Origin of the sequence: Lacibacterium aquatile, assembly GCF_042683105.1 — a bacterium.
In the GTDB taxonomy this organism is placed as follows: domain Bacteria; phylum Pseudomonadota; class Alphaproteobacteria; order Elsterales; family Elsteraceae; genus Lacibacterium; species Lacibacterium aquatile.
In genome coordinates this window covers 1-55,571 of sequence record NZ_JBHUIP010000004.1, presented here as the reverse complement: position 1 = coordinate 55,571, position 55,571 = coordinate 1, and the positions used below count along the sequence as shown (strand labels likewise).

Sequence of the window (55,571 nt, the reverse complement as noted above, 5' to 3'; positions counted from 1 at the left end):
ACTCTCGGCTTTCCCCGACCCCACTACCCGCGCGCCCGCGCCTGCCCTGGATGGCGACCGCGCCAAGATCCTCGCCGAACTTTCCGCCCGTAAGGAGCCTGTGTCGTGAGCGTCAGCAGCCCCACCAAAGCCCCCGGCCTCGATCCGATTCTCGACCCCAAGGCGCTGGCTAAGCAGCTGTCGGGCAAACAACTGATCGGCGGCAAGCTGGTCGCCCCGGCATCCGGCAAGGATTTCGACGTGGTGAACCCGGCAACGGGTGAGATCATCGGCCTTGCCGCCTGGGGCGATGCCAGTGACGTCGAGGCCGCTGCCAAGGCCGCCAAGGATGCCTTCAAGACCTGGGCGCGGATGCCTGCACGTGAACGCGGCAAGCTGATCGTCGAATGCGGACGGCGCCTGAACCAGCATGTGGACGAGCTGGGCCTGCTGGTCGCGCTGGAAACCGGCAAGGCACTGCGCACGGAATCGCGCGTCGAAGCCTCGATCCTGGCCGATGTCTTCACCTTCTATGGCGGTCTGGCCTCGGAATTGAAGGGCGAGAGCGTGCCCTTCAACCCGGACATGATGACCGTCACGACGCGCGAGCCGCTGGGCGTCGTCGGCGCGATCATCCCCTGGAACGTGCCGATGATGCTGATGGCGCTGAAAATCGCCCCGGCGATGGTGGCAGGCAATACGGTCATCGTGAAATCGGCCGAGGAAGCGCCGCTGGCCGTGCTGCGCGCCTGCCAGATCATGGCGGACGTGCTGCCGCCGGGCGTGCTGAACATCCTGTCGGGCATGGGGCCGGAATGCGGCGCGCCGCTGGTGGCCCATCCGGCCGTGCGCAAGGTGACCTTCACCGGATCGGTCGAAACCGGCAAGATCGTCAGCCGCGTCGCCGCCGATAAGCTGATCCCGGTGACGCTGGAACTGGGCGGCAAATCCCCGATGATCGTCTGCGCCGATGCCGACCTCGACCGCGCGGTCGCTGGCGCCGTCGCAGGCATGCGCTTCACCCGACAGGGGCAGAGCTGCACGGCGGCTTCACGCATGTTCGTGCATGAGGATCTGCATGATGCCTTCGTCGAGAAGCTGAAGGCCGCCGTCGACAAGATGGTGATGGGCGATCCGCTCGACCCCAAGACCGATATCGGCACCATCATCTCCAAGCCGCAATACGACAAGGTCCTAAGTTATATCCGCATCGGCGAAGGCGAAGGCGGCACCGCGAACCGATGCTCCGCCCTGCCCCAGGACGGGGACCTGAAAGACGGGCTTTTTGTGCAGCCAGTAATCTTTACCGGCCTCGATAACAGCAGCCGGGTGGCGCGGGAGGAGATCTTCGGCCCTGTCACCTGCGTCATCAAATGGCGCGATTTCGATGCCGTGATCGATGCTGCGAACGACAGCGACTATGGCTTGGGCGCCACCATCTGGACCAGGGATCTGCGAACCGCGATGCAGGCCACGCAGCGCCTTGAAGCCGGATTTGTTCAAGTAAATCAAAATCTTGTCGTGCAACCCAACCTGTCATACGGCGGCGTGAAGCAGTCGGGCCTGGGCAAGGAAGCCTCGCTCGAAGCAATGCTCGAGCACTTCACCCATAAAAAAACGGTCATCATCAATATGTTGTAAGACCTTGCTAAGTAAGATGGGTTTGGAGGACATGTACGCAAACAATTGCTTTTAACCACGAAATACGTCATCTTGTATGGTGAAGCTCATGTAAACTATGAGGGTGCACCGCACCAACCGGATGATGAGTCAGCCCCTGCCTCACTCCTTTCATAAAGATCCGCGGGTCCTAAAACGGGTCCGTCGCGGAGGCGTATGGCGATGGGTCGCCGGGACTGCGCTGGCCCTGTCGGGTATCGCCGTGCTGGCCGCTGGCAGCGGTTTAGGGTGGCTCTATACGGGGCTGCCGCAGCAGGAGGGACGCCTCACCCTCGGCAAGCTGGAACATGAAGTCGGCGTCTATCGCGACAAGGACGGCATTCCCCATATCTTCGCCCGCTCCCCCGCCGATGCCTGGCGGGCGCTGGGCTATGTCCATGCCCAGGACCGTCTGGCGCAGATGGAACTCATGCGGCGCCTGGGATCGGGGCAGCTCGCCGAAGTCGTTGGTAGCGCTGGCCTGAAGAGCGACCGTTTCATGCGCCGCCTGGGCCTGTCGCACCGGGTGACCGCCGACTATGCCGCGCTGAAGCCGGAAACCAAGATCGCCCTCGATGCCTATGCCGAGGGCGTGAACAGCTATCTTTCGACCAAGACCGGCGCCTGGCCCGTCGAAATCTATGCCATGGGCGGCAAGGTCGCCCCCTGGAAGCCCACGGACAGCCTGCTGTGGGGCAAGTTGATGGCCATGTCGCTAACCGGCAACTGGCGTGACGAGGCCCTGCGGGCCCGCCTCACCGGCGCGGGTCTCAGCAAGGATCAGATCGCTTTCCTGTTTGAAACCGTCCCAGGCCCGGTCACCCTGCCCGATCTGGAGCTGGGATCCATTGCCGAACCGCTGCGCCGCACCCTGTCGACCCTGCCGGAAGTGGGCGAGCCGCGCACCGCGTCGAACGTCTGGGCGCTGGCCGGCAACCGCACCGACAGTGGCAAGCCGCATCTGGTGAATGACCCGCATCTCGGCTTCTCCGTCCCCGATCTCTGGTATCTGGCGCGCATCGTAACGCCCGGCCTGACCCTGACCGGCGCCACGGTGCCGGGCGTGCCTTTCCATGTGCTGGGGCAGAATGGCGCTATTGCCTGGGGCCTGACCACCACCGGCGCGGATATGCAGGATCTGGTGATCGAGCGCCTGAGCAAGGATCGCCCCGGCTTCTATGACACCCCCAGTGGCCCTGAAGCCTTCAAGACGCGGACCGAGGTGATCAAGGTGCGCGGCAAGGACGACGTCACGCTGGAAGTGCGTGAGACACGTAATGGACCCGTGATCTCGGATGGCGATGCAGAACTCGGCACGCTGGCTGGCGAGGCGCATGTGCTGGCGTTGAAAGCCACCTACCTGGAAAGCCAGGACACCGCCGCCGATGCTCTGTCGCAGGTTGGCCGGGCCGCCAACTGGTCGGAATTCCGCGATGCCCTGCGCAGCTTCACTGCGCCGATGCAGAATTTCACCGCCGCCGGGCGTGACGGCACCATCGGCATGATTGCGGCAGGCCACCTGCCGATCCGTCGCAACCATGACGGCTGGCTGCCGGTCGAAGGCTGGACCGGCAATGGCGACTGGGTCGAAACCGTCTCGCTGGATCAGCTTCCCCAGCGCACCAATCCCGACAGCGGCGTGCTGGCGAATGCCAACAACCGCATCGTCGATACCCGCTACCCCCATCTCATCACCCGCGAATGGGACGATCCCTTCCGCGCCCAGCGCCTGGAAAATGTGCTGCAGGAAAAGGCCCCGCGCACGTTGGAGATGGAACGCAACCTCCTGACCGACAGCGCGTCGGCCTTCGCAGGCCAGATTGTGCCGGTCCTGCTGAAGCTGACCAAGCGGACCGAGGCGAACGCCGCGATCCTGGATCGCATGGCAGGCTGGGACAAACGCATGAGCCGCGCCTCGGGCGAGCCGCTGATCTTCGCAGCCTGGCTACGCCGCCTGATGGAAGGGACTTTCGCCGACGAGGTTGCCATCGTCGCCAACGAACCCTGGCAGCCGCGCCACGGCGCCCTGCTGCGCGCCTTTGTCGAAGCGCCGGTCTGGTGCGACGACGTCCGCACCAAGGATGTGGTCGAGGATTGCAGCGCCATCGCCACTCTGGCCCTCGACAAGGCTGTGGCCGATATCCAGGCGCGCTGGGGCAAGGATCCCAAGGCCTGGACCTGGGGCGAGGCCCATAAGGCGGTGCATGAGCATCCCGCCTTCGGACGCCTGCCGATCCTGGGCAGCATCTTCAATCTGACCATCGAGACGGACGGCGGCTTCGATACGTTGAACCGTGGCGTCTATCGCGGCCGACCGGGGGATGATTTCGCCCATCGGCACGGTGCCGGTTATCGCGCGGTCTATGACCTGAACGATCCCGACCAATCGACCTTCATGATCGCGACGGGACAGTCGGGTAATATTCTGTCGCAGCACTATGACGATCTGCTAAAACCCTGGCGAGATGGCGAGCAGCGACCGATTACCGGCTCGCCTGCCGATCTGGCGAAACGCGGGGCATCGGTTCTGACGCTGACCCCGCAGTAAGGGGTGTTCCTGATGGACAATGCGAGCGGTCTTCCGGTGTCTTTGGCCGATATCGAAGCGGCCGCCGAACGCCTGAAAGGCGAGATCGTCGCCACTCCGACCACGCCAGCCGCAGCCCTGCTGCCGCTTGTCGGCACCTCGCTGCATCTGAAGCTCGAAACCCTGCAGCGCACCGGCAGTTTCAAGGAACGCGGCGCTCTCAATACCTTGAAGAGCCTGTCCCCGACCGAGGCCAAGCGCGGCGTCATCGCGGCGTCGGCAGGCAACCATGCCCAGGGCCTCGCCTATCACGGCACCCGCCTCGGTATTCCCGTCACCATCGTCATGCCCGCCCAGACCCCCTTCGTGAAGGTCGAGAAAACCGAAGGCTATGGTGCGAAGATCGTGCTGGAGGGCGAGGATTTCATGGCCGCCGAGGCCGAGGCGTCCCGCCTCTCCCAGGAGAGCGGCGCCACGCTCGTGCACCCCTATGACGACGCGCGGGTGATCGCGGGACAAGGCACCATTGGACTGGAGATGCTGGCGGCGCAACCGGCCCTCGATACCGTGATCGTGCCGATCGGCGGCGGCGGCCTCATCGGCGGAATTGCCACGGCGATCAAGAACTTACGCCCCGACATTCGCGTCGTCGGCGTGCAGGTCGAGAGCTTCGCAGGCATGAAGTCCGTCATCGAAGGCCGTGCCGCACCGACCGGCGGCACGACCCTGGCGGAGGGCATTGCCGTCAAGTCACCGGGGCATCTGACCCGCCAACTGGTCGCGGCTTATGTGGATGAAATCGTCACGGTGACTGAGCCGCTGATCGAACGCGCGATCCAGACCCTGGCGGAACGCCAGAACCTCGTTGCCGAAGGCGCTGGCGCCAGCGGTCTCGCCGCCATTCTGGCCGATAATGCCCGCTGGAAGGGTCGACAGATCGGCATGGTCGTCACCGGCGGTAATGTCGACGCCCGCGTCCTCTCATCGATCCTGATGCGCGGCCTGGTGCGCGACGGGCGCCTTATCCGTATCCGCGCCGAACTCGGTGACCGGCCGGGCACTCTGGCTCTCTTTACCCAGGTGGTCGCCGCCGCCTCCGGCAATATAGTCGAGGTGGTGCATCAACGCATGTTCCTCGATGTCTCGGTCAAGAACACGGAAATCGATGTGGTCATCGAGACCCGCTCGCGCAGCCACGTGGCGGAACTCATCGCCAAGCTGATCGCCTCGGGCTTCCCGACGCGATTACTGGATGCATAGACTCTTTGCGTTAGCCTATCGCTTCGCTGCTTGAGGCTAGACTCTTTGGGTTAGCCTATCGCTTCGCTGCTTGAGGCCCTTTTCCAAAAGACCTTGTCATCCCGGGCTTGACCCGGGATCCGGCCGAAAGCAGTTGCCTGTCGCCAGAGTGTGGCTAATTCGTACGGCCAGATCCCGGCTCGGGGGCCGGGATGACAATTCGCTTCTCAAACATCCAGCAGCTTGGCGTATTTGCCGCGGAAATAGAGCAGTGGCGAGGCCGGATGCCCCATCGAGAGGTGATAGACCTCGCCGATGATGATCACATGGTCGCCCGCTTCGACAATCGCGTGCCGCTTGCAGGACAGCCAGGCGAGGCAGCCTTTGATCAGCGGAGCGCCATGGTCGTCGACCTCGCACACCACCCCGGCAAATTTGTCCTCCCCAATCGACCGGGCGAAGCTTTGGCTCACATCCTGTTGATCCGACGCGAGAATATTGACCGCGAAGGTCTCGGCACCGGTGAAAGCGGCAAAGCTCAGGGCCGACCGGTCTAGGCAAAAAGAGACCAGCGGGGGGTCCAGCGAGACCGAGGTGAAGGAATTGACCGTCACCCCGATACCGCGCTCAGCGTCATCGCGCGCCGTCATCACCGCGACGCCGGTCGCAAATTGTCCCAGAACTTGCCGGAAACCCAAGGAATCGAAGCTCAAATCACCCCCGTCCATCACACGCCTGTCCCTGAAAGATTTCTCACTGGCCGCCCCCAGATGCTTGCGGCACTATCATTGCATAACTTCTTCCGACGGTTCGCCCAACCCTGGGTCGTCTCGAGGCGGGATCATGCTGGAGCACGGTCCTGCCCGTCAATTCCACAGGCCCTTAAGCACGTGGATTTCTTGACGGCAGATAAGGTGAACTGTTAAGGATGATATAGGAAGGTATTGGTGCGTCTTCTATATTGCGCGCACCGTAGCTCCAGAAGTCGGAAAGTTTTCTGTGACCAGAGTGGGGCGCGGGGCTGACCGGATTGATAAGGCTGGCCGCAAGCGGAGTGCCGCGACGATGTTGAAATTCGCAGGTCTTGGTGTAGTTATTTTTTCCGTCTTTGGCGGCTTCGGGCTTGCCGGCGGCAGCTTCGCCATTCTGATCCAGCCGCTAGAACTCGTCATCATCGCTGGTGCCGCTATCGGTGCCTATATGATTGCGAACCGTGGTCATGTTCTCGGCCATACGGTCGGCAACCTCGGCAAGATCTTCGCGCCGCCCAAATACAATAAGGACAGCTATCTCGAGCTGCTCTCCCTGCTCTACACGGCTTTCAAGCTGGCGAAGACCAAGGGCATGCTGGCGCTCGAACAGCACGTGGAAAACCCGCGCGACAGCACGCTGTTCTCGCGTTTCCCGACCTTCCTGAACAATCAGAACGCTATGGTGTTCCTGTGCGATTACCTGCGCCTGCTGACGCTTGGCACCGACAATCCGCATGAAGTCGAAGCGCTGATCGACGAGGAAATCGCAACCTTCCGCGAAGAAGCCATGCATGTTCCCCATGCCGTTCAGGGCATGGCGGACGGTCTGCCGGCGCTGGGTATCGTCGCGGCGGTTCTGGGCGTTATCAAGACCATGGCCATCATCGATCAGCCCCCGGCCGTCATCGGCGCCTCCATCGGTGGCGCGCTGGTCGGTACCCTGCTGGGCGTGTTGCTCTCCTACGGTTTTGTCGGCCCGATGGCTCTGGCCATGAAGCAGGACGTGGATGCCGAGATGAAGTATCTCCTCTGCATGAAGGCTGGCATCCTGGCCCATATGCAGGGTTATGCTCCGGCGGTGTCGGTCGAATTTGCCCGTAAGGCTCTGAATTCTGACGTGCGCCCGACGTTCTACGAGGTGGAATCGACCGTCTCGGCCTTGCCACCGGTCTGATCCCTATCCGTCTCTATTCACCGGACCTTCGGGTCCGGTTCTGATGTTTTCTCAAGGAGAGTAAGATGGCCGGCAATCCCAACATGGCGCCGATCATCATCAAGAAGAAGAGCGGCGGTCACGGCGACGGGCATGGCTCGTCGGCCTGGAAGATCGCGCTCGCCGACTTCATGACGGCTCTCTTCATCATCTTCCTCGTCCTCTGGATGCTGGCGCAGACGACGCCGGAACAGAAGACCGGCATCGCCGATTATTTCGCCCCCGTTTCTGCCACGGCCAACCAGTCGGGTAATGGTCAACCTCTACAGGGCAATACCATCACGACCGACGGTCCGGCACGCGACAGTGCAGGAAAGATTGCGCCGACTATCGGTGGCCCTTCCCTGCCCAAGGAAGGTGAAGGTAACACTCAGGTTCCAGGCTTTCCGGGCGTGTCTCCGCAGACAATTGGCCAGGACCAGAAGCCGGGTACGAAATACGGTACGATCCAGAACACCAACCCGCGCGTGAACGACGATCCGCGCATCGGCCAGGGTGGTCGTTCGATGGCCGATAAGGCTGTCGAGGAAAAGATCCGGAACGCCCTGTCGACAGACCCGTCCCTGCAAAATTTGCAGGCGAGCGTCAAAGTGTCGAGCAAGCCGGAAGGCCTCGTGATCGATATCGTCGATAGCGAGCGCAACCCGCTCTTCTCCGGCGGTGCGGCGGCTCCCAATGCCATCGGCCGGGCGCTGATCGAAACCGTTGCCCGCTCGATCGCCGGCTTGCCCAATCAGGTTTCGGTTTCGGGTCACACCGACGCCGCGCCGCTGAACCGCGCGAATTACACCAATTGGGAACTCTCGTCGGAGCGTGCAAATGCCGCCCGCCGGATCCTGCAGGGTGTGGGCGTGGGTGAGCAGCGTATCGCTTCGGTCACCGGTGTTGCCGACCGCGATCCGTATTTTAAAGATGACCTGCGCGCGGCGGGTAATCGCCGCATCTCCATCACCCTGCTGAATAATCCGTCGGATGTGGCAGCGGCGCCCAACCCGCAGGCTCCGGTGAACCTGTCGGGTCCGGCCCCCGAGGGCCGCCTTATCCCCCGTTGATCCTTCGTCGCTAAGGTCCCCGGCCTATGGCAGCGAAGGGTGAGGATGTAGAAAAACTGGCCGAGCTTGCGGAGCCGGTTTTCTATCGTACCCGCCCCTTCCCCTGCTCCTATCTGCCGGGCCGGATGGAAAGCCGGATCCTCACGGTGCTAAGCGACGATCTCGCCGATCGCGGGCTGTTCGATATTCTGCAGCGCTTCGGTTTCCGCCGCTCCCAACGGTATCTCTACCGCCCCTCTTGCGAAAGCTGTCAGGCCTGCGTGCCGGTCCGCATCCATGCAGCCGACTTCACGCCCAGCCGGACTCAGCGCAAGCAGCGCCGCCGCAACAGCGATCTCAAGGGCAATTGGCACCCGGCTGAAGCCAGCGATGCCCTCTTCGACCTATTCCAGCGCTATGAAGCCAGTCGGCACGAAGACAGCGACATGGCGCGCATGACCGCAGGCGATCTGGCGATGATGATCGAGGAAAGCCCGGTCGACACTCGCCTCTATTGCCTGAGTGATGCCGAAGGTGCGATCCGCGCCGCCTGCCTCGTCGATGTCAGCGACGATGGGCTGTCTGCCGTCTATAGCTTCTTCGATCCTGAGGACAGCAAACGCAGCCTCGGCACTGAGATGGTCTTGCGGCTGGTCGAGGAAGCCCGCGCCATGCTGCGCCCCTATGTCTATCTCGGCTATTGGGTCGAGGCCTGCCGCAAAATGGCTTACAAAGCGCAGTTCGATCATCTGGAGCGTCTGAACGGCACCCGCTGGACCAGTTGAAAAACAGCGCTTCCGCGCCCATATAAATCGGATCAGCGGGACGACCCGCGCCGCTTTAGCGGTTTTCCATCCGGGGACGGCCCCTTCATGCGTTGAAGGAGCTTCGCACCATGGCCTGGATCTATCTCACCATCGCCGGTATCGCTGAAATCGGTTGGGCTGTCGGCCTTAAATATACCGAGGGCTTTACCCGCCTCTGGCCGACCGTCTTCACAGCGGCCAGCATGATTATCAGCGTCATTCTTCTGGGCATGGCCCTGAAGCATCTGCCCCTCGGTACTGCCTATGCGATCTGGACCGGCATCGGCACGGTTGGTACGGCAATCCTGGGGATGATGCTGTTTGGCGAACCGGCGGCAGTTCTGCGCCTTGTCTGTATCGCGCTGATTGTCAGCGGCATCATCGGCCTGAAGGTTATCGGCTAAGAGAAACAGGCGCGGGGCTCCCTCCCCGCGCCTGCCCTCGCTTTGGTCAGACCTTGGCGTTGAAGATGAAGTTATCGAAGGTCTGCTCGGCCACGCGGAACCAGAGGTATTCTTCCTCGCGGAATTTCTTCCATTCGTCGAACACCTTTTTGAACTTGGCGTTCTTGGCCGTAGTTTCGGCATAGAGCTCGTTGGCCGCCTTCAGGCACGCCTCCAGCACTTCCTTGGGGAAGGGCCGCAGTTGGGCGCCATTGGCGACCAGGCGACGCAGGGCGGTCGGGTTCAAGGCGTCATAGCGGGCCAGCATGTAGTTATTGCCGTCAGCGCAGGCGCTTTCGAAGATCTGCTTATAGGCCTTGGGCAGATTTTCCCAGGCCGTCGAATTGGCCATCATCGACAGCTGTGCCCCGCCTTCCCACCAGCCGGGGTAATAGTAATATTGCGCGACCTTCTGGAACCCCAGCTTCTCGTCATCATAGGGGCCGACCCATTCGGCAGCGTCGATGGTGCCCTTTTCCAGCGCTGGGTAGATATCACCGCCCGCGATCTGCTGCGGCACAGCCCCCAGCTTCTGCAGGACCTGCCCGGCAAACCCGCCGATGCGCATCTTGAGGCCATTCAGGTCAGCCGGTGTCTTGATCTCCTTGCGGAACCAGCCACCCATCTGCGCGCCGGTATGGCCGCAGGGGAAGTTGACGCAGTTATAGTCCTTGAAGAACTCCCGCATCAGTTCCATGCCGCCACCCTGGTACATCCAGGCCATCTGCTGGCGGGTGTTGAGGCCGAAGGGAACCGCCGTGTCGAAGGCGAAGGTCGGATCCTTGCCGACGTAATAGTAGTTGGCGGTATGGCAGAGCTCCACCGTACCGGCCTGCACCGCGTCGACCGCCTGTAGGCCCGGCACGATTTCACCGGCGGCAAAGACCCGGATCTGGAATTTGCCGTCGGTCGCCGCCTCGACCCGCTTGGCGACATATTCAGCGGCGCCATAGATGGTATCGAGCGATTTCGGGAAGCTGGAGGTACAGCGCCACTTCACCTCGGGTGCAGATTGGGCGATGGCGGGTGCCGCCAAAGTAGAGGCCGCGGCCCCAACACTGGCCGTCGTCAGAAATTGACGTCTTTTCATTGCGAACGCGCTCCCATGGACGTGTTTTTCTTTGGGGAGGCACAATTATCTTGGCCCCCGGTAAGAATGGTAACCGAGGGAGTTGATTTACGCAATAATCGTTCAATTATGTCAATTTACATGACATAATATTGTGCAGCACTACTTGCCTATTCTTTGGCGAATTTGTTGTTCCGTGGGAAGCCCACCGGCGCCAGTCGACCCGACGACGCGCGCTTGCCAAGCCAGGGGCTGAGATCGGCCACGGTGCGCACGCGCCCACCGAAGGGGAAGCTCAAGCCCTCTGCCGGATCCATGAAGCGCACGTCGGACAGACCGCCGTCCTTGTACTTCTGCAGCATCACGCCCTGCCCGCGCGTCATCTCCGGGACTTCCTCGGTCGGCATGATCAGGATCTTACGGTTCTCACCGATGACGGCCAGATGACTATGGGTCGCGGGAACGCAGAAGACGGGCTTGGCATCCTCGCGACCGACCATGACCTGCTTGCCGCTGCGGGTCTGGGCGACGGCATCCTCTTCCTTGACGATGAAGCCCTTGCCGTCATTTGCCGCCACCAGCAGGCGCCCGCCGGGCTTGTGCACCTGGAGGGTCAACATATCCTGGTCGTTCGGCAGATCGATGGACAGGCGCAGCGGTTCGCCGAAGCCACGCCCGCGCGGCAGCTTGTCGGCGGCGAGTGTATAGAATTTACCGTCCGTCGCGAAGATCAGCAGCTTGTCGGTCGTTTCCGCCTTCAGCAGGAAACGCGGACCGTCGCCATCCTTGTATTTGATCTCGTTCGGGTCGACGTCATGGCCTTTCACCGCCCGGGCCCAGCCCTTATCCGAACAGATGACCGTGATCGGCTCGCGCTCGATCAGCGCCTCGACCGGAACATCGGTGAAGCTCATGGCTTCTGCGAAGGTTGTGCGGCGTTTGCCGAGCGCGGTTTCCGGGCCGAACTTCAGACCCATTTCGACGATTTCCCCGTCGATGGCCTTCCAGCGCTGGCTGGCATCGCCCAGTAGCCCGACCAGTTCAGCCAGCTCTGCCGACAGCTGATCGAACTCGCGCTTGATGGTGATCTCCTCCAGGCGACGCAGCGAGCGCAGCCGCATGTTGAGGATCGCCTCGGCCTGGATCTCCGTCAGGCTGAAGGCCTCCATCATGAAGGTCTTCGGCTCGTCTTCCTCGCGGATGATGCGGATGATCTCATCGATATTGAGATAGGCGATGAGATAGCCCTTGAGGATCTCCAACCGCCGCTCGATCTGTTCCTTACGGAATTCGGAGCGGCGGATCAGCACCTCGTGCCGGTGATCCAGGAAGGCGACCAGCGCGTCCTTCAGGCTCATCACCCTGGGAATGCCATCGCGGTCCAGCACGTTCAGATTCATGCTGAAGCGGGATTCGAGGTCCGTCTGCTTGAACAGGCTTTCCATCAGGATCGCCGGATCGACGTTGCGCGACTTGGGCTCCAGAACGACGCGGACCAACTCGGTCGATTCGTCCCGGACGTCCCCTAGCAGGGTCAGCTTCTTTTCGTTCAGCAGATCAGCGATCCGTTCGATCAGGCGGGACTTCGCCACCTGATACGGGATCTCGGTAATCACGATCTGCCATAGACCGTTCTTGAGCTTTTCCTCTTCCCAGCGTGCGCGGGTGCGGAAAGAGCCACGCCCCGTCTCATAGGCCTGACGGATAACATCCGGCCCATCGACAATGATGCCGCCGGTGGGGAAATCCGGACCCTGAACGTGGGTCAGTAGCGCTGCAACAGGCGTGTCGCGATCCGCGATCAACTGGCGCAGGGCCAGCGAGAGTTCATAAGCATTGTGCGGCGGAATATTTGTCGCCATGCCGACGGCGATACCGGTGGCGCCGTTCGCCAGCAGGTTCGGAAAGGCCGACGGCATGACCACGGGCTCTTCGAGCTCGCCGTCATAGGTGCGGCGCATATCGACCGCATTCTCGTCCAGCCCTTCGAGCAGCAGCTGCGCCACTTCGGTCAGGCGGGCTTCGGTATATCGCATCGCCGCCGCGCTATCGCCGTCGATATTGCCGAAGTTGCCCTGGCCATCGACCAGCGGATAACGCACAGCGAAATCCTGCGCCAGACGTACCAGCGCCTCATAGACCGCGATGTCGCCGTGAGGGTGGAATTTACCGATGACGTCGCCGACGACGCGGGCCGCCTTCTTGTATCCTGACCGCGGATCGAGCCCCAGTTCGCGCATGGCAAACAGCAGGCGGCGATGCACCGGCTTCAACCCGTCCCGGACATCGGGAAGCGAGCGCGCCATGATCGTCGAGAGCGCATAGGAGAGGTAGCGCTCGCTCAGGGCCGTGGTGAGCGGAGTATCGCGGAGATCGGCAGCGGAGATATCGGTCATAGCGTATGTTTAGCAGCGAGAGCGCGGCGCTCCAAGAGGCGAGCGCGCGCGGGCGGTAAATCCCGCTCATTTGCTGCCAACCCCAGGAAGTAGCCGGTCAGGGTCAAGCCATCCACAACCTGCTGTGCCGATACCGGCGCGGCCGGATCCAGCAGAAAACCCGGCAAGGGCAGCAGCCGATCGCGATAAGGCTCGCCCGCCGCCGCCGATACCGCTCGTCCGGTCTTGGGCGAGACATAGGCCAGATGATCGTTGCCCCCGGTCGCGGCACATTCGGACAGATCGAGCCCATAGCCGAGCGTCGCCGACAGCGCGACCTCCCAGCGAACATAGGCGGCGGGCCAATCGGCGGTCCCCAAGGACACCAGCAGATCCGCGAGTTCGGTAAAGCCACCGGCAATCGGCTGGTCTTCGGGCAGCAGCTCTTCAAGCAAGGCCGTCGCCGAAGCCAGCACCGCCAGTCGCTCACGATCATCGAGCAGGAGCGCGGCGATTCCGGGACCTGCTGGCTCTGCCGTCGTGAAACGTCCGCGCTGCCCCTCGGTCCGGGTCGCCCAGGTAACGGACAGGATGCTGCCGGGTTCGAACCAGCCGCGCTTGCGCACCGACCGTCCGCCGAACACCAGCCCCCGCACCCGCCCGTGATCCTGGGTCAGAACGCTGACGATAAGCCCGTTATCGCCCTGGGGGCGGCTGGCCAGAACAAACCCGCGGTCGCTCCAGCTCGCCATCTACACGTCGTAATCGAGCCCAAGGTCGCGATAGCGTTCGCGCTCGTCAGACCAGCCTTCCCGCACCTTCACATGCAGGAACAGATGGATGGACTTCTCGAAAGCAGCCGACATCTGGGCCCGGGCCGCTTCGCCGACCATCTTGATCATCCGGCCACCGGCACCGATCACGATGGCCTTCTGGCTTTCGCGTTCGATGAAGATCACCTGATCGATACGCGCGCTGCCGTCCTTCATCTCCTTCCAGCTTTCGGTCTCGACCGTCAGGCTGTAGGGAAGTTCCTCATGCAGCTTCAGGAACAGCTGCTCGCGGGTGAATTCCGCCGCCAGCAGGCGCATGGGCGTATCGGCCAGCTGATCCTCGGGATAGAGCCAGGGCCCTTCCGGCATCATGGTCGCCAGTTCGCCGCGCAGATCGTCCACGCCATCGCCGTTCGACGCGGAAATCATGTAAGTGCCGGAAAAATCGAACAGCTCATAGGCCTGCTGCGCCAGGCTGAGCAGCTTGGGGCGATGGATGAGGTCGATCTTATTGAGCGCCAGCATCACCGGGCGGCCCTTGTGGTCGGCCTTCATATTTTCCAGCAACAGCTTGGTGTCGTTGCTGATCCCCTCATGGGAATCGATCACGACGACAACCACATCCGCTTCCTCGGCACCCGTCCAGGCCGCCTTGACCATGGCCCGCTCCAGCCGACGCTTCGGCGCCCCGAAGATGCCCGGCGTATCGACCAGGATCATCTGGCTGTTGCCTTCGACCAGGATCCCCAGCACGCGGGTACGGGTCGTCTGGACCTTCGGCGAGACGATCGAAACCTTCCCGCCCACCAGTTGATTGATCAGGGTCGACTTGCCTGCGTTCGGCGCCCCTACGAGCGCGACATAGCCGCAGGTTGTCGGTTCGTCCGGGCGAACCTCATCGGTCAAGGTGCTTCTCCTTCAAGGCGTTGCAGCAGCAGTCCTGCCGCCACCTGTTCCGCCAATTTCTTCGAAGCGCCGCTTGCGGCAGCGCTTCCCTTATCGCCCGTCAGCCCTTTGCCTTCCACCGTGACACGCACGGTGAAGATCGGCGCATGGTCCGGGCCTTCACGTCCCAAGACCTCATAACGCGGTAAAGGCATCGCTCTGGCAAGCGCCCATTCCTGCAGGGCCGTTTTTGTATCACGCGGCGGCATCGGGGCCGAAGTCACCCGCTGTCCCCACTGGCGCTCGATGAAGCGGCGGGCAACTTCCAGCCCCCCGTCCAGATAGAGCGCCGCAATCAGCGCCTCGACCGCATCGGCCAGAGCCGCCGGCGATGACCTTTTTGCGGTCGCGCTATCGCCAAAGTCCGTCCGCAACAGCGCGGCAAGACCGATCTCGCCCGCGATCTCCGCCAGGGCATCAGCCTTCACCAGCTGAACGAGACGCTTGGTCAGCGCGCCCTCATCGTCCTTCGGGAAGGCGCGGAACAGTGCCTCGGCGATCACCATGCCAAGGATGCGATCCCCGAGGAACTCCAGCCGCTCATTATCGCTTTTCGCCCGTCCCCCAGCTGAGGCATGGGTCAGAGCACGGGCCAGCAGGCTCGGATCGGAAAAACGATGTCCGATAAGAGTTTCGAATTCAGCGCTCACTGGATGCCTTGTCCAAGACGCTTGAAGCGCACCGTGAACGGCCATTCCCAGAAGGCGAAGAAGGAGCCATCGATGGACAGGAAGATGAATTGCGCCTTGCCCACCAGATTTTCGAGCGGCACATAACCGACATCGAGGCGGCTGTCGGAACTGTCGTCGCGATTATCGCCCATCATGAACAGATGCCCCGGCGGCACCTCGAACACCCGCGTGTTGTCCGTGAAGGAATTGTCGGAATATTCGATAATCAGGTGCTGACGACCGTTCGGAAGGGTTTCGAGATATTGGGTATTGGCCTGGGACTGGCCATAGATGTTCCGGGTCGGGATCGGATCGCCATAACGCTCACGCGGGACGATGACGCCATTGATATAGAGGCGGCCGCCCTGCATCTGGATCTTATCGCCCGGCAGGCCAATGACGCGCTTGATAAAATCCGTGCGGTTGTCGGCCGGGGTCTTGAAGACGACGACATCGCCGCGCTCCGGCAGCTTGCCCATCAGACGCCCGCCCGGCAGCGGCGGCGAGAAGGGCAGCGAATGACGGCTGTAGCCGTAGCTCCACTTCGAGACGAAGAGATAATCGCCCACCAGCAGGGTCGGGATCATCGACCCCGACGGTATGTTGAAAGGCTCGACAAAGGCCGAACGGATACCGACGGCGATCAGCAGCGCATAGGCGACTGTCTTGAGGGAATCCATCAATCCCCCGGTTTTCGCTTTCTTAGCCGCCATACCCTCTGTCCCCGTCTGCGTCTTGCCGCGTTCACTCAACCCCAGAACTCCCAAAGATCCCGCTCAGGCCCCCGACGCCTGGCGTCGGCGGAATCCCTCCCGGTGGAGAATATAGAGACCGGAGGCGATAACGACCACCGAACCGGTCAAAATGTGAGGAGCTGGGATCGCAGCATAGAGAAACAGCTCGATCAAAACCGCCCACACCATGGCGGTATAGTCGAAAGGCGCGACGACCGCTACAGGCGCTGTCGTAAAGGCGCGCGTCATCAGCATCTGCGCACACCCACCCAGCAGCCCCGTCCCCACCATCAGCCCGGCATCCATCATGCTATCCGGCATGCGGCCGACAAACGGCAGAAACACCGCCGATGCCAGGGTGGTCAGGCCGGTGAAATAGATGACGATGGTCAGACTCGACTCGGCGCCCGCCATCTTGCGGATGAAGATCGACACCAGGGCATAGGTGATTGCTCCACCCAGCCCCCAGAGAGCTTCGATCGCGAAGGTCTCGCTACCCGGCTGCAACATATACAGCACACCGCCAAAACCGACGATGACCGCCGTCCAGCGATGAAACCCGACCTTTTCGCCCGCAAAAACGACGGAAAAAGCCGTCATGAACAACGCCGCCGAAAAGCCGAGCGACATGACAGTCGTCACCGGCAGGAGCTTATAGGCATAGAAGAAGCAGAACATCGAGCTGAGACCAAGGATGCCACGCATCAACTGAAATAGCGGATGTTTGGTCTTGAGCAGCACCCATCCGCCGCCCGAGCGCACCATCACCACGGCGACCGGGATCAGAGCAAAGAGCGAGCGGACGAAGACGATCTGCCAGGTGTGATAGTCCCGCGCCGCCAGTTCCTTGATCATGAAATCCATGACCGTGAACAGGAAGGCAGCCCCGGTCATGAGGGTGACACCCAGAACGATCTGTTCGGGTTTGCTCGGGGCAGACATAGCGGTACTCACAGATTCTCTCCAAGGGCGCCTTCAGGCGGCAAGCCCATTTGCTGGCGGTCAGTCTAGCCCGGTAATCCGTCGTGGGTCAGCGATTATTTCACGCGAAACGGCCGGGATTGCCCAAAAAATCAGCCGATTTGGTCACGCGTAGATTTTGCGATACCGGATAGAAAACGGGCGGCCCCTTTCGGATGCCGCCCGCCGCAAACCGTCTCGAGAAAGCAGGCTTATTCGCCGTCTTCGGGCGTTCCCATCATCATGTCGGCAACGCCACTGGCATTCTGACGGATGGCCTTATCGATGGATTCGGCGATTTCGGGATGTTCACGCAGGAAGTTCTTCACATTCTCGCGCCCCTGCCCGATCCGCTGACCGTCGTAGGAGAACCAGGCGCCGGACTTTTCGACGATGTTCGCCTTGACGCCCAGGTCCAGGATTTCGCCGGTCTTGGAAATGCCTTCGCCATACATGATGTCGAAGATCACCTCGCGGAATGGCGCCGCCATCTTGTTCTTGACCACCTTGACCTTGGTCTGGTTGCCGACGACCTGTTCCTTGTCCTTGATCTGGCCGATGCGACGGATATCCAGACGCACCGAGGCGTAGAACTTCAGCGCATTACCACCGGTCGTGGTTTCGGGATTGCCGAACATCACGCCGATCTTCATGCGGATCTGGTTGATGAAGATCACGAGGCAGCGGGACTTGGAGATCGAACCGGTCAGCTTGCGCAGCGCCTGGCTCATGAGGCGCGCCTGCAGGCCGACGTGGGTATCGCCCATCTCGCCTTCCAGTTCGGCGCGCGGCACCAGGGCCGCAACCGAGTCGACAACCAGCACGTCGACACCGCCCGACCGCACCAGCGTATCGGCGATTTCCAGCGCCTGTTCACCGGCATCCGGCTGCGAGACCAGGAGGTCATCGAGATTGACGCCCAGCTTGCGGGCGTAAACGGGATCGAGCGCATGTTCGGCATCGACGAAAGCGCAGGTCCCGCCAGCCTTCTGGGCCTCGGCGATGACATGCAGCGCGATGGTCGTTTTACCCGAGCTTTCCGGCCCGTAGATTTCGACGATGCGGCCACGCGGCAGACCGCCGATGCCCAGGGCAATATCGAGACCGATGGAGCCGGTGGAAATAGCTTCGACATCCACCGTCTCACGGGTGCCGAGCTTCATGATCGAACCCTTGCCGAAGGCGCGTTCGATTTGACCGAGGGCGGCCTCCAGGGCCTTATTCCTGTCCATAGAGTCCCTATCAGAAATGAGATGCAGTTGTGGTGCTGCTGCGTTCATGGGATGGCTCCTGGTTATTCCACAGCCCCCCGGCATCTGTAAACCGCCGTGGCTCTAAAAAGAGACGTACCCTATACGTTCTCAAAAATCAAGAACAAGAATAGAACACACCCACCGGAACGCTATCCGTTCTTCAGCATCTCGTGAACGCGCGAGGACAACTGCTTGAGACTGAAGGGCTTGGGCAGAAAAGCGATAGCCCCGCCCAACTGATCCAGACGGGTGCGCAGATCGTCGTCCGCATGACCCGAGACGCAGATGACCGGCAGGCTGGGCAGGTTTTGCCGAACCTGATGGATCAGCGTCGGACCGTCCATGCCGGGCATGACCACATCGGTGATCATGAGATCCGGCACTTCCCCGCCTTCGAGCAACTGCAGCGCCGCCTCGGCATGGCGGGCCTCCATCACGCGGTATCCCTTGCCACGCAGGGCGCGGGCGGCAAAGGCACGCACGGGATCTTCGTCCTCCACCAGCAGGATGGATGCATCCTGAGCCGCTTCGGTCGGGCTTGCCGCCTCGACCTCGCGCGGGCCTTCGTCCTGAATATCGCCGCGATGCCGAGGCAGCCAGATCGTGAAGCTCGCCCCCCGCCCCATCTGGCTGTGCACGGCGATGAAGCCGCCCGTCTGGCGCACGATCCCATAGACGGTGGAAAGCCCGAGTCCCGTCCCTGCCCCGATGGGCTTGGTCGTGAAGAACGGTTCGAAAATGCGGCCGATGACATCAGTGGGTATACCGGTCCCGGTATCGCGCACCTCAATCTTCACATACTCACCCGCGGGCATGGTCTCGTGGGCGATGATGCGCGGATGGGTGACCGCATCATTCGAGGTGCGGATGGTCAGATGGCCGCCGCGCGGCATGGCATCGCGGGCATTGATGGCCAGATTGACCACCACCTGCTCGAACTGGCCCAGATCGACGCGCACCATGCCCAGGTCGCGCCCATGTTCCAGATCCAGCGTCACCTGTTGGCCGATCAGGCGGCGCAGCAGATGCGACAGCTCGATCAGCGCATCCGTGATGTCCAGCACCACGGGCTTGAGCTGCTGCTTGCGCGAAAAGGCCAGCAGCTGTCGCACCAGCGACGCCGCGCGGTTGGCGTTCTGCTTGATCTGCATCATATCGGCAAAGGAGGCATCGCCCGGCCGATGGCGCTGCAGCAGCAGATCGCAATAGCCGATCATCGCGGTCAGCAGATTATTGAAGTCGTGCGCCACGCCGCCCGCGAGCTGGCCGATCGCCTGCATCTTCTGGGACTGCACCACCTGCCCCTCGAGGATGCGGAAGGTAGTGATATCATCGACGCAGACCATCCGGCGCCCAGCGTTTTCCGGCCCGATCAGAAAGCGGAACACCCGCGACGGTGCGCCTGCCGTCGAAATCTCGACCGTTGAGGCATCCTCGACCGATAGCGCGGACAGCAACATAGGGCGGTCATCCTCGCGCCCGATTGCATCCACGCGCTCCAACCCACCGGCCAAACCGGACACCAGCGCCCCGTAAGCGGCATTCGAGGACAGGATTTCGCCATCACGGGTGACAACGATGCTGGCAAGCGGGAGGACGTCCAGATCGGCGGCCAGCAGATCCACGGAATTGGTTGCAGTACGTCGCCCCAGAAGCTTACCGAAGAAACCCGCCATCACCCTCAGTTCCCGTCAATCGGGCGACCGCCAGCCGGACCGGCGCCTCCCCCTGCTGGTCCGGCGCCAACCGGTCCCGCCCCTGCCGGGCGACCGGAACGGTTGCCCGCGCGCATGACGAAGGAGATCACCTCGGCAACCGCCTTGTAATGTTCGGCCGGAATTTCCTGATCGATATCGACCGTTGCATAAAGCGAGCGTGCAAGCGGCGGATTCGCCACCAGCGGCACCCGGTGTTCGCGGGCCACTTCCCGGATCTTGAAGGCAATCTCATCGACACCCTTGGCCACGACCTTTGGCGCCGCCATGCCCGGCGTATAGGCCAGCGCGACGGAATAATGGGTCGGGTTTGTCACGACCACGGTCGCCTTGGGAACATTCGCCATCATGCGCTTGCGGGCGCGCTGGTTACGGATCTGGCGCAGACGGGCCTTGATATGCGGGTCGCCTTCGGACTGCTTATGCTCGTCCTTGATTTCCTGCTTGGACATGCGCAGCTGCTTCATATGCGCGAAGCGCTGGTAGAAATAGTCGCCGCCCGCCAGGACAAACAGCACCGCCAGCACCGCCATGACCAGCTTCAGCATCATCTCGGTCATAATTGGCAGCAGCGCCTGGATCGGGGTCGTCACCATCCGTTCCAGATGCGTCAGCTCCGGACTGATCACATAGACGCAGCAGGCCGATACCAGGACGATCTTGGCCACGCCCTTCAGAAACTCGACCATCGTGCGCATCGAGAAGAGCCGGCTGAAGCCCTTGACCAGCGACACTCGCTCCCACTTGAAACCCAGCTGTTCCGTCGCGAAGAGCAGACCGAACTGCAGCATACCGCTGGCAACGGCGCCAATCACCAGGATGAGCAGCGGCAGCAGCAGGGCAAAACCCAAGGCCAGCAGCAGCTCGCTGAAGGCCTGCATAAGGTTCCCGGTGTTGAGGCGTATGTCCTGCGGCCGTTCGATGAACAGCGCGGCGGTACTCATCACCCGCTTCATCATCCAGGGCCCCAGGATGAAGATGGCGAGCGCACCCGCCCCCAGCATGATGAAGCTGCCGAGATCTCGCGACTGGACGACCTGACCTTTTTGGCGACTGTCGTCTAGTCGCTTTTGGGTAGGTTCTTCTGTTTTAGAGGCGTCGTCTTGTTCGCTCACGGCCCGACCCCCGGTTGAACCAGCGCCCGCCAGAGCTGCCCCAGCTCGTCGGTAAAGGCGATCATGATCGCCGGAATCACGGCAATCAGGACGATGAAGCCTAACCCGATCTGTAGCGGCAAGGCGATGAAGAAGACTTGCAGCTGCGGCATCAGACGCGCAATCAGCGCCAGACCGACGTACAGCACCATCGTCGCGATGATGAAGGGCGCCGTCATGCGCAGCGCGATCTCGAACACCTGGCTGAAGGTCCGCACATAGGCGGCGGTATAGTCGCCCAGCGGCCAGGGCCGCGCCGGATCGAACAGCGCATAACTATCGATGAGACCACGCAGCAGCAGGATATGCAGGTCGGTCTGCATGATGATCACCGACGCCGCCAGCATCAGCATGACCGAAATCGTTGCGCCCTGATCCGCCATCAGCGGATTAAGCGCCGTCGCGGACGAAAGGCCGATCTGACCGAGGATAAAACTGCCCGCCATATCCAGGGTATTGAAGACCAGGCGTCCGATCGCCCCCAGGAAGATGCCGACCAGCAGTTCGCTCACCAGCGTGATGACCAGCGGCCCGATACCAGCCGGTATCGAGGGCAGGCGGTTTGCGATCATCGGGGTGATGGCAAGGGTCACCGCCAGGGCCAGCAGCAGGCGGCTGCGTTCCGGCACCACCCGCTCGCCAAAACCCGGCAGGAGCATGAGGGCGCCGCCCATGCGGGCGAAGACAAGGATGTAGGCGTAAAGCTCGGCCTCTAGCAGGCCCGACAGCATGCCCCGCTATCCCAGCGCGATGATACGATCGACCAGCCGTTCCATGAAGCTGGTCATCGTCGAAAGCATGAAGGGAAACAGCAGCAGCAGCGACACGAAGACGACAACGATCTTCGGCACAAACGTCAGGGTCATTTCCTGGATCTGGGTCAGCGCCTGGAACAGCGAGATGATAAGACCGACAAGCAGCGAAATAAGCATCACGGGCCCGGCGACCTGCAACAGCACAATCACCGCTTCCCGAATGACTTCCAGCGTTTCGGTCTCGTTCATCTGGTCCTGATCCGCCCCTGCAACCTTGGCGACACCCTAAACACCGCGCCGCCCGGCAGTCAAATATCGCGGATAATCTTTACTTGAAGCAGGAAGCCGTTAGATCGGCATCCGCATGATTTCCTGGTAGGCGGCAACGACACGGTCGCGCACCGACACCACGGTCTGCAGGGCCAGTTCGGCATGGGTCACGGCAGTGACGACTTCCGTCAGATCCTTGGCCTGGCCAGCGACGGCGCGCATGGTCTGGGCTTCGGCGTTATGCTGCGCATCGACGGTGTTCTTAGCGACCTGCTCGACCAGGGTCGAGAAAGCCGGACCGGCAGACGGCTGAGTATCACCGGCCGGGATGATGGCACGGGCTGCACCACCATAGGCGGCGGCGACATTGGCCGGAGAAATCGGATTTGCCATGGTACCTGATCCTTGACCTTAAGCGGACGACCCCAACGGATCGGCCTTAGAAAACTGTTATCGTGCTGACGCAGCAGACCACCCGTCAGCTATTGCTGACGCAACAAACCAATCGTGCGACCCAGCATCGACTTGGTCACTTCGATCATGTTGAGGTTCGCTTCGTAAGCCCGCTGCGCTTCGCGCATATCGGCGACTTCGATGATCGAATTGACGTTCGGCCGCATCACATACCCTTCGGCATTGGCTGCCGGGTGGGTCGGATCGTACTTCAGCTGAAAGTCGCTGTTGTCGGTGTTGATCTTGTTGACCCGAACCATATCGGCGCCCATCTGGCGGTCCAGCTGGTTCTTGAAGGTCACGACCTTACGACGATAGGGCTCGCCGCCCGGGGTCTGCGAGGTCGAGTCGGAATTGGCGATATTCTCGGCGATCACTTTCAGGCGCTGGCCTTGAGCCCGCATGCCTGCGCCGGAAACCATCATTGTGTCTTTAAGGTCCATCGCTCTGTCCTAACCTTCAGCGTCCGCTATCAGCCCATACCGCGCGATGCTGCGGTTTTCAGCATGCCGATATATTTGTGATAGAGCTCGGTTGCCACCTGGTAATCGCTGCTGTTCTGCGTGGCTTTCATCATCTGCTCTTCGATCACCACACCGTTACCGTCGGTGGAGGTCTCGTAGGGCTTCTTGACCTTGTCGACCGCGAAGTTCGACCCGGCCCGCAGCGGCGGCAGATGACCCGACTGGGTCTGCGCCAGCGGCATGTTCGACTGGGCGGATCTCAGAGCCTGCAGGAAATTGGCATCGCGCAGATCGCGCGCCTGATATCCCGGCGTATCGGCATTGGCGATATTCTGAGTCAGCACCTTGTGGCGCTCGCCCAGATAATTCATCCTCTGATCAATCAGCGCAAACAGCGTCGGCTTGCTGCCAATCATCGCGGTAGCCCCTCAATCGTAAATCCCGTCCGAACCACTATTGCCGGACCATCGGATCACACCCTAGCACGCATCATGCCAGAGTCATCAGGACAAAAGAAGAGCCAACTTGAGAATATCGGCTTTTCCTAGTATGTTAGCGGCATAGCTTACGTCGTTGTTTTAAGTTTTGTCCCCTGCTTATGCGGCGCCTGCCGGTGGTAAAAGAAGGAAGAGCGACGCGATGAGCCAGGAAAAAAATGCCGGTCGGCAAACTCGGGTCCCCCACCCCCGCCACCCGCAGCCAAAGCTCAACAAACCGAACACCCCGATGGCGGTCGCCATCCACCATGATATCGGCGATATTCCAACCGTCGTGGCCTCCGGGACCGGCGCTGTTGCCGAGAAGATTTTGGAAATCGCCTTCGCCAATGGCATAAAGGTGCGCGAGGATGCGGACCTCGTACAGTTGCTATCGGCCATAGAAATTGATTGTCCAATCCCAATCAATTGCTTTGAAGCGGTCGCTGAAGTATTGAATTATCTATATCGGGCCAATGGCGATGTACCGCCTGCTCCCGACGAGCTGATGCCCGACGAGTTGAAAAGTGAGGATCTGAAGCGGTGACCCAGTCGACAGGGAAAGAGGCAGCGCTCGACGCGAATGCCCTCGCCGAGCGGTTAACCGCTGTAACCACGGCGATCGGCGATGCCATCACCGCACTCGAACGCGGAGAGGATATTGATCTCTCAGGCATCGATAGCGAGGTCGAGACCCTGTGTCTGGCCGCCGCCAAGGCGCCGCCCGCCGCCCGCAATAATATCGCCGATATGCTGGACCTCATGACCGAACGGCTGGAGATCCTGGCGCTGAAGTTGCGTGACAATCTGGGCGGCGGCGATGAAGCCGTTCAGGAAGAGGCCGCCCGCGTTCGGGCGCATGACGCCTACCGCACCAAACCGTAAATCAACGACCATCGCGAGTGACCATGACCGACCCGATGGCCTACGCCCAAGCAATCGCCGCCCTTGTAGGCGTTCTGATTCTGCTCTGGGTGCTTGCCCTTGTTCTCAAACGTTACGCCGGTAATGGCGCCCGCCGCTGGGGCCGCTCGAAGCGCCTAGGCCTTGTCGAGGTTCTGCCGATAGACAGTAAACGGCGCGTAGTGTTGATCCGGCGCGACGATCAGGAACATCTGCTGCTGATAGGCGGCGAGCATGACCTGCTGGTCAGCACCCATGATGCCCCGCCCGAGGCGCCGAGGCCCCGCAAGGCCGCTCGCAAGGGCGGAGACGACGATTTCGACGCCACCCTGGCCTCGCTTTCCGTCGATAAGGACAAGCGGGAGCCGACCCTATGATCAGCCGCAAGCGGCTTCTGATTGCCCTGGCCGCGTTTGCGGCTGTTGGCATTCCGACCGGTGTCGCCCTGGCCCAGAGCATGACGCTGGATCTTGGCGATGCCAGCGGCAGCGCCACCGGGCGCATGATCCAGACCCTGGCGCTGCTGACCGTTCTCAGCCTCGCGCCGTCGATCCTGGTCATGATCACGTCCTTCACCCGCATCGTGATTGTGCTGTCGCTGCTGCGCAACGCACTCGGCACCGCCCAGTCGCCGCCCAATGCGGTGATGGTCAGCCTTGCGATGTTCCTGACCCTCTTCATCATGCAGCCGACCTTCGAGCGCTCCTATAACGAAGGTGTGCGCCCGCTGATCGCCGAAGAAATCGATGAGGCGACCGCCGTCACCCGCGGGGTCGCGCCTTTCCATGCTTTCATGATCCGCCATGTCCGGGAAAAAGACCTGAAACTTTTCCTCGACATCTCGCGCGCCGGTCCGGTCGCGACACCCCAGGAAACGCCGCTGCGCGCCCTGGTCCCGGCCTTCATGATCTCCGAGCTGCGCCGCGCCTTCGAAATCGGTTTCCTGGTCTTCATCCCCTTCCTGATCATCGACATGGTCGTCGCTTCGGTGCTGATGTCGATGGGTATGATGATGTTGCCGCCGGTGCTGATCTCCCTACCCTTCAAGCTCATCTTCTTTGTGCTGGTCGATGGCTGGTATCTGATCGCGGGGGCATTGGTACAAAGCTTCGGCGAAGTCTAGCGGGCGCGGCCCGCAGCGCACCCCTAAGAAGGCGGCCTCGATGGGCCGCCTTTTTGTTTGTCTCTCCCGCCACCCTAAAGAATATCCGTCATCCCGCACTTGATGCGGGATCTCTTGTCGAGATCCTCGGCGCAGAACCCTCGCGGAGTTCGGCCACATAAGATCCCGCATCAAGTGCGGGATGACGAGGTCTTTGGGCCCCCCCCACAAGCCACAAAGAAAAAGGCGGCCCATCGAGGCCGCCTTTTAAGAATGCGCCGCGGGCCGGGCCCGCTAGTTGATCTGGCTGAGTTGGCCGGCGCGCAGTTTTTCGCGATAGTTGCCCATCGCCTGCTGGAACTCCGACAGTTCGGCAAAACGCAAGGTCAGCCCCATCATATCCATGCCGGTGGCGCCATTGTTGCCGCTGGTCAAAAGCTGGAAGGCCTCGTTGTTCGGACGGTCGGCCATCAGCGGGCCAAAACGATCACGCAACTGGCGCAGCTTTTCACTGTCACCCGACAGCGATGTCGCGATGGCGAGGTTCAGCAATACCCCTTCGCGACCGGCATCCATCGACTTATCGGTCGGCTCGCCGGTCAGGCGGGAGAGAACTTCGGCGGCCTGCGACCACTTCTGCCCACGCCCATAAAGCTGCGCCCGCATCAGTTCCGCCCGGCGGCTAGTATCGCCCTCCAGGACTGACAGACCACGGTCCACGTCATTCTGATCGAGCCAAGCCTGAGCACGCAGGGTGCGGCGTTCGCTCAATAGTTCAGCAGGGAGATTCGGCTCTTCGCTCTGATTGAGCGCAGCCGCCGCCTGGGCCGGTTGCCGGTCCAGCAGTCGAACCACGGCCAGACGCGCGCCAACGCGGGCTTTCTCGACACCCTTCAGGCGATTATTCATCTGATGCTCGAGAATATCGGCGGCACGATCCAGCAGGTCGACCTGCACCAGCCGATCAGCCAGCTTCTGGATCATCTGATCCCCGCGCGGTCCCGGCGGAGTTAGATCGCGATTGTCGTCGAACAGCGCCAGAGCGGTCAGTGGAGCAACCCGATTCGCCAGGTCCCCATCATAAAGGCTGGCAAAAGCGTCGGAAAGCTTGTTCCGCAGCGGCTCTGCCTCTGGCTTATTCGGGAAATAGGTCGTTGCATCGCGCCAGGCACGCAAGGCATTGGTCGGATCGGCCTCGTCGAGATAGAGCTGGCCCAGCTTCTCCAGCGCGCGGAATTCCAGATCGCCGCCCGGCCAGCCATAACGAACACGCTCCAGCCGATCAATGGCATCCTTCTTCGTGATGCTGCCATCGGCAAGCTGAAGATCGATCAGAACCGGCTCGGTATGCAGTTTGATACGGCGGTCGGCGCGGTTGACGATCGCTTCCAGGATCGGCATCGCGCTACGCTTATCGCCCGCTTCCAGATAGGCACGCGCCCGGATGAGGTCACCCTCGTTCCTCAGTTCCTGCGGAATATCGTTGGAGGTCATCATATCGATGAAGCCGCGCGCACGATTGAGATCGCCGCTCTTGAGCGCCGACTCGGCCGCCAGCAGCACCAGCTTGCCCCGTATATGGGCCGGATAAACGGCAGGAATACCGCCCGCCTGCCGGAACAGCTGATCCGCAGCCGTCCAATTGCCGATCTGCGCCGATGCAGCCGCACGCCACAGCAAGGCTTCCGATTCGCCGTTCAGCGCCGCATCAGAGAGATCGGTCAGCGCCCGCGTCCCATCCTCCCGCATCACACGCGCCGCGCCGCGCAGCGCTCGCAGGGCCGGATCTTCTGCCAACTGCGGGTTCAACATCATCAGGTCCAGCACGGCAATGGCATCGGGCTCATGGGCCCGAGCCAGGAAGAACTGGGCCAACAGATAACGCGCCGCCGTCTGATTTTCACCCTGCGCTTCCGCAGCGGCCCGCTCCAGCATTTGGCGGGTTTCGATGAAATCGACGTCTGGGCTGTTCCAACGGCCGAAATCATAAATCCGGCGCTGACCGGCAGCCCCCAGGCGCGACAGCATGAGCGAACCGCCCACCGACACCTGAGTCGAGGTCACACGGACATCGACACTATCGGCCTTGGCCTGCAGGGCGATGCCGTTGATCGTGCTGAGCAGGGCGAACTGGGCAAAATCGCGACCGCCATCGATCGCCCGGCCGCTTTGGGGCAGCGGCACCGCGATCAGCGTATCGCCGCTGTCGATATCCTTGAAACGTACGGGATAGCTAGCACCCGCAGCGCCGATCACCACTTCACCGCCGGTCGCGGCGTTCGTCGCGATCTGCAACGGCGCGTCTGGGCGGCGGTTTTGCCGATTGTTGAAATTGATGACCCAGTCGTTGCCGTCACGGAAGGTCTGCGGCAAAGCGTTAGGCTGAACCGGCACAACCAGCACCGAACCATGATCGCTGGCAACCTGCGTCGCGCCCTTTGCGGTGCGCTGCTGCAAGGCCGTCAGGTTAAAGGTCGCTGCCCGATCGAAGACCATATACATCTTGTCGCCGCGCACAAAAACCGCACCGGCGGTCGGCGCCGGAAAAGCGATGCGGGCGATCTGCGCACGCTGGCCCTGGGGCTGGCTCATCTCAACGGCGATCGCAACCGGCTCCTGCTTGGCGGGAGCGACAAGGACCGTGCCCGTCGTGGTCGGAACCGGTACAGCCACCTTAGGCAAGGGCGGCAAGGCGGCCCGCGGCAAGGCGGGGTCGGAGGCAGTCGCCGCCGTGGTGGGCGTCGCTGGGCCCGCACCCGGAACGGCTGCAGTCACCTGGGCAGTCCCGGCAGGACCATCCGGCGCACCCGTCACATCGACGACGATGCGGCTGGCATCAAGCTTGAACGTACGGATATTGCCGTTCGGAGGCAGAGACAGCGCCACATTGGTGACACCCCCGCCCGCTTTCGAATCGAAGGCCGGAATCGCCTTGGGCAGGCGCTTGCGAATATCGGCAAGATCGAAGGTCGCGGCACGGTTGAAGGCGAGCTGGACGATGCCGCCTTCGGCCTTGGTGTTCACATCGGTTTCGCCGTCGAATTCGAAGACGAAGCGCGTGAAGGTCGAATTATCACCGATCCGCAGCTTGGCTGGACGTGCGGGTGCAGCCGCATTCTGCGCCGTAACCTGAGGCGCCGATACCGGCGCCTGGGCAGCCGCCGCCGCAGGCTGCGGAACGGGCTGGGCCGACGGCTTAGCGTCGGATGGGGCCGCCGCTGCCGAATAGGTAACCGATGCGTCATCGACGAGATCGATCACCGCCGACTTAGCATTGGCAAAGCTCTTAAGCTTCACACCCTTGCGCAGGGCGTAGGAAATGGTGCGTTTGTCGTCCGAGAGACGACCATCCGCCAGATACTCATCCAGCGTCCGTACAACGGCGCCCACATTGCCTTCGAAAGTTTCCGGCAAGCTGATGACCAACCGATCACCTTCGATGCGAGCCGTAAAATTGGGCCGGGCGTCGAGATCGACGACCAAACGGGCATACCCCTTATGCGCTCCGCCGCGCACACCGTCGGCCAAAACCGGCAAGGCTAGGAAAAGGGCTAGGGCTGCCGACGAAACCCCGAGTAAAGCCGTCCGCCGTGGACTGGACATATCAGCCAAAGCTCGCCAGGATCGCATCAATTTCCGCCTGTCGTTTTGCCTCATCGGGCATTTGCGGACCGTGCAGGAGATCCTGATCGGTCGGCTTCTTATTGGGGTCGGAGGCTGGCGGAGCCTCGCTTTCAAGCTTGGAGTAGTCTTCGCCAAACGCGCTGAGGATCGAATCGAGACGTTCTTCGATCTGTTGCAGCGTCTTCACCACCTTGGTGATGCGTTGCCCGGTAATGTCCTGGAAGCCGCAGGCTTCGTAAACCCGGGTAACGATATCGCTGATGCGCTCCTGGGTGGTGCCACCCAGTTCGTCGCCCATTTTCTCAAGCTCTTCGGCCGCTTCAAGAATGGTCCCGGTCGCGGTTTCCGTGGCGCCGACAACAGCTTCCAGTTCGTCGGTCGCGGCCGGGATATCCTGCAGCTTGATGCGGTCCGGTCGCACACTGGCGATCTCGGCACGCGCCGTCTTGATGAAGGTCGCAAGCCCTTCGAGCTCGCGATACAAGGTCAGATCAGCCAGGGAGAGCTCTCCCCCCAGGCTCCCCATGACCTCTTCGACAGCCGCCCGCAAAGCGACCGTATCCGGCGATACCGGACGAGCGCGCAGCTCGTCCAGTATCGGCTTCAAACCGGAATCGGTTACCGAAGGCTTCTGCTTCATCACGACGGGTACGGCTCCTTCGCTCTGCCTATCGGCCGATTAGAAGTTACCGAAGACGGCGACCAGCTTGAGTTTCAGCGTCTCGGCATTGAACGGCTTCACGATATAATTCGTGACGCCCGCTTCCTTGGCGGCAATGACGTTTTCGGTTTTCGATTCCGCCGTCACCATCACGAAGGGGATGTGGGCCAGCTTGGCGTCGGCGCGCACTTCGCGCAGCAACTGCAGGCCGGTCATCGGCTCCATGTTCCAGTCCGAGATGACCAGGCCGTAGTTCTTATCGCGCAGACGCTGCAATGCCGTCGAACCATCGGTCGCTTCGTCGACATTGTCGAAACCGAGCTGCTTCAGGAGATTTCGGATAATCCGCAGCATCGTCTTATAATCGTCGACGATGAGGATCGGCATGTTCTTGTCCATGAACGCTCCAGGCTCTTTTTTTGGGTTCCCATCCGGGGCCGACCGAATACGACCAGCCCCGCACCAGACTCTTACTACGCGACCTTAGCGGCCAGTGCTAGCCAAACTCTTACGATCAGCCAACAAAGCCGTCACAGTCTTCGCCCGCTCCGGGACCATCGCGGCCAGGATCGGGGCAACTTTCGCTTCCTTCATACGCTCAATGACGCCGACAACCACGTCCATATCGAGCTTTTCAAGGATCTGCGCCGCCTCTTTCGGCTTCATCGCCTCATAGATGCGGACCAGGCTGCGCAGGCGGGCATCTTCTTCTTCGTTGCGGCGACCGATCAGGCGCAACAGCTCGGCCTTCACGCCTTCGAGCTCAGCAACCTTTTCCTCAAGGCGCTTTTCAGCCGCCAGCAGCAGCTGTTCACGCTGGGCCAGGGCCTTCTCGCGCGCATCGATCTGATCGCGGCGAGCCGACAGGGCCTGCAGCAGATCGATCTCGGACTGGGTGAAGCGGGTCGGATCGCGCGGCAGTTCTGCCGTCGGCGGCAAGGTCGGAGCCGTCGCCGCACCGTTGCCAGTCGCAGCAGGAGCCGCAGCCGAAGCACCATTCGTCGCTGGAGCTGCCGGCGGCATCAGACCGCGGTTCTGCGGCAACTGCTGAGCATCGGCATAATTGGTACCGATGCCGACGACTGGGCCGACATGTCGTGCACCGTCATAGACGTCCTGGACCTTGAAGACCAGCGCCGCAGCCACCCCAAAGAGAGTGACGGGAAGAAGCCTGATGGATCCGAGGCCGCGCATGACTGACATGGTTATCTTTCCTTACCAGGCTCTTTAGGCTAACGACGCGCCCGCAGGGCCTGCAGCAATTCACGTTCAGCACGCGAGCGGGGCGCAGCGCCACCGGCAGGGACTTCAGCAGCCGGAGCGGCAGGCGCAGGCGGAGCGACCGGAACCGGCTCGCTACCCATCGGGGCCTGGCGGACACCAGCGGTACGTTCACGCAGACGATCCGAAGCACGCGGCGCAGCCGCCGGAACCTGAGCGGCAGGCGCAGCCGGGGCCGCCATCTGCATCGGGTTGCTTGGGGCTGCCGTCCGGGCCGTGCGTACACCGCCTTCGAGACGATCAGCCAGGCTGCCACCACGATCCATCAGATACGACAGATCGTCACGCAGGTTCTGGCTACGCTCCAGATACTGCTGCAACCGGGTTGCTTCATCCGTTGCCGACCGAAGCGAGCGAACGCCCAGTTCAGCGCGGGTGCAGCTTTCATTGAAGGCCTGGATCAGGGCTTCGAGTTCGCCGCGATGCTCGCGGATGACATTGAGTCGGCGGTTCAGGCGCACACAGTAGAACAGCGTTGCAACCAGCAGGACCGCAACGACCACATCGAGGATCAGCCCAATCTGCGGCATACCCCTACTCCTTCTGCATGCGGCTATCGATCTTAACCGCAATATTGTCGTTCTTACGGCCCATCTTGCCGCGGAACATCGGAACCACACCGCATCGCAGAGTAACCAGCGATTCCGGGGTCGAGATGAAGATCAGCTGGGTGCCGATTTCCCATTCGAGGACATCACGCAGCACACCTGCCGTCTCATCGAGAACAGCTTCGATCGACACGTCGGTGAACCACAGCTCATTCGCCAAGTGGTTTTCCCAGATCGAGTCACGACCGAATTTTTCACCCATGAACATCTGCAGCAGGATCTCGCGAACCGGCTCCAGGGTGGCATAGGGCAGCAGCAGCTCCAGGCGACCGCCGCGGTCATCCATATCGATGCGCAGGCGGGCCAGAACGGCAGCGTTCGCCGGACGGGCGATCGCAGCAAAGCGCGGGTTCGTCTCCAGGCGATCAAAACGGAAGGTCACGGGCGACAGCGGATCGAAGGCAGCCGAGAGATCGCCCAGGACCACATGGACCATGCGCTCGACAAGCGTGCGTTCGATGGTCGTGTAAGGACGGCCTTCGATGCGCATCGCGGCCGTACCGCGGCGACCGCCCAGCAGCACATCGACGATCGAGTAGATCAGCGAGCTATCGACAACCAGCAGACCATAGTTGTCCCACTCCTCCGCCTTGAAGACGGACAGCATCGCCGGCAGCGGAATGGAGTTAAGATAGTCGCCAAAACGGATGGAGGTGATGTTGTCGAGGCTGACTTCGACGTTATCGGACGTGAAGTTACGCAGCGAGGTCGACATCATGCGGACGAGGCGGTCGAACACCACCTCGAGCATCGGCAGACGTTCGTAGGAGACCAGCGCCGAATTGACGATTGCCGCGATACCCGAGGTATCGCCGCCGCCCGACGACCCATCGTCGAAACCGAGAAGGCTGTCGATTTCGTCCTGGTTCAAGACGCGCGCAGTGGCTCCGTCGGCGCTACCGCCGAAACCGTCGCCGCCATCGCCATCGGCCATCGCCGCCCATTCGGCGGAAAGCTGATCGTCGTCTTGATCGTTGGGACCGCTCATCGCGCTCTCCTCACCTCGAACCCGCCCGACCCCAAATGGTCAGGCGCTAGCATCTTAACGTCATGCAATTACCCGGCCACCCGTCAGATAATCCGGGTGGCCGATAATATTACTGCACCACGATCTCAGTGAACAGCACGTCCCGAACCACGGTGGGACGCACGGCCGCATTGACGCGGGCCAGCAATTCTTCACGTAAGCGGAACATGCCCGCCGCGCCCTGCAACTGGTCCGGGCGAAGCTCACGCAAGTAAACCTGGAAGGTATCCAGGACGCGCGGCATCACTTTTTCAATCGCGGCGCGATCGGGACCACTACCCAGCTCAAGATTTACCTTGAGGCGCAAGAAAGCCGGACGCGGACCATCGCTGCGGAGATTGACCAGCAGATCCGGCAGCGTATACCAGACCACATCAGCCGGACGATCCCGCGAGGGCGCTGCCGGGGCCGAAGTCGTCTGACCACCCACACCCATCATCTTGGGAAGAATGCCGGTAAACCAAAGGGCCGCCGCCGCGCCGCCGATTAGGATCAACGGCAACAGAACGAAGATCAGCAGCTTCTTGCCACTGAGCCTGCGCCGCGACGCCATTGGCGCCAAATCGTCTCCGTCCATCTCTGCTGCCATCATTTCCACTCCGCAGTAGCGGGCCTTTCAAATCAGAAAACCAAAGACCATAAGGTCGACCAACAAGGGGTTGTTACGCAAGAACTTTTACTGCGACCCATCCCCCGGGCGATCTTGGCTGCCCACTCGGCACAAACTGCCCGGTAAAGATTGCTTATCACAGTGATATCATCTTCGTCACCTACTTTTAGTTTGTGCGACAAAACGATGAAAAAACAGAGAATTTGACCTTGGCACGCGAACTGCTATGGTGAGGCCGAACAGATTTGTCCTGAGGACCGTCATGGAAAACACTCTCCCGATTGCCGTCTCGCGCATGACCTCGCTTCGTAACTCGATGAATACGACGGCAAATAATCTCGCGAATGCCAACACCACTGGCTTTCGCGGAGAGAAGACTCTTTTCCAGGAATACTTGAGCCAGACCGGAACGCCCGGTAATCGCGAGAGCCTGTCGATGGTGCAGGACATCGCCACCTACCGGGATTTCAGCGAAGGTTCGATGACCTCGACCGGCAACCCGATGGATCTGGCGTTGCGTGGCGACGGCTTCCTGGTGGTCGGCCATCCGGCTCAGGATCTCTATACCCGTGCGGGCGCCCTTCATCTTGATAACGAACGTCGCCTCGTGACGTCCGAGGGGTATCCCCTCCTCGGCCAGAACAATCAGGCGATCCAGATCCCGGAAGATGCCGGTGAAGTGATGATCGACGCCAAGGGTGTCGTCTCGGTCCGCGAGAACAATCAGACGAACGAAATCGGCCGTCTGCAGCTGGTGCGTTTTGGCGATAATCAACAGCTTCGCCCGGCCGGTGGATCCATGTTCGCAACCGACCAGACCCCGCTTCAGACTGAAGAGGCACAAGTTGTGCAAGGGTTCATTGAAGGGTCGAACGTCAAGCCGGTGATGGAAGTCACCCAGATGATCGAAGTGATGCGCGACTACGCTTCTGTCGCGAAGATTATGGAAGTTGAAGACCAGCGGATGCGCGATGCCGCGAACAAGCTGGTTCGGAACGTCTAAGGGCCTAACGGCCAACGGGTTTCAGGCGAAGGATACGACGAATGCGTTCACTGAATATCGGCGCGACGGGCATGCTGGCCCAGCAGCTCAATGTCGAAGTCATCTCGAACAATATTGCGAACCTGAACACCACGGGCTTCAAGCGCCATCGTGCCGAGTTCCAGGATCTGCTCTATCAGAACGAGCGTCGCGTCGGCACGGCTTCGTCGGATGCCGGTACCACGGTTCCTTCGGGCGTGCAGGTCGGCCTCGGTGTTCGCACCGCCGCCGTCTACCGCATGCACGAACAGGGGAATATCTTGCCGACCAGCAACGCGCTCGACGTCGCGGTGCAGGGCAAGGGCTTCTTCCAGATCGATATGCCGAACGGCGACATCGCCTATACCCGCGCCGGTTCCTTCCAGCTGAATGAAAACGGCGAAGTCGTCACCGCCGACGGCTATCTGCTGCGTGGTCCGGGCCAGGTTCCGCAGAATGCCCAGTCGGTTACGATCAATGCCTCGGGTGAAGTTCTCGTGAAGGTGCCGGGCCAGGCGCAGGCGCAGAACATCGGCCAGATCAACCTCGCCTCCTTCGTCAATGAAGCCGGCCTCCAGGCCCTGGGTCAGAACCTGCTGATGGAAACCGAAGCATCGGGCCAGCCGCAGGAAGGCATTCCAGGTCAAGAACAGATGGGGACGCTGCTGCAGGGTTTCCTTGAAACCTCCAACGTCAACATCGTGTCGGAAATCACCAATCTGATCACCGCGCAGCGCGCTTATGAAATGAACAGCCGCGTCATCGAGACGTCGGACCAGATGATGGGCACGCTGTCGAACCTGCGTTAAGGATCGCTTGAAGAGCCGTGATGCTGCGCCGTTTCGCCCTCGCCTGGCTGATTGCCGCCCTCGCCTTTCCGGCGGCGGCGCGCGTGGCCTTGCGCGAACAGGTGACGGTCACGGAAAGCCAGGTCACCCTGGGCGATCTTTTTACCGGCCTGGATGCAGATATTGCCGCCCGCTCGGTAAGTCCTGCCCCCGGCCTGGGCGAGCGCCGGGTTCTGGATGCCGGGCAACTGTCGGCAATTGCTGCCGCCAACGCGCTGTCCTGGCGCCCGGCCGACAGCAAGATCAAGGTGACCATCGAGCGTACCGGCACCGAAGTGCCGGCTTCGGCTGTGGTTGGCGCCCTGGCGGCAGCTCTTGCCCAGCAAGGAGCGCCCGGCGACGGTGAAGTCTCCCTCGATGCCGATAAGTCGAAGGTTCTGGTGCCCCAGGGCAGCCCGGCAACCGTCGATGTCGCCGATATGGCCTATGACGTTCGGACCACCCGCTTCGTTGCGACCATCAGGGCGCCAGCGGGTAGCGGTTCCAGCCAGCGCATCAGCGGCACTTTCGCCCCGATGGTCGACGTACCGGTCCCGGCAAGCCCGATTGCAGCAGGCACCATCCTTCGCGAAAGCGATCTGGTGCTCAATCGGATGCGGGCCGATCAGAAGATCAATCAGGTCGTGACCGACATGAGCAAGCTCGTCGGCAAGACCACCAAGCGCGCGCTGCCCGTCGGCGCCCCGGTCCGCCCGGGCGATCTGATCAGTACGATATTGGTATCGAAGAACCATATCGTGAATGTCCAGATCGTCGGTGGCCCGATGAATCTGGTGATGCAGGGCAAGGCCCTGGACGATGGCGCCGAGGGCGAAATAGTTCGGGTGCTCAACACACGTTCGAATAAAACCGTTCAGGGCACCGTGACGGGCGCCGGAACAGTCTCTGTGCTCTTAGGAGCGGTTCCGGTGGGCGAAAACTGATTTGCCGGGGTCGCCCTTTGTGTTTTGACGCGGAATGCGTCGTCGCAGACAGATGTCTGCTCGAGATTTGCTGTTGTGAGGCTTAGCCATGGTCCGTGTTCGTAAATCTCTGGCGTTGCTGTTGACCGGGGCTACCCTTGCCGGGTGCAATGCCGTCGACCGCATCCAGAATATCGGCGCAACGCCGCAGATGTCGCCGATCGAGAATCCGACGACGCAGCCGGGCTATCGCAGCATCTCCCTGCCGATGCCCCCCGCTCCGATCGGCGATCGTCAGGCCAATTCGCTGTGGCGTCCCGGCAGCCGCGCCTTCTTCAAGGATCTGCGCGCCAATCGCGTCGGCGATATCGTGACCGTTGTGGTGAGCCTGAACGAGCGGGCGCAGTTGCAAAACGCCACGACGCGCACCCGCACGAACTCCGAAGGTAATACACTGACCAGCCTGTTCGGCCTGCAGAACGGTATCGAACAGATGCTGCCGGGCGACAACAGCCTGCCGAACATGGTCGATCTCGAATCCGACGTGTCGAACCGCGGCACCGGCCAGATCAACCGCTCGGAACAGGTGAACATGCGCTTGGCGGCAATCATCACCCAGGTTCTGCCGAACGGAAACATGGTGCTGCACGGCCGCCAGGAAGTGCGCATCAACTACGAAATCCGCGAACTTCAGCTGGCCGGTATCATCCGCCCCGAAGACATCAGCCCGCAGAACACGATCGACTACGACAAGATCGCGGAGGCGCGTGTCTCCTACGGTGGCCGTGGTCAGATCATGGACGTGCAGCAGCCGCGCTACGGCAGCCAGTTCCTGGACATCATATTGCCCTTCTAGTCGGCCCTCGCCGGGCGGGCGCATCCGCGCCCTTGGCCGCAGCCTCAATGGCTGCTGGGTTTCCGACCGAGAAGGCATCAAAAAACACAAAACCCGCCATCGGCAGCGATGGCGGGTTTTGTTTTGCCTAAGAACGACCGGAATAAAAAAGCCGGAACGTCAGGGACGATCCGGCTTTCAGGGTCAATCTTCGCGGTGCGTGCGTTCCATCCGCTCGTGCCGTTCCTGCGCTTCAAGCGACAGGGTGGCAATCGGGCGGGCTTCCAGCCGCTTGATCCCGATCGGCTCGCCCGTTTCCTCACAATATCCGTAGGTGTCGGTTTCGAGGCGGCGCAAGGCTTCATCGATCTTATTGATCAGCTTACGCTCGCGATCACGGGTCCGCAGCTCAAGCGCCCGATCGGTTTCCAGCGAGGCCCGGTCGGTAATATCCGGCTGAGCCAGGCTTTCTTCCTGCATGTGGTGAACGGTTTCGTTCGATTCGCGAAGCAACTCCGACCGCCAGGCCAACAGCTTCTGGCGGAAGTATTCCTTTTGAATGTCACTCATGAACTCCTCGTCCTCGGAAGGACGATAGTCCGGAGGCAGTAACGGCGCAGACGACATGGACACCTCGATCAACCCCACCACCGCCCTGATACCGCCTCTCAGCACCACCACGCTCGGGGTGTAACTGGGAGGGGGCAAGGGCGCGCGGAGTATATGGTTAAGGAGGTTCTGCGGCAATACTTCCGATGATCTCGGATGATTTCCGCCAAAAGCCTGATTTAATTAGGCTTTTATGCCGCTTTTCTCGGCACGGGCTGAATCGCGGGCGACCTCGAGCTTAGCAATTTCGACCTGAGCCCGCAGATCGATCTCGTCCAGCAGCTCCACCAACGCCGGATCCGACAGCAAATCCCGCTGCTCCTCAATCGCCCGCTGGATAGAGGCAAGATGCCCCTCGGTCAGGTCGCCGGTCAGCAGCGCGTGGCGCATATCGTCGAGACGGTCGAGGATATCGTCGGCCCGCTTACGCGCCCGCTTGCGTCCCCCGGCTTCTGCCTCCGCCGCCTGGACGGCAAACAGCGGATCAACGGCATTAAGCGGACGCGAGGCTGTGGCGGGCGCCGGAGCACCCGCGTCGTCGCTGCCCAGCATCTTGGCAAAGGAGCCGTCACCGGAGGTTTTTTCGCCCCGCTTGGCAGACGTGGTCGTGCCGGGGCCTTGAGGACCTTGAATACGCATAAGAGGAAGTTTATCAGCTTCTCTTGTGCAAGGGTACCGGCGAATGCTGCCGATCAAGCGCGGCAAAAGCTGCCGCCCTACCCCGCCCCGGCAAAATTGCCAGCGGCTTTTACTATTAAGTACCAACGGCTTATGATAATGTCCTCATGTGGCACGAACCTTGTATGGGTGTGTCCGTAGTTTAATGCCTTTGGGTAGGTTCTCGATGATTGGTATGCAACGGATGATCCAGGGATGCGTCGGCGTGGTGGCAGCACTCTGCCTCGCTTTGCCGGCGGCCGCTCAAACCGTTCGTATTAAGGATGTCGCCAGTTTCGAAGGCATCCGCGACAACATGCTCATCGGCTACGGCCTTGTCGTCGGCCTCAATGGCACGGGCGACTCGCTGAACCGAGCGGTCTTCACCCGCGAATCGCTGATCGGTATGTTGGAACGCCTGGGGGTCAACGCCCGCACCGCCAACAACGAAATGCGCACCAAGAACGTCGCCGCTGTCATGGTCACCGGCAACCTGCCCGCCTTCGCGCGTCAGGGTAACCGGATAGACATCAGTGTCTCGGCCCTGGGCGACGCCAGCAATCTTCAGGGCGGCACCCTACTCGTTACCCCGCTGATGGGCGCGGATGGCGAGGTTTATGCTGTCGCCCAAGGCGCCGTCGCCATCTCGGGTTTTGCCGCCCGGGGCGCTGCCTCTTCGATCACCCGTGGCGTTCCGACCGCCGGCCGTATCGCCAATGGCGCGCTCGTCGAACGCGAAGTCGGGTTCGAGCTGAACTCCCTGCCCACCGTGCGCCTCTCGATGCGCAATCCGGATCTGACGACCGCCCGCCGTGTCGCTAATGCCGTGAATGCCTTCCTGGGTCAGCCTGCCGCCAAGATGATGGATCCGACCACCATCGAGATCGCGGTCCCGGCTAATTATAATGGTGGCACCGCCGGTCTGCTGACCGACGTGGAAAGCCTGCCGATCACCCCGGACTCGGTTGCCAAGATCGTCATCGACGAGCGCAACGGCGTTATCGTGATGGGCGAGAATGTCCGCATCTCCACCGTCGCAGTCGCCCAGGCGAACCTCACGATCCGTGTTACAGAAACCCCGCAGGTCTCGCAGCCTGGTGCCTTCTCCGGCAACAATGCCCAGACCGTGGTGGTGCCGCGCACCCAGATCGAAGTCGACGATCAGTCGGGCCGCCGCATGGCCGTGCTCCCCTCGGGGGTCACCCTGGGCGAACTGGTCTCGGGCCTCAACGCTCTGGGCGTCGGTCCGCGCGACATGATCACCATCTTGCAGACGATCAAGGCCGCAGGCGCGCTGCAGGCTGAAATCGAGCTGATCTGAGTTTAGGGACGAGGACCGCATCATGGCAGATCCCATCGGCGCCCGCGCCCTGCCCGCCGCAGGCGACACCCAGACCGCCCGCGACGAAGCGATGACCCGCAAGCTCCAGAACATGGGGCGCCATGGGGTTACGCCGGAAAAAGCCAAGGAAGTCGGCCGCGAGTTCGAGGCCATGTTCCTCTCGCAGATGCTGGCCCCGATGTTCGACACGGTGAAGACCGACGGCATGTTCGGTGGCGGCCATGGCGAAGACAGCTTCAAGGGTCTGCTGGTCGACGAATATGCCAAGAACATGGCCCGCCAGGGCTCCCTTGGGATTGCCGACATGATCTCCAAGCAGGTCATGGAATATGCCCAAGGCCAGTCGGACGCCAAGCTGACCGTGGCCGATGCCGCCGCAGCCTATCGCAATCAGAGCGGCTCGGGCGTTGCCAAATATGTGCAGAAGGATGCGCCCGCAGACGCGGTTCCCGTCGCACCTGCACTTGATGACGAGCCAAAGCCGGTTGCTGCTCCCCGCGAGGCCGTGAGCCGCCAGAACCTGCGCGCGCCGACCGCATCCCGTCATATCGACGAAGCCTAAGGCTTCACGATTAAAGGCTCCCATGCCGCAGCATATCGGTGCCTTAACGTTGCTGGTCGATGACTACGACCGGGCAATCGCGTATTACACGAACAGTCTAGGCTTCTCGCTGATCGATGATATCGATCTGGGCGGCGGCAAACGCTGGGTTCTTGTAGCCCCACCCGGTGCTCAGGAGACACGAATGCTGTTGGCCCAGGCCGCCGATGAGGCCCAGCGGGCGCAGATCGGCCTTCAGGCTGGCGGCCGGGTGTTTCTGTTTCTGCATACCGACGATTTCGCCCGCGATCATGCCGCCTATAAGGCGCGGGGCGTGAAATTCTGCGAAGAACCGCGCTACGAACCCTATGGCACGGTCGCGGTGTTCGAAGATCTCTATGGCAATCGCTGGGATCTGCTGGAGCTGAAGCGGTAGGCTTCCTCTATCCAAGGCATCGTAATTTTCAAAAACCGTCATCCCGGCCCCCGAGCCGGGATCTGGCCGCCCTTGCAGCTTTCTCCCCAAAGGCCCAATGCGGCAACAATCTTCGGCCGGATCCCGGCTCAAGGCCGGGATGACAATCGGAAAGTTACTTCGAACGCGTGACGCTTTTCACCGTCGCCTGGGGCGCGCGGTTGGCGGTCAGGAACAGGCGGCCGACATATTCGCCAACCACACCCAGCATCACCAGTTGCACACCGCCCAGCAGCAGCGAGATCGCCATGATCGACGCCCACCCGGTGGGGGTGGAGCCGAAGATCGCCTCGATCAGCACCCACAGCAGCGCCAGCAGGCCGAAACCCGCCGAGATGAGCCCCAGCAAGGCCGATATCCGTAGCGGCAGGACCGAGAAACCGAGCGCCATTGCCGACCAGAGACGGATCAGGCGGCGCAGAGTGTAGTTGCTGCGTCCTTCCATGCGCGCCAGATGCTTGACCTCCAGCGTGCCGATGCGCTGGGTCACCTGCAGGATCAGCCCATCGACATAGGGGAACGGCCCCTCGTAGCGGGTGATGGCATCGGCGACGAAACGGGCGATGCAGCGGAAGGAGCTGAGATAAAGCCCCTTGGGCTTATCCATCAGCACGCCCGCGAGCCAGCTGTTGAACTGGCTGCCGAGGTTGCGCCAGCCTTCATGCTGCTTCTTGGCATAGAAGGTATAGACGACGTCATGCCCGCCGGTGCGGCAGGCGTCATAGAGGCGAACCACCTCTTCGGGTGGGTTCTGCAGATCATCGTCCATGGTGATGACATAGGCGCCGCGCACATGGCGATAGCCGGTCATGACGGCATTATGCTCGCCATAGTTCCGGCTGTGCTCGATCACCGTGATGGGGACCTTTGCCTCGGCTGCGAGCTTACGGCAGACCGCGAGGCTATCGTCGGGGCTGGCGTCATAGACCAGAATGATCTCGAGCCCGCCGTCGACCTCAAGCGCTTCCAGCGCATGGACCAGCCCTCCCACCGTCGCCGCGCCGTTATAAACCGGCACGACGATGGAGAGACCGATAGAGGGCTCAGCCCTCGCCGCGTCGATAGCGGACATAGCCATCGAAATCCCGGATGTAGTCATCGGGATCGTAATATTCATCGCACAGGACCATCAGCGTGCAATCGTCGCTGCGGTAGTGCTGCTCGCCCCAGATCGACGGCGGGATGATCACGCCGTTGGTCGGGTGGTTCAGCATCTTGCTGATCTGCTTGCCGTTTTCGTCCTTGCAGATCAACTCGCACGAACCGCTCAAAGCTACGAGCAGCTGCGTGCAGGCACGATGGGCGTGCTGGCCGCCGATCAGGCCGTTCTTGGTTGCATGGATCGTGAAGACCCGGCGGATCTCGAACGGGCAATTGCCCTGCCCTTGCCAGACGGTGACGTAACGATCCGGAGCGGGGTAGCCCAGAAATTCGAGTTCACGGACGGAAGAGAGCGGCAGAATTGCGGGCTTGGCGTTGGCCATGCCGGAACCTCTTGGCAAAGACTGGAGTTGGATAGCAGCCGGGAGGATGGGCGAAATCTGGTCCGGGACGCAATGAAATCTTGTTCATCCTGGCAGGATTCCATCTCTTTTTCCTAGGGCGCGGGCTATACCGGAACTCTTCTTCCCTGGAGCCGCCATGCAGCAGCCCTTTCGACTTCTTCTGCTGATCCTCGTCGGCCTGCCCGCCTTGCACGGGATCGCCGCCCTCTGGCCCCCGATGAATCACGATGCGGCGGCCATCCTGCATTGGGCGCAGCGCATGCTGATGGGCGAAACGCTCTATCGCGATATGACGGACGTCAACCCGCCGCTGATCTTCTGGATCAGCAGCATACCGGCGGCTTTCGCCAATCTGACCGGTCTGCCCGCGGGAAGCATCTATAACGGCTTCTTCGCGATCCTGGCATCGGCGAGCGTCGCGGGATTCCTGATCCAGCTCCCGCCAGAACGCCGCCTGCCGCTGGGCGCGGCGGCGATCCTGGCGGCCTTCGCCCTGCCCCAGCATTCCTTCGGTCAGCGCGAACATCTGCTGTTCCTGAGCTGCCTGCCCTATCTCGCCGCAGCCGATCTGCGCTGGCGCGGCCTGCCGTTTTCGACCCGCCACGCGATTGCCGTCGCCCTGCCCGCCGCCATCGGCATCTGCGTGAAGCCGCACTTCCTGCTGGTGCCGATCCTGATCGAGGGCGCCCTGCTGATCCGCCGGGGAGTGAGAGAGAGTTTCCGGGATCACACTCCCTTCGCCATGATCTCGGTCGGCGTCCTTTACATCGGCGCAGCATGGCTCTTTGCCCGCCCCTATCTGACCGAGGTTCTGCCGACCGGGCTGAATTACTACGCGGTTGGCGACGGCCTCCGCTGGAGCGAGATGCTGACCGAGCGTGAACTGCTGCTGGTCGCCATTCCTCTGGCCCTTGTGTCGCCCTTTCTGCGCCGGGCCGGCGGGCTGGCGATTGCCGCCGGGCTCTTCACCCTGGGTGCAGGCATCGCCGGAACCTTGCAGGCCAAGGGCTGGGACTATCATTTCCTGGCCGCGCGCCAGGGCCTCGTCCTGAGTTTGGCAGCCGTCGCCCTATCTTTCCTGAAAGACCGCCGGGCGCTGGTGATCATTGTCGTCTGCGCCCTCACCAGCGTTTCCTGGTACATGCCCGGTCGGCAACAGGCAGCTTTTGCCGGGACGGCCCCGGGCCGTATCGCCGAGTTTCTGCACCATGAGGCGCACGGCAAAACGCTGCTCTGGCTCTCGACCAGCATCACCCCGCAATATCCGGCGCTGATCCAGGCCAAGGCCCGCTCCCTCGCCTGGCCCATGAGCCTGTGGCTGATGGGGGAAGTCTATGAGCAAGACCAGGGCAATCCGGTGCCCTTCCACGCCCCCTCTGCCATGCCGCCTGCCGAACATGACCTCTGGCGCCACACGGTGGATGAACTGGTGCGCCAGCGTCCGGCTTTGATAGTCGTCACCGACCCCAGGCTGGAGGCCGGGTTCGACGGTCGCGACTTCGACTGGCTGGGATGGCTGACCCAAGATACAGAAGCGGCGGCAGCCCTGAAGGACTACCGCCGCATCGAAGCCCCAGATGGGCTTATCGCGTATCGCCTGAATTAGAAGGAGGCGATGACAGCGCCCTTGAAGCGTTCCTGGATGAAGGTGCGGATTTCATCCGACTGATAGGCCTTCACCACCTTGGCAACCCAAGGCTTGTCCTTGTCCTGGGTGCGGACAACGAGGATGTTGGCATAGGGGCTCTCGGGCGCTTCGCGGACAATGGCGTCCTTAATCGGATCGATACCGGCTTCAATGGCGAAGTTGGTGTTGATCGACGCCAGATCCACATCATCCAGGCTGCGCGGCAGCTGAGCGGCGTCCAGTTCGATGAACTTCAGCTTCTTCGGATTTTCGGCGACATCCAGCGGGGTTGCCTTCAGGCCGGCCTTCGGATCCAGCTTCAGCAGGCCCTTGGACTGCAGCAGAAGCAGCACACGGCCGCCGTTGGTCGGATCGTTCGGGATGGCGATCTTCGCACCTTCCTTCAGCTCGTCCAGGCTCTTGATCTTGCGCGAGTAGACGCCGATCGGATAGGTAACGGTCTTACCGACCGACACCAGATCATACTTGCGCTCAACAACCTGGTTATCGAGGTAAGGCTGATGCTGGAAGGAGTTCAGATCCAGATCGCCCGACGCCAGGGCAGCGTTCGGCTGAATATAGTCGCTGAATTCGATCACTTTGATATCGACGCCATCCTTCTTGGCAATGGCGGCGACCTTTTCGAAGATCTCGGCATGGGGACCGGCGGTGACGCCGACCTTCAGCGACTGGGCAAAAGCCGGAAGAGCAAACAGAGCGGCAGCAACGCCAGCAAGCAGGACACGCTTCATGGGACAGACTCCGAGTGTGGATCGCAGCGGTTTGCGCTTACGATCTGATTGAATTCAAGGGGTTAATTAGCGTTTCGAAAGACGTCGGACGAGGAAGTCGCCAGCGCTCTGAAGACATTGGACCAGCACGATCAGCACCGCGATCACGGTCAGCATCACTTCGACATTGAAGCGCTGGTAACCATAACGGATCCCGACGTCACCCAGCCCGCCGCCGCCAATCGCACCCGCCATGGCCGAATAGCCGATCAGCGAGACGATGGTGATGGTGACCGCCGCGACGATCCCCGGCAGAGCTTCGGGCAGCAGAACCCGGGTGACGATCTGGACCGGCGAGGCCCCCATGGCCTGGGCCGCTTCGATCAGGCCGCGATCCACTTCACGCAAGGCCGTTTCGATCAGACGGGCCAGGAACGGCGTTGCAGCAATCGACAGCGGCACCAGCGCCGCCGCCGTCCCGATAGAGGTGCCGACGATGGAGCGGGTGATCGGGATCACCGCCACCATCAGGATGATGAAGGGGGTCGAGCGGGTGGCGTTGATGATTACGCCCAAGACCCGGTTGACCGGCCAATTTTCGACAATGCCGCCCCGGTCGGTGACGACCAGAATCACGCCCAGCGGCAAACCTGCGGCAAGACCGACCAGGGTCGACACCGCGACCATGGACAGGGTTTCGAGCAGGGAGTTGAACAGAAGATCAAACAGCGCGGCCGACATAACCCAGCACCTCCGTGTCCAGCGCCTGATCCTTCAAGTCCGCCAAGACTTTAACTTGTGTTTCTCCATCGCCCGGCAGCGCCACCACCAGGGTGCCAAAAGCTGCCTCACCGATATGGTCGAGCTGACCATGGAGCAGATTGACGTCGATATCGAAGCGCCGCACGAGGCGCGATATCACCGGGTCGAGCGCCTTTTCGCCATGGAACTGGATGCGGATCAGCACCTGATCACCGGCCGACGGCGCGGGCTTCAACTGCTTCAGAACCGCCGCCGGCAGATCGCGGTTGAAGAGGCCCTTCACAAAATCCTGGGTCGTCGCCGTCTTGGGGCGGGCGAAGACATCCGCCGTCGGCCCCTCTTCCGCAATCACGCCGCCATCCAGCACCGCCACCTTATGGGCGATATCGCGGATGACACTCATCTCGTGGGTGATCAGCAGAACGGTCAGACCAAGCTGACGATTGATGTCGCGCAGCAGCTCCAGGATCGTCTCGGTCGTCTGGGGATCGAGGGCGGAGGTCGCCTCGTCCGACAGCAGAACCTTGGGCTCGGACGCCAGTGCACGGGCGATGCCGACACGCTGCTTCTGACCGCCCGAAAGAGCACGCGGATAGACATCGCGCTTATCGGCCAGCCCGACAAGATCCAGCAGCGGCAGCGCCTTGGCATGGGCCGCCGACTTCGACAGACCCGCCAGCTGGAGCGGGAAAGCGACATTCTCGACAACCGAGCGCGAGGACAGCAGGTTGAAATGCTGGAAGATCATGCCGATCTCGCGGCGCTTCTCGCGCAGGGCGCCCTCGCCCAGGGCCGTCAGATCGACGCCATCGACGATGACACGGCCCGACGTGGGGCGTTCCAGCAGATTGACGCAGCGGATCAGGGTCGATTTACCAGCGCCAGAACGGCCAATGATGCCGTAGATCTCGCCCTTATTGACCGACAGGGTGATGTCGCGCACGGCAGTGACCGAGCCGGACTTGCCGCTATAGGTCTTGGTGATCCCGTCCAGCAGGATCATCGGTGATGTATCTGTGTGTGGCACGGGCCACGCCTCCAAAAGCTCAACGTTACGGCGACGTCGGCTGGGCGGTTTAGGCCCATCGCTTTAGCGGTATTTATAACGCGCCCGCAATCTGTCGCTCAAATCGGCGCGGTAATCAGGAACGTAGGCCTGACCTATTTGGAAATCAATCGGAAATTACCTGTGACTTGATATGCGTGAAATGCATTTCACAGAAAATCAATGCATATAACACGTCGTGCACCACTTCAAAAATTAAACAAAGCAGATATTTGAAATTTGTCACAAATTGCATATCGTACTCAAATACGTTTCATGCGGACGTGATGCCGAAGAAACATAACCCATGGGAGATATCCATGCGTCCATCTCTCGCATTGGCATGTGCCGTCTTCATGCTTTCGGGCTGCACCTCTTTGGGTGGCTACCCTGACCGCCCGGAAGAAATATCGGATAAGACCAGCAAACTCCGCGAACGCTATTTCCTTCCGAATACAGACGTTCTTGCGACCTATGCGGGTAAAGGGTCAGACCGACGCGCATATCGCGACGAAGTCGTCTATGGCCAGCTACAGGCATTTGACCTGATGTTTTCCGATTTTGTCGAACAGCTTTATAAGGAAGGCGTCATCACCAACCTTTCGCTCGACATTATGGGGATCGGCGTCGGCACAGCCGGGGCGACAGTCACAGGAGCAGCGGCCAGCCGGGTATTATCCGCCGTCTCGGCTGGGATCGCCGGCAGCCAGACATCGATCAACAAAAATCTATATTACGAGCGCACAATGCCTGCATTGCTGGCGTCGATGGTGGCAGAGAGGTCAAAAATTCTGGCCGATATCGAAAGGGGCCTATCGTTAAGCGACGATAAATACCCCCTTGGGCGCGCCCTTATGGATATCGAACGATATTATCATGCCGGATCAATCCCAGGCGCCATTACAACCATCACGGAAAAAGCCGGTGAAACGAAGGCGAAAGCGGAAACGAGCCTCAATGTCACCAGAGACAAGGCGTTCGTCGCCGCTGACGCTCAAGAACGGGTGAAAGAGTTGGTGGCAATCGTCAAGGACCTGCCCCCAGGTGAGGCATACACAATTCTGGCAGCACCGCCGACGCAGCTCGATACAGACACCAGCAATATGATCTCGACTGTCACAGGCACGACCATCGGAACACAGCAATTTGAGCAAAAGCTTAAAGGCCCTGCAAATGATGCAGCGGCCAAAAGACTTCTGACACAGGTGCTCCTCGGGATTGATCGCTCAACGCAAAACATCGGACCGTGGAAAGCCGCAATACAAGCTGCAAAATGACAAGGAGAAATTAGATGGCCAAACAATATGTAAAAATGGAAACCAAATACCACGCCGGAATCACAGAAGAGCAGATGGAAACCGAGGCTCAAATGAGTCGCGACAATGGAAACAAAGATGTTTCCTACACCGGCAGTCAGAAAGACGGCTGGATCTTGATCTATTATATCGAGAAGATCTAATCCTTACTTCGGCAGTAGATGCCCTGCTTTTTCAGCCTTGGTCGCGAGGTACTTCTCGTTATGCGGATTGGCAGCGAAGGCATGGACCAGCCGCTCGGCCACCGTGATCCCGGCTTCTGAAAGCGCCGCGATCTTGGAGGGGTTGTTGGTCAGTAGGCGCACCGCACCCACCCCCAGCTGACGCAGCATGGCGCCCGCGATGTGATAGTCGCGCTCGTCGGGCTCGTACCCCAGATGCTCGTTGGCATCGACGGTGTCCAGGCCCTTGTCCTGCAGGGCGTAGGCGCGAAGTTTCGAGGCAATGCCGATACCCCGGCCTTCCTGCACCAGATAGAGCACGATACCGCCACCGGCCTCGGCAATCGTCTTGACCGCGCCGCGCAGCTGCTCGCCGCAATCGCAGCGCAAGCTTCCCAGCAGATCGCCGGTGATGCAGGAGGAATGCAGGCGGGTCAGTACCGGTTGTGTCAGGTCCGGCTGCCCGATGAGGATCGCCAGATGATCCGGCCCACCGTCGGCAGGACGGAAAGCAACAATGCGGGCGTCTTCGGCCTCGGCCAGCGGCACCCGCGCCTCCGACACCTTATGGAGCAGACGGCCGGAGAGCAGATCGTAGTCGCGGATGGTGTCCGCCGCGACCGATAGCAGGGCCGCGCCCTCGCTGGCTGGGAACAACAGTACGGCGGGCAGCAGCTGCGCGATCTTCATCAGACGGATGGCGGCATCGGCCAGCGGATGGGGCGCACGGCGTTTCGGCGCCTCCGGGCGGCCCTGTTCCATCGCCAACACCGGATCGGCGATGCGGGCCAGCGTACCGGGCTCACAAGCCTGCTGCGGCAGGTCATAGGCCACAGCCTCATCCGACGGTGCATCGCTCTCCCACCCCAGCGCAATCGCGCGGCGGCGGGTCATCACAAGTTCCACACCACCCTGAGCTAAGCTAGCGAGCCAAGCCTGGGTGCGGGCCTCGCAACCTTCGACCGGCAGGGCCAGCACCGATTGACCATCCGCCCCCACCAGACGCACCGGCAGGGTTCGCCGCACCTCCCCGATAGCACGATCCAGCGCCAGCAGATCGCTGGGCTCGGGCGGCTCGACAGGATTGAAGGCGGCAAGAAACGCTGGGGCGGTCACGGTGGGCCTCGAAGGACAAAAACAAACAAAGACACTATAGGGCAGATGGCGCTTGCCCGCTAAAGCGGCAAGAGCGTGGCTGCATTGCCATTGCTACGCCCCCTGGTTTCCCCTTAGCAAGTGTTTGAGCTTAGCAAGATCTATCAAAAGCGATGCCCCTATGGTGGTCGGCGGAGGGAACATGAACAAGACAGCCACCCTGATGGGTTATGAGCATCGCATCCAGCGGGTCCTCGATCATATCGCGGCCCACCCCGGCCAGGATCACAGCCTGGACGGGCTGGCGGAAATCGCCTGTTTCTCGCCCTATCATTTCCATCGGATCTACCGGGCGATCATGCGGGAAACCGTGCTGGATACCCTGCGCCGTCAGCGCCTGCATGGTGCCGCAGCGGCCTTGCTTCAGGCCGAAGACAGTCTGGAGCAGATCGCCCGGCAGGCCGGATACGGCAGCCTTGCCGCCTTCAGCCGGGCATTCCTGGCCGCCTATGGCATCGCGCCGGGCGCCTATCGCTCCCAGGGACTGCTCGTGGTTCCCTCCCCCTATCAACCCGTCGAGGATGACCCCATGAGCTATTCGGCCGAAATCCGCACCACCCCCACCCGCCATGTGGCCCGTATTGCCCATAAGGGCGACTATCAGAAGATCGGCACCGCCTTCGACAAACTGGCGGCCTGGGCAGGCGCCCGGAACCTGTTTTCGCCCGACAGCCTGATGATCGGCATCTTTTACGACGATCCCGACGGGGTGCCGCTGGATGACCTCCGCTCCTTCGCCTGCCTCACCGTTCCCCAAGAAACCCCGACGGGGGGCGAGGTCGACAGCGGCTACATCGAAGGCGGTAAATTCGCCGTCGTCCGGCACAAGGGACCCTATGCCGAGCTACCAAAGGCTTACGCATGGCTGTTCCGCGAATGGCTGGTCAAAAGCGGGCAGGAAACGGCCGACGCCCCCTGCTTCGAGATTTATCTGAACGATCCCAGCAGCTTGCCGCCCGCCGAATGGCTGACGGATATCTATCTGCCGCTTAAAGGCTGATCCGACGCCCGCCTGGGACGTATGACAGCCTGTAGCTTTTGACAATCGACCTGAAGCAGGGCCGCGCGCATAACCCTCGCCATGCTGCGCGCCCTGCTCATCCTGCCGTTTCTTTTGGCCGCCGTCCCTGCCCGGGCGGTGGAGCTGATTGCGCACGAGGTTCCGCCCTACGTCTTCGATCAGGACGGCATCGCCTATGGTCCAGCTATCGACATCGCCCGCGAGCTCGTATCGGCGGTTGGGATCCATCAGGACTTCCGTATTCTGCCGAGCCTGCGTTTCATCCGCGATCTCGAAGACGGCGGCCGCATCGGCATCATGAAGGCCAGAACCCGCGACACCGAAGACCGTTTTCAATGGATCGCCCCGCTGGCGACCGAAGCCGCCGGGTTTGCCGCCCTCGCTCCCCGACCGGCGCCGGAGACCCTGACCGAAGCGCAGACGATGGGCATCATCGGCGTTATGGAGGGCGGATTTGCCGAACCCTGGCTGGACCATCGGCAGGTGGCGTTTGATGCCACCCGCGATGAGGCGACCAATCTGCAGAAGCTGCTGGCCAAAAGGATCGACGTCTGGCTGGCACCGCTCAGCGCCATGGGGGTCTTGACCGGTCGTGGCGGCAAGCCGTCCCTGCGCAGCCAGATCAATGTCGGCCCGCCTGTATTCCAGGTGGAATATTACATCGTTGCCTCGCGCGACGTTCCGGCCGCGATCGTCGAAGGCATGCAACGCCGCCATCGCGCCTTGATCGCCGAAGGGACCTTTCAGGCGCTGATGCATCCCACCCGCTAGGGCTTGGCAGGCGGCTTTTTTGCTTATGCTCGCCACATATTAGCCATTTCCTTGCGCAGCCCGTCTGACATGCTATAACCAGTGGCTGATCGCAACGGACATACGAGACCTAGGATTGTCATCCCCCCTCGTCCTTGTTCTCAACGGGCCGAATCTCAATCTTCTCGGCACCCGGGAACCTGAAATCTACGGACGCACCACCCTTGCCGATATCGAGGCACAGGTGCGGTCTGTTGCGCATGGGCATGGCTTGGCCATCGATTTCCGCCAGTCCAATATGGAAGGCGAATTGGTCGGCTGGATCCAGGAAGCGCGGAACAGCGCCCAGGGCATCATTATCAATGCCGGGGCCTATACCCACACTTCCATTGCACTGCTCGATGCGCTAAAGGCCGTCGGCCTTCCGGCCATCGAAGTGCATTTGTCCAACATCTTTCACCGCGAACCGTTCCGCCACACCTCATATCCGGCACAGGCGGCGGTTGGTATCATTGCCGGTTTCGGTGCGCTCTCCTATGAGCTGGCCGTCGCCGCAATGGCAAAACTCTTGAAGCAACGCGAGGCGTGATGTCCCAGCACGACCTGGAACTTGAGCTGATCCGCAATCTTGCCGGTCTGCTCGACGAAACCAAGTTGACCGAGATCGAATTCGAACGCGACAAGGTGCGCATCCGCGTCGCCCGGACTCCGGGCGCCGTGAGCGTCGCCGCTCCGGTCGCGATGGCGGCTCCAGTCGCAGCACCGGCTCCGGTCGCAGCGGCCCCGGCGGTCGGCCTGCCGACCAGCGATCCGGCCAGCCATCCGGGCGCGGTTACCTCGCCGATGGTCGGCACCGTCTATCATGCGCCAGACCCCAATTCCCCGGCCTTCATCAAGGTCGGCGACAAGGTCACCCAGGGCCAGACCCTGCTGATCATCGAAGCGATGAAGGTCATGAACCCCTTCGCCTCGCCGCGTTCCGGCACCGTCAAGGACATCATCGTCCGCGACAGCCAGCCGGTCGAATTCGGCGAAGTCCTGCTGATCATCGAGTAAGGCGCAAACGAGCCGATGTTCGAAAAGATCCTGATCGCCAATCGCGGCGAAATCGCCCTTCGTATTCACCGGGCCTGCCGCGAGCTGGGCATCAAGACGGTGGCGATTCATTCGACCGCCGACAGCGATGCCATGCATGTGCGCCTTGCCGATGAGAGCGTCTGCATCGGGCCGCCCGCGCCCCGGCAGTCCTATCTCAATATGCATGCCATCTTGACGGCGGCGACGATCACCGGGGCCGAAGCCATTCACCCAGGCGTTGGCTTCCTGGCTGAAAACGCCGATTTCGCCCAGATGGTCCGCGATCACGGTCTCGTCTTCATCGGCCCCGATCCCGAGCATATCCGGATCATGGGTGACAAGATCACCGCTAAACATGCAGTGACCGAGCTGGGTATTCCGACCGTTCCCGGTTCGCCCGGTCCGATCACCTCCGACGATCAGGCGATGGAGATCGCCAATCAGATCGGCTATCCGGTTCTGATCAAGGCGGCGGCAGGCGGCGGCGGCAAGGGCATGAAGGTTGCCCAGAACGACGACGAACTGCGCGCGGCCCTGCCGATCGCCCGTTCCGAAGCCAAGGCGTTCTTCAATAACGACGCCGTCTTCATGGAAAAGTACCTCGGGCGTCCGCGCCATATCGAGCTGCAGATCCTGGGCGATGGTCAGGGCAACGTCATTCATATGGGCGAGCGCGACTGCTCGCTCCAGCGCCGCCATCAGAAGCTGGTCGAGGAAGCCCCCTCGCCCGCGTTGAATGCCGAAGAGCGTGAGAAGATCGGCAAGATCGCCCTCGACGCCATGCGCGCGCTCAACTACGCCTCGGCCGGGACGCTGGAATTCCTCTATGAGGACGGCGAGTTCTATTTCATCGAAATGAACACCCGCCTGCAGGTCGAACATCCGGTTTCGGAATTCATCACCGGCATCGATCTGGTGCGCGAGCAGATCCGCATCGCAGCCGGTGGCAAGCTTGGCATCCGTCAGGAAGATATCCGCTTCAATGGCGCCGCCATCGAAGTGCGCGTCAATGCCGAAAGCCCCTTCACCTTCCTGCCCTCACCGGGTCGGGTGACGGACTACCACGCACCGGGCGGCCCCGGTGTGCGCGTCGATAGCCATCTCTATTCCGGCTATAAGATCCCACCGAACTACGACAGCCTGGTGTCCAAGCTGATCGTGCACGGCAAGACGCGGAATGAGGCGATGATGCGCCTGCGCCGCGCGCTCGAGGAATATGTCATCGGCGGCATCGAAACCACGATCCCGCTGGCCCAGGAGATCATTGCCGACAACGATTTCATCGTTGGCGACTATACGATCCACTGGCTGGAAAAATTCCTCGCCAAACGCGACGGCGGCAACGGGGGCCATTGATCGGCCATGATGAGAACACGGGGCTTCTGACGCAATGCGCCTGACCCCTGATCTCTTGCTGCGGGCCTATGCGGCCGGGATCTTCCCGATGGCTGAACATCGTGAAGATCCCGACCTCTATTGGGTCGACCCGGAGCGGCGGGGCATTCTTCCGCTCGACGGTTTCCACATCCCCTCCCGCCTGCGCCGCACCGTGCGCCAAGGCAAACTCCAGATCACCTGCGATGCGGCCTTTCGCCGTGTCGTCGCAGCCTGCGCCGCGCCCCACCGGGGACGCGAGGACAGTTGGATCAACGACGAGATCAAGCGCCTCTACGGTCTGTTGTTCGACCGGGGCTTTGCCCATTCGGTCGAAAGCTGGCACGACGGGCAGCTGGTCGGTGGGCTTTATGGCGTTGCCATCGGCGGCGCCTTCTTTGGCGAGAGCATGTTCTCGACGGCAACCGATGCCAGTAAGGTCGCGCTCGTGCATCTAGTAGCGCGATTGAAGGCGGGCGGTTATGTTCTTCTGGACACACAATTTGTCACAGACCATCTCGCCCAGTTCGGTGCACTGGAGATCCCGCGCACCGACTATCGCCAACGTCTGGATATGGCGCTGACAGTGGAGGCTCGTTTCCCCGTGCATATGAGCGACCAGGAGGTATGGCAGAATGCCGGACTCGCCCACGCTTGAACTCGACAGGCTGCTGCAGGCGGTATCGTCGAACGACCGGCGAGCCTTCGAGGATACATATAAAGCGGTCGCACCGCGTCTATATGGCCTCGCCCTCCGTATCACCCGTAGACGTGAGTCGGCGGAGGAAACGGTGCAGGACGTTTTCGTCAAACTCTGGAGCGGTTCGGCCCGCTTCGATGCAGAACGGGGAAGCGGCTTTGGCTGGCTGGCGACCCTGACGCGTAACCGCGCGCTCGATATCCTGGCGCGCGACGGCCGCACCGACGCCCTCCCGCCCGAATTGCTGGATCGCCCGGACCCCTCGGAAAGCGCACTCGATCAGCTGGGACGCACCCAGGATGGCGAGCGGCTGCAGGCCTGCCTCGCCGGTCTGCCGGATAATCAGCGCCAGGCGATCCTGGCCGCCTTCTTCGATGGCTTCACCCACGAGGAACTGGCAACGCGGTTTGAAACGCCGCTCGGTACGGTAAAAAGTTGGGTCCGTCGTGGCCTGATGCGGTTGAAAGGGTGCCTTGGCGCATGGATCAGCTAGATCGCGATAGCCTGGATATCCTGGCGGCCGAGCATGTCCTGGGACTGCTTGGCACTTCCACCCGCGGCGAAATCGAAGCGATGGCCGCGAATAATCCCGACCTTGCCGAGGCCATCCAGGCCTGGGAAAGCCGTCTCGCGCCCCTGGCCGAGCTGGCGCCGGAAGTCGCGCCGCAGGCCGGTCTCTGGGCCCGTATCGCCGGGGCAACTTTCGAGCAGGCTGCCAAAGCCAAGGCGGTCGAGGAAGACATCCCTGCCGAGATCATCGATGGCCGGGTTCTGAAAGCCCTGAAACGCAAGGCCAGCCGCTGGAAGACTCTGTTCTTCACCGGCTTCGTGCTGACCGGCGCGGCAGCCGCAGCGGTCGTCGCCCTGTTCCTGACGACACCCGCCTGGGTCAGCTTCCATCCGCCTGCCGAGATCGTCGCGCGCCTCCAGGATCGCCTGGGCGTGAAGATCCCCGATACGATGCTGGCGCAGATTCAGCCCGCCGCACGCTCGAACGTGGTCGTGCTGGTCGATGAGTCGCGCAATCCGATGTTCGTCATGAAGCCGATGGGCGACAAGATGGCAGTCATGCCCGTCGCCTCGGTCGCGCCGCCTGCGGACAATAAGGTGATGCATGTCTGGGTCTGGACCGATCCCAAGACCATCGTCTGGCTCGGCACCGTCGGCCCGGAAGGCACCATGGTGCCGATGCCCGCCGGCGTGAAGCCGGGTAACCGCTTCTGCATCTCGGTCGAACCGAGCGCCGAACAACCGGGCCCGGCCCCAACGGGCCAGCAGATGTACGTCGGCCGCATGGTCGACGGCACGAAGATCTAAGCAAAACGGCGACCTACGGGTCGCCGTTTTTCTTTGTGTCTGATCATGGATCAAACAAACGCTGTCATCCCGGACCTGATCCGGGATCTTGGGTAGATAGGCCGCGTAGCCACTTACGCATCCAGTCAAAAGTCCCGTCATCCCCCGACTTGATCGGGGGATCTGTGGCCGGTCTCCGTTCCGTCACTTAAAGATCCTCGGATCAAGTCCGAGCAACTGTGTTGAGTTTGGTCAAGCGGGTATCATCAGGAAGGCCTTTTTGTCTCTG

General features: G+C 61.5%; 61 protein-coding genes and 1 riboswitch (1 of these 62 running past the window's edge). Of the genes, 30 read left to right on the top strand and 31 right to left on the bottom strand.

The genetic code is table 11. The features are described 5' to 3' along the window. The 4 genes from ACFSM5_RS05775 to ACFSM5_RS05760 all read left to right on the top strand — a co-directional run. Positions 1-109, top strand: the final stretch of a protein-coding gene (locus ACFSM5_RS05775; RefSeq protein WP_379875340.1) for a CaiB/BaiF CoA transferase family protein. It extends 1,061 nt beyond the left edge of the window; the window shows 109 of its 1,170 coding nt (coding positions 1,062-1,170); its start codon lies beyond the left edge, outside the window; its stop codon occupies positions 107-109. Next, the gene (locus tag ACFSM5_RS05770; RefSeq protein WP_379875339.1) at positions 106-1,620 is read left to right on the top strand and encodes an aldehyde dehydrogenase family protein; all 1,515 of its coding nucleotides are present in this window, start codon (positions 106-108) and stop codon (positions 1,618-1,620) included. The genes ACFSM5_RS05775 and ACFSM5_RS05770 overlap by 4 nt, the downstream gene beginning before the upstream one ends. A 241-nt stretch (positions 1,621-1,861) precedes the next feature. Then, positions 1,862-4,186, top strand: a complete 2,325-nt coding sequence (locus ACFSM5_RS05765) for a penicillin acylase family protein (RefSeq protein WP_379875338.1) — start codon at positions 1,862-1,864, stop codon at positions 4,184-4,186. Positions 4,187-4,198: 12 nt separating this feature from the next. Then, on the top strand, positions 4,199-5,425 hold the full coding sequence (locus ACFSM5_RS05760; protein ID WP_379875337.1) for a threonine ammonia-lyase: 1,227 nt from the start codon (positions 4,199-4,201) through the stop codon (positions 5,423-5,425). A 206-nt stretch (positions 5,426-5,631) separates the two neighbouring features. On the opposite strand, the gene ACFSM5_RS05755 is transcribed toward ACFSM5_RS05760, so the two are convergent. Beyond that, the gene (locus tag ACFSM5_RS05755; RefSeq protein ID WP_379875336.1) at positions 5,632-6,132 is read right to left on the bottom strand and encodes a flavin reductase family protein; all 501 of its coding nucleotides are present in this window, start codon (positions 6,130-6,132) and stop codon (positions 5,632-5,634) included. Positions 6,133-6,469: 337 nt separating this feature from the next. Between ACFSM5_RS05755 and motA the strand changes: the two genes are divergently transcribed. The 4 genes from motA (at position 6,470) to sugE (ending at position 9,610) form a co-directional block, all read left to right on the top strand. After that, positions 6,470-7,330: a flagellar motor stator protein MotA gene (gene motA / locus ACFSM5_RS05750; RefSeq protein ID WP_379875335.1), complete on the top strand. Its 861-nt coding sequence runs from the start codon at positions 6,470-6,472 to the stop codon at positions 7,328-7,330. Between the two features lie 65 nt (positions 7,331-7,395). Beyond that, entirely contained in the window at positions 7,396-8,421 is a 1,026-nt protein-coding gene (locus tag ACFSM5_RS05745; protein WP_379875334.1) for a flagellar motor protein MotB, read from the top strand. A 26-nt stretch (positions 8,422-8,447) separates the two neighbouring features. Next, complete coding sequence (locus tag ACFSM5_RS05740) at positions 8,448-9,185, top strand: arginyltransferase (RefSeq protein WP_379875333.1); 738 nt, start codon at positions 8,448-8,450, stop codon at positions 9,183-9,185. A gap of 110 nt (positions 9,186-9,295) precedes the next feature. Next, positions 9,296-9,610, top strand: a complete 315-nt coding sequence (gene sugE, locus ACFSM5_RS05735; protein ID WP_379875332.1) for a quaternary ammonium compound efflux SMR transporter SugE — start codon at positions 9,296-9,298, stop codon at positions 9,608-9,610. Between the two features lie 46 nt (positions 9,611-9,656). Here the strand turns inward: sugE and ACFSM5_RS05730 are convergent, their stop codons facing one another. The 15 genes from ACFSM5_RS05730 to flgB form a co-directional block, all read right to left on the bottom strand. Next, positions 9,657-10,739: a TRAP transporter substrate-binding protein gene (locus tag ACFSM5_RS05730; protein WP_379875331.1), complete on the bottom strand. Its 1,083-nt coding sequence runs from the start codon at positions 10,737-10,739 to the stop codon at positions 9,657-9,659. Between the two features lie 149 nt (positions 10,740-10,888). Beyond that, the gene (gene parC / locus ACFSM5_RS05725) at positions 10,889-13,114 is read right to left on the bottom strand and encodes a DNA topoisomerase IV subunit A (protein ID WP_379875330.1); all 2,226 of its coding nucleotides are present in this window, start codon (positions 13,112-13,114) and stop codon (positions 10,889-10,891) included. Beyond that, positions 13,111-13,845: a DNA repair protein RecO gene (recO, locus tag ACFSM5_RS05720; protein ID WP_379875329.1), complete on the bottom strand. Its 735-nt coding sequence runs from the start codon at positions 13,843-13,845 to the stop codon at positions 13,111-13,113. The genes parC and recO overlap by 4 nt, the downstream gene beginning before the upstream one ends. Next, positions 13,846-14,772, bottom strand: a complete 927-nt coding sequence (era, locus tag ACFSM5_RS05715) for a GTPase Era (protein WP_379875328.1) — start codon at positions 14,770-14,772, stop codon at positions 13,846-13,848. Further along, positions 14,769-15,461 (bottom strand): ribonuclease III, encoded by a 693-nt coding sequence (rnc, locus tag ACFSM5_RS05710; protein ID WP_379875327.1) that lies wholly within the window; start codon positions 15,459-15,461, stop codon positions 14,769-14,771. The genes era and rnc overlap by 4 nt, the downstream gene beginning before the upstream one ends. Further along, positions 15,458-16,162: a signal peptidase I gene (gene lepB / locus ACFSM5_RS05705; protein WP_379875326.1), complete on the bottom strand. Its 705-nt coding sequence runs from the start codon at positions 16,160-16,162 to the stop codon at positions 15,458-15,460. Before lepB ends, rnc begins: the two co-directional genes overlap by 4 nt. Before the next feature lie 96 nt (positions 16,163-16,258). Beyond that, entirely contained in the window at positions 16,259-17,170 is a 912-nt protein-coding gene (locus ACFSM5_RS05700; protein WP_379875325.1) for a DMT family transporter, read from the bottom strand. A gap of 218 nt (positions 17,171-17,388) precedes the next feature. Continuing rightward, positions 17,389-18,456, bottom strand: coding sequence for a recombinase RecA (gene recA, locus ACFSM5_RS05695; RefSeq protein ID WP_379875324.1), 1,068 nt, complete (start codon positions 18,454-18,456; stop codon positions 17,389-17,391). A gap of 122 nt (positions 18,457-18,578) precedes the next feature. Beyond that, the gene (locus ACFSM5_RS05690; protein ID WP_379875323.1) at positions 18,579-20,105 is read right to left on the bottom strand and encodes a response regulator; all 1,527 of its coding nucleotides are present in this window, start codon (positions 20,103-20,105) and stop codon (positions 18,579-18,581) included. A gap of 5 nt (positions 20,106-20,110) precedes the next feature. Next, positions 20,111-21,259, bottom strand: coding sequence for a flagellar biosynthesis protein FlhB (flhB, locus tag ACFSM5_RS05685; RefSeq protein ID WP_379875322.1), 1,149 nt, complete (start codon positions 21,257-21,259; stop codon positions 20,111-20,113). After that, the gene (gene fliR, locus ACFSM5_RS05680) at positions 21,256-22,029 is read right to left on the bottom strand and encodes a flagellar biosynthetic protein FliR (RefSeq protein ID WP_379875321.1); all 774 of its coding nucleotides are present in this window, start codon (positions 22,027-22,029) and stop codon (positions 21,256-21,258) included. The genes flhB and fliR overlap by 4 nt, the downstream gene beginning before the upstream one ends. A gap of 6 nt (positions 22,030-22,035) precedes the next feature. Further along, positions 22,036-22,302 (bottom strand): flagellar biosynthesis protein FliQ, encoded by a 267-nt coding sequence (gene fliQ / locus ACFSM5_RS05675; RefSeq protein ID WP_379875320.1) that lies wholly within the window; start codon positions 22,300-22,302, stop codon positions 22,036-22,038. Positions 22,303-22,401: 99 nt separating this feature from the next. After that, positions 22,402-22,716 carry a flagellar hook-basal body complex protein FliE gene (gene fliE, locus ACFSM5_RS05670; protein ID WP_379875319.1) on the bottom strand — a complete coding sequence of 105 codons (315 nt, stop codon included), beginning with the start codon at positions 22,714-22,716 and terminating at the stop codon, positions 22,402-22,404. Positions 22,717-22,805: 89 nt separating this feature from the next. After that, positions 22,806-23,219 (bottom strand): flagellar basal body rod protein FlgC, encoded by a 414-nt coding sequence (gene flgC, locus ACFSM5_RS05665; protein ID WP_379875318.1) that lies wholly within the window; start codon positions 23,217-23,219, stop codon positions 22,806-22,808. A 29-nt stretch (positions 23,220-23,248) separates the two neighbouring features. Continuing rightward, the gene (gene flgB / locus ACFSM5_RS05660) at positions 23,249-23,656 is read right to left on the bottom strand and encodes a flagellar basal body rod protein FlgB (RefSeq protein ID WP_379875317.1); all 408 of its coding nucleotides are present in this window, start codon (positions 23,654-23,656) and stop codon (positions 23,249-23,251) included. A gap of 223 nt (positions 23,657-23,879) precedes the next feature. Here flgB and ACFSM5_RS05655 point away from each other — a divergent pair, with 223 nt between their 5' ends. From ACFSM5_RS05655 to fliP, 4 genes are read left to right on the top strand one after another with little or no spacing between them, the layout of a single operon-like run. Beyond that, positions 23,880-24,263, top strand: coding sequence for an EscU/YscU/HrcU family type III secretion system export apparatus switch protein (locus tag ACFSM5_RS05655; RefSeq protein WP_379875315.1), 384 nt, complete (start codon positions 23,880-23,882; stop codon positions 24,261-24,263). Continuing rightward, positions 24,260-24,601, top strand: a complete 342-nt coding sequence (locus ACFSM5_RS05650) for a hypothetical protein (RefSeq protein ID WP_379875314.1) — start codon at positions 24,260-24,262, stop codon at positions 24,599-24,601. The genes ACFSM5_RS05655 and ACFSM5_RS05650 overlap by 4 nt, the downstream gene beginning before the upstream one ends. 23 nt (positions 24,602-24,624) lie before the next feature. Continuing rightward, complete coding sequence (locus ACFSM5_RS05645; protein WP_379875313.1) at positions 24,625-24,996, top strand: FliO/MopB family protein; 372 nt, start codon at positions 24,625-24,627, stop codon at positions 24,994-24,996. Beyond that, entirely contained in the window at positions 24,993-25,742 is a 750-nt protein-coding gene (gene fliP, locus ACFSM5_RS05640; RefSeq protein WP_379875311.1) for a flagellar type III secretion system pore protein FliP, read from the top strand. The genes ACFSM5_RS05645 and fliP overlap by 4 nt, the downstream gene beginning before the upstream one ends. Before the next feature lie 273 nt (positions 25,743-26,015). On the opposite strand, the gene ACFSM5_RS05635 is transcribed toward fliP, so the two are convergent. The 7 genes from ACFSM5_RS05635 to ACFSM5_RS05605 all read right to left on the bottom strand — a co-directional run bounded on the left by ACFSM5_RS05635 (position 26,016) and on the right by ACFSM5_RS05605 (position 33,511). Then, entirely contained in the window at positions 26,016-29,324 is a 3,309-nt protein-coding gene (locus tag ACFSM5_RS05635) for a tetratricopeptide repeat protein (protein WP_379875310.1), read from the bottom strand. A 1-nt stretch (position 29,325) separates the two neighbouring features. Further along, a complete protein-coding gene (locus ACFSM5_RS05630) occupies positions 29,326-29,985 on the bottom strand; it encodes a protein phosphatase CheZ (protein WP_379875309.1) in 660 nt (219 codons plus the stop codon). A gap of 39 nt (positions 29,986-30,024) precedes the next feature. Further along, positions 30,025-30,405: a response regulator gene (locus ACFSM5_RS05625; protein ID WP_379875308.1), complete on the bottom strand. Its 381-nt coding sequence runs from the start codon at positions 30,403-30,405 to the stop codon at positions 30,025-30,027. Positions 30,406-30,489: 84 nt separating this feature from the next. After that, on the bottom strand, positions 30,490-31,209 hold the full coding sequence (locus tag ACFSM5_RS05620) for a MotE family protein (protein WP_379875307.1): 720 nt from the start codon (positions 31,207-31,209) through the stop codon (positions 30,490-30,492). Between the two features lie 29 nt (positions 31,210-31,238). Beyond that, positions 31,239-31,817, bottom strand: coding sequence for a DUF6468 domain-containing protein (locus ACFSM5_RS05615; protein WP_379875306.1), 579 nt, complete (start codon positions 31,815-31,817; stop codon positions 31,239-31,241). 4 nt (positions 31,818-31,821) lie between these two features. Beyond that, entirely contained in the window at positions 31,822-32,883 is a 1,062-nt protein-coding gene (gene fliM / locus ACFSM5_RS05610) for a flagellar motor switch protein FliM (protein ID WP_379875305.1), read from the bottom strand. Positions 32,884-32,992: 109 nt separating this feature from the next. Continuing rightward, complete coding sequence (locus ACFSM5_RS05605; protein ID WP_379875304.1) at positions 32,993-33,511, bottom strand: flagellar basal body-associated FliL family protein; 519 nt, start codon at positions 33,509-33,511, stop codon at positions 32,993-32,995. 283 nt (positions 33,512-33,794) lie between these two features. Between ACFSM5_RS05605 and flgF the strand changes: the two genes are divergently transcribed. The 4 genes from flgF to flgH all read left to right on the top strand — a co-directional run bounded on the left by flgF (position 33,795) and on the right by flgH (position 37,159). Next, the gene (gene flgF, locus ACFSM5_RS05600) at positions 33,795-34,535 is read left to right on the top strand and encodes a flagellar basal-body rod protein FlgF (RefSeq protein WP_379875303.1); all 741 of its coding nucleotides are present in this window, start codon (positions 33,795-33,797) and stop codon (positions 34,533-34,535) included. A 41-nt stretch (positions 34,536-34,576) separates the two neighbouring features. Then, the gene (gene flgG, locus ACFSM5_RS05595) at positions 34,577-35,362 is read left to right on the top strand and encodes a flagellar basal-body rod protein FlgG (RefSeq protein WP_379875302.1); all 786 of its coding nucleotides are present in this window, start codon (positions 34,577-34,579) and stop codon (positions 35,360-35,362) included. Between the two features lie 20 nt (positions 35,363-35,382). Continuing rightward, positions 35,383-36,324, top strand: a complete 942-nt coding sequence (gene flgA, locus ACFSM5_RS05590; RefSeq protein ID WP_379875301.1) for a flagellar basal body P-ring formation chaperone FlgA — start codon at positions 35,383-35,385, stop codon at positions 36,322-36,324. A gap of 88 nt (positions 36,325-36,412) precedes the next feature. Beyond that, entirely contained in the window at positions 36,413-37,159 is a 747-nt protein-coding gene (gene flgH / locus ACFSM5_RS05585; RefSeq protein ID WP_379875300.1) for a flagellar basal body L-ring protein FlgH, read from the top strand. 183 nt (positions 37,160-37,342) lie between these two features. Here the strand turns inward: flgH and dksA are convergent, their stop codons facing one another. Both dksA and ACFSM5_RS05575 read right to left on the bottom strand, forming a co-directional pair. Beyond that, a complete protein-coding gene (gene dksA / locus ACFSM5_RS05580) occupies positions 37,343-37,765 on the bottom strand; it encodes an RNA polymerase-binding protein DksA (RefSeq protein ID WP_379875591.1) in 423 nt (140 codons plus the stop codon). 165 nt (positions 37,766-37,930) lie between these two features. Then, on the bottom strand, positions 37,931-38,386 hold the full coding sequence (locus ACFSM5_RS05575; protein ID WP_379875299.1) for a flagellar assembly protein FliX: 456 nt from the start codon (positions 38,384-38,386) through the stop codon (positions 37,931-37,933). 214 nt (positions 38,387-38,600) lie between these two features. Here ACFSM5_RS05575 and ACFSM5_RS05570 point away from each other — a divergent pair, with 214 nt between their 5' ends. Genes ACFSM5_RS05570 through ACFSM5_RS05560 form a run of 3 tightly spaced genes read left to right on the top strand, consistent with a single transcriptional unit; the run spans position 38,601 to position 40,723 of the window. Continuing rightward, positions 38,601-39,725, top strand: a complete 1,125-nt coding sequence (locus tag ACFSM5_RS05570) for a flagellar basal body P-ring protein FlgI (RefSeq protein ID WP_379875590.1) — start codon at positions 38,601-38,603, stop codon at positions 39,723-39,725. 22 nt (positions 39,726-39,747) lie between these two features. Then, positions 39,748-40,308 carry a rod-binding protein gene (locus ACFSM5_RS05565; protein WP_379875297.1) on the top strand — a complete coding sequence of 187 codons (561 nt, stop codon included), beginning with the start codon at positions 39,748-39,750 and terminating at the stop codon, positions 40,306-40,308. Positions 40,309-40,330: 22 nt separating this feature from the next. Then, positions 40,331-40,723: a VOC family protein gene (locus ACFSM5_RS05560; RefSeq protein WP_379875296.1), complete on the top strand. Its 393-nt coding sequence runs from the start codon at positions 40,331-40,333 to the stop codon at positions 40,721-40,723. A gap of 154 nt (positions 40,724-40,877) precedes the next feature. On the opposite strand, the gene ACFSM5_RS05555 is transcribed toward ACFSM5_RS05560, so the two are convergent. Together ACFSM5_RS05555 and ACFSM5_RS05550 are read right to left on the bottom strand one after the other, a co-directional pair. Next, positions 40,878-41,834, bottom strand: a complete 957-nt coding sequence (locus ACFSM5_RS05555) for a glycosyltransferase family 2 protein (RefSeq protein ID WP_379875295.1) — start codon at positions 41,832-41,834, stop codon at positions 40,878-40,880. Next, entirely contained in the window at positions 41,806-42,246 is a 441-nt protein-coding gene (locus ACFSM5_RS05550) for a sugar 3,4-ketoisomerase (protein ID WP_379875293.1), read from the bottom strand. The genes ACFSM5_RS05555 and ACFSM5_RS05550 overlap by 29 nt, the downstream gene beginning before the upstream one ends. Positions 42,247-42,403: 157 nt before the next feature. On the opposite strand from ACFSM5_RS05550, the gene ACFSM5_RS05545 reads away from it, so the two are divergent. Further along, on the top strand, positions 42,404-43,873 hold the full coding sequence (locus ACFSM5_RS05545; RefSeq protein ID WP_379875292.1) for a hypothetical protein: 1,470 nt from the start codon (positions 42,404-42,406) through the stop codon (positions 43,871-43,873). Here the strand turns inward: ACFSM5_RS05545 and ACFSM5_RS05540 are convergent. The 3 genes from ACFSM5_RS05540 to ACFSM5_RS05530 all read right to left on the bottom strand — a co-directional run bounded on the left by ACFSM5_RS05540 (position 43,870) and on the right by ACFSM5_RS05530 (position 46,390). Further along, positions 43,870-44,646 (bottom strand): MetQ/NlpA family ABC transporter substrate-binding protein, encoded by a 777-nt coding sequence (locus ACFSM5_RS05540; protein WP_379875291.1) that lies wholly within the window; start codon positions 44,644-44,646, stop codon positions 43,870-43,872. The genes ACFSM5_RS05545 and ACFSM5_RS05540 overlap by 4 nt on opposite strands. A 66-nt stretch (positions 44,647-44,712) precedes the next feature. Then, positions 44,713-45,366, bottom strand: coding sequence for a methionine ABC transporter permease (locus tag ACFSM5_RS05535; protein ID WP_379875290.1), 654 nt, complete (start codon positions 45,364-45,366; stop codon positions 44,713-44,715). Further along, positions 45,347-46,390 (bottom strand): methionine ABC transporter ATP-binding protein, encoded by a 1,044-nt coding sequence (locus ACFSM5_RS05530; RefSeq protein WP_379875589.1) that lies wholly within the window; start codon positions 46,388-46,390, stop codon positions 45,347-45,349. Before ACFSM5_RS05530 ends, ACFSM5_RS05535 begins: the two co-directional genes overlap by 20 nt. A gap of 67 nt (positions 46,391-46,457) precedes the next feature. Next, positions 46,458-46,534: riboswitch (SAM riboswitch) on the bottom strand. Positions 46,535-46,752: 218 nt separating this feature from the next. On the opposite strand from ACFSM5_RS05530, the gene ACFSM5_RS05525 reads away from it, so the two are divergent. Then, positions 46,753-47,709 (top strand): hypothetical protein, encoded by a 957-nt coding sequence (locus tag ACFSM5_RS05525; RefSeq protein WP_379875289.1) that lies wholly within the window; start codon positions 46,753-46,755, stop codon positions 47,707-47,709. Positions 47,710-47,723: 14 nt separating this feature from the next. Further along, on the top strand, positions 47,724-47,891 hold the full coding sequence (locus ACFSM5_RS05520; protein WP_379875287.1) for a hypothetical protein: 168 nt from the start codon (positions 47,724-47,726) through the stop codon (positions 47,889-47,891). Between the two features lie 3 nt (positions 47,892-47,894). Here the strand turns inward: ACFSM5_RS05520 and ribA are convergent, their stop codons facing one another. Continuing rightward, positions 47,895-49,025, bottom strand: coding sequence for a GTP cyclohydrolase II (ribA, locus tag ACFSM5_RS05515; protein WP_379875286.1), 1,131 nt, complete (start codon positions 49,023-49,025; stop codon positions 47,895-47,897). Positions 49,026-49,206: 181 nt separating this feature from the next. Between ribA and ACFSM5_RS05510 the strand changes: the two genes are divergently transcribed. The 8 genes from ACFSM5_RS05510 (at position 49,207) to ACFSM5_RS05475 (ending at position 55,303) form a co-directional block, all read left to right on the top strand. Further along, complete coding sequence (locus ACFSM5_RS05510; RefSeq protein WP_379875285.1) at positions 49,207-50,064, top strand: AraC family transcriptional regulator; 858 nt, start codon at positions 49,207-49,209, stop codon at positions 50,062-50,064. Between the two features lie 81 nt (positions 50,065-50,145). Then, positions 50,146-50,856, top strand: coding sequence for a substrate-binding periplasmic protein (locus ACFSM5_RS05505; RefSeq protein WP_379875284.1), 711 nt, complete (start codon positions 50,146-50,148; stop codon positions 50,854-50,856). 115 nt (positions 50,857-50,971) lie between these two features. Further along, positions 50,972-51,424: a type II 3-dehydroquinate dehydratase gene (gene aroQ / locus ACFSM5_RS05500; protein ID WP_379875283.1), complete on the top strand. Its 453-nt coding sequence runs from the start codon at positions 50,972-50,974 to the stop codon at positions 51,422-51,424. Continuing rightward, a complete protein-coding gene (gene accB / locus ACFSM5_RS05495; RefSeq protein WP_379875282.1) occupies positions 51,424-51,891 on the top strand; it encodes an acetyl-CoA carboxylase biotin carboxyl carrier protein in 468 nt (155 codons plus the stop codon). The genes aroQ and accB overlap by 1 nt, the downstream gene beginning before the upstream one ends. Before the next feature lie 15 nt (positions 51,892-51,906). Next, positions 51,907-53,268, top strand: a complete 1,362-nt coding sequence (gene accC / locus ACFSM5_RS05490) for an acetyl-CoA carboxylase biotin carboxylase subunit (protein WP_379875281.1) — start codon at positions 51,907-51,909, stop codon at positions 53,266-53,268. A gap of 34 nt (positions 53,269-53,302) precedes the next feature. Beyond that, on the top strand, positions 53,303-53,944 hold the full coding sequence (gene aat, locus ACFSM5_RS05485; RefSeq protein WP_379875280.1) for a leucyl/phenylalanyl-tRNA--protein transferase: 642 nt from the start codon (positions 53,303-53,305) through the stop codon (positions 53,942-53,944). Continuing rightward, entirely contained in the window at positions 53,922-54,479 is a 558-nt protein-coding gene (locus tag ACFSM5_RS05480; RefSeq protein WP_379875279.1) for a sigma-70 family RNA polymerase sigma factor, read from the top strand. The genes aat and ACFSM5_RS05480 overlap by 23 nt, the downstream gene beginning before the upstream one ends. Continuing rightward, entirely contained in the window at positions 54,467-55,303 is an 837-nt protein-coding gene (locus ACFSM5_RS05475; RefSeq protein WP_379875278.1) for an anti-sigma factor, read from the top strand. The genes ACFSM5_RS05480 and ACFSM5_RS05475 overlap by 13 nt, the downstream gene beginning before the upstream one ends. Positions 55,304-55,571: the final 268 nt, after the last annotated feature.

Coding starts and splice junctions, on each gene's coding strand:
- ACFSM5_RS05525 (WP_379875289.1), top strand. CDS start 46,753: ATGCGTCCATCTCTCGCATTGGCATGTGCCGTCTTCATGCTTTCGGGC.
- motA (WP_379875335.1), top strand. CDS start 6,470: ATGTTGAAATTCGCAGGTCTTGGTGTAGTTATTTTTTCCGTCTTTGGC.
- ACFSM5_RS05505 (WP_379875284.1), top strand. CDS start 50,146: ATGCTGCGCGCCCTGCTCATCCTGCCGTTTCTTTTGGCCGCCGTCCCT.
- ACFSM5_RS05550 (WP_379875293.1), bottom strand. CDS start 42,246: ATGGCCAACGCCAAGCCCGCAATTCTGCCGCTCTCTTCCGTCCGTGAA.
- ACFSM5_RS05655 (WP_379875315.1), top strand. CDS start 23,880: ATGAGCCAGGAAAAAAATGCCGGTCGGCAAACTCGGGTCCCCCACCCC.
- flgF (WP_379875303.1), top strand. CDS start 33,795: ATGGAAAACACTCTCCCGATTGCCGTCTCGCGCATGACCTCGCTTCGT.
- ACFSM5_RS05730 (WP_379875331.1), bottom strand. CDS start 10,739: ATGAAAAGACGTCAATTTCTGACGACGGCCAGTGTTGGGGCCGCGGCC.
- lepB (WP_379875326.1), bottom strand. CDS start 16,162: ATGGATTCCCTCAAGACAGTCGCCTATGCGCTGCTGATCGCCGTCGGT.
- flgH (WP_379875300.1), top strand. CDS start 36,413: ATGGTCCGTGTTCGTAAATCTCTGGCGTTGCTGTTGACCGGGGCTACC.
- dksA (WP_379875591.1), bottom strand. CDS start 37,765: ATGTCGTCTGCGCCGTTACTGCCTCCGGACTATCGTCCTTCCGAGGAC.
- ACFSM5_RS05560 (WP_379875296.1), top strand. CDS start 40,331: ATGCCGCAGCATATCGGTGCCTTAACGTTGCTGGTCGATGACTACGAC.
- ACFSM5_RS05475 (WP_379875278.1), top strand. CDS start 54,467: ATGGATCAGCTAGATCGCGATAGCCTGGATATCCTGGCGGCCGAGCAT.
- ACFSM5_RS05745 (WP_379875334.1), top strand. CDS start 7,396: ATGGCCGGCAATCCCAACATGGCGCCGATCATCATCAAGAAGAAGAGC.
- ACFSM5_RS05510 (WP_379875285.1), top strand. CDS start 49,207: ATGAACAAGACAGCCACCCTGATGGGTTATGAGCATCGCATCCAGCGG.
- ACFSM5_RS05620 (WP_379875307.1), bottom strand. CDS start 31,209: ATGTCAGTCATGCGCGGCCTCGGATCCATCAGGCTTCTTCCCGTCACT.
- parC (WP_379875330.1), bottom strand. CDS start 13,114: ATGACCGATATCTCCGCTGCCGATCTCCGCGATACTCCGCTCACCACG.
- ACFSM5_RS05740 (WP_379875333.1), top strand. CDS start 8,448: ATGGCAGCGAAGGGTGAGGATGTAGAAAAACTGGCCGAGCTTGCGGAG.
- ACFSM5_RS05635 (WP_379875310.1), bottom strand. CDS start 29,324: ATGTCCAGTCCACGGCGGACGGCTTTACTCGGGGTTTCGTCGGCAGCC.
- ACFSM5_RS05760 (WP_379875337.1), top strand. CDS start 4,199: ATGGACAATGCGAGCGGTCTTCCGGTGTCTTTGGCCGATATCGAAGCG.
- ACFSM5_RS05755 (WP_379875336.1), bottom strand. CDS start 6,132: ATGGACGGGGGTGATTTGAGCTTCGATTCCTTGGGTTTCCGGCAAGTT.
- ACFSM5_RS05690 (WP_379875323.1), bottom strand. CDS start 20,105: ATGGCGGGTTTCTTCGGTAAGCTTCTGGGGCGACGTACTGCAACCAAT.
- aat (WP_379875280.1), top strand. CDS start 53,303: ATGCGCCTGACCCCTGATCTCTTGCTGCGGGCCTATGCGGCCGGGATC.
- ACFSM5_RS05555 (WP_379875295.1), bottom strand. CDS start 41,834: ATGTCCGCTATCGACGCGGCGAGGGCTGAGCCCTCTATCGGTCTCTCC.
- sugE (WP_379875332.1), top strand. CDS start 9,296: ATGGCCTGGATCTATCTCACCATCGCCGGTATCGCTGAAATCGGTTGG.
- fliE (WP_379875319.1), bottom strand. CDS start 22,716: ATGGCAAATCCGATTTCTCCGGCCAATGTCGCCGCCGCCTATGGTGGT.
- ACFSM5_RS05630 (WP_379875309.1), bottom strand. CDS start 29,985: ATGAAGCAGAAGCCTTCGGTAACCGATTCCGGTTTGAAGCCGATACTG.
- fliP (WP_379875311.1), top strand. CDS start 24,993: ATGATCAGCCGCAAGCGGCTTCTGATTGCCCTGGCCGCGTTTGCGGCT.
- flgC (WP_379875318.1), bottom strand. CDS start 23,219: ATGGACCTTAAAGACACAATGATGGTTTCCGGCGCAGGCATGCGGGCT.
- fliQ (WP_379875320.1), bottom strand. CDS start 22,302: ATGAACGAGACCGAAACGCTGGAAGTCATTCGGGAAGCGGTGATTGTG.
- ACFSM5_RS05545 (WP_379875292.1), top strand. CDS start 42,404: ATGCAGCAGCCCTTTCGACTTCTTCTGCTGATCCTCGTCGGCCTGCCC.
- fliR (WP_379875321.1), bottom strand. CDS start 22,029: ATGCTGTCGGGCCTGCTAGAGGCCGAGCTTTACGCCTACATCCTTGTC.
- ACFSM5_RS05530 (WP_379875589.1), bottom strand. CDS start 46,390: ATGATCCTGCTGGACGGGATCACCAAGACCTATAGCGGCAAGTCCGGC.
- flgB (WP_379875317.1), bottom strand. CDS start 23,656: ATGATTGGCAGCAAGCCGACGCTGTTTGCGCTGATTGATCAGAGGATG.
- ACFSM5_RS05605 (WP_379875304.1), bottom strand. CDS start 33,511: ATGGCAGCAGAGATGGACGGAGACGATTTGGCGCCAATGGCGTCGCGG.
- ACFSM5_RS05535 (WP_379875290.1), bottom strand. CDS start 45,366: ATGTCGGCCGCGCTGTTTGATCTTCTGTTCAACTCCCTGCTCGAAACC.
- accB (WP_379875282.1), top strand. CDS start 51,424: ATGTCCCAGCACGACCTGGAACTTGAGCTGATCCGCAATCTTGCCGGT.
- recA (WP_379875324.1), bottom strand. CDS start 18,456: ATGAACGCAGCAGCACCACAACTGCATCTCATTTCTGATAGGGACTCT.
- ACFSM5_RS05645 (WP_379875313.1), top strand. CDS start 24,625: ATGACCGACCCGATGGCCTACGCCCAAGCAATCGCCGCCCTTGTAGGC.
- ACFSM5_RS05570 (WP_379875590.1), top strand. CDS start 38,601: ATGCAACGGATGATCCAGGGATGCGTCGGCGTGGTGGCAGCACTCTGC.
- ACFSM5_RS05540 (WP_379875291.1), bottom strand. CDS start 44,646: ATGAAGCGTGTCCTGCTTGCTGGCGTTGCTGCCGCTCTGTTTGCTCTT.
- ACFSM5_RS05565 (WP_379875297.1), top strand. CDS start 39,748: ATGGCAGATCCCATCGGCGCCCGCGCCCTGCCCGCCGCAGGCGACACC.
- ACFSM5_RS05615 (WP_379875306.1), bottom strand. CDS start 31,817: ATGCCGCAGATTGGGCTGATCCTCGATGTGGTCGTTGCGGTCCTGCTG.
- ACFSM5_RS05520 (WP_379875287.1), top strand. CDS start 47,724: ATGGCCAAACAATATGTAAAAATGGAAACCAAATACCACGCCGGAATC.
- ACFSM5_RS05480 (WP_379875279.1), top strand. CDS start 53,922: ATGCCGGACTCGCCCACGCTTGAACTCGACAGGCTGCTGCAGGCGGTA.
- flgA (WP_379875301.1), top strand. CDS start 35,383: ATGCTGCGCCGTTTCGCCCTCGCCTGGCTGATTGCCGCCCTCGCCTTT.
- recO (WP_379875329.1), bottom strand. CDS start 13,845: ATGGCGAGCTGGAGCGACCGCGGGTTTGTTCTGGCCAGCCGCCCCCAG.
- fliM (WP_379875305.1), bottom strand. CDS start 32,883: ATGAGCGGTCCCAACGATCAAGACGACGATCAGCTTTCCGCCGAATGG.
- flgG (WP_379875302.1), top strand. CDS start 34,577: ATGCGTTCACTGAATATCGGCGCGACGGGCATGCTGGCCCAGCAGCTC.
- ACFSM5_RS05625 (WP_379875308.1), bottom strand. CDS start 30,405: ATGGACAAGAACATGCCGATCCTCATCGTCGACGATTATAAGACGATG.
- ACFSM5_RS05575 (WP_379875299.1), bottom strand. CDS start 38,386: ATGCGTATTCAAGGTCCTCAAGGCCCCGGCACGACCACGTCTGCCAAG.
- accC (WP_379875281.1), top strand. CDS start 51,907: ATGTTCGAAAAGATCCTGATCGCCAATCGCGGCGAAATCGCCCTTCGT.